The sequence below is a fragment of the Lacinutrix sp. YIN62 genome (genome assembly GCF_057219185.1).
The window spans coordinates 57,672-115,342 of record NZ_JBXVVH010000012.1 but is presented as its reverse complement, the minus strand read 5'-3'; the positions used below and the strand labels follow the sequence as shown (position 1 = coordinate 115,342).

Here is a 57,671-nt window from a genome sequence, read left to right as displayed (position 1 = left end):
TGTAGTAATTGAAATAACTAAAAATTTATATAATCAGTAATTACGATTAAAGTCTTCAAAAAAATATTTACTTATTAGTTTATATATAGTTCTTGTAAAAACAAAAAAAAAGACTCTTACCCAACGGATCAAGCAGTTATTAAATCGGTATATTTAGCTTTAAGAGAAAGCACTAAAAAATGGACCATGCCTATTAGAAATTGGGGACTTATACTAAACCAATTTTTAGCTATATTTGAAAACAGGATTAGGATATAAATAACCTAACCCTGAAATTTTGAACTTACACACTTTTTAGGATAGTGTCACTGATTGATTCTTAGACACTAATCCATATCTTAACAACCCGTTCTTCTTTCAACTTTTTAAGTAAACTCATCAACTTTTTGTTATATGGGTATTTACACACACTTTTAACTTTAGACTTAAGTATCATTTATATGTTCCCTATTTTATACTATAATAAGTAATCTTTATATATCGAGCATTTTACGGTTTTTACCTTATAAAGTGTAATGAAAATCCTTAGCATTTTTTTAGTATAAATTTATTTATTTGTAACAGATAGACTCTAAGTAATTGTAGTGAATAAATTTTAGGGAATTTATTCTAATACTTAAAAGAAAACACCTGAACAATAGTAGGGTGTTTTTTTATTTTAAATAGTAAATCCCTAGAAGTAAAAGTTCTTAAATAAAATAAATTTATAGCTTAGCAAAAAAAACAGTCTATTGGCTACTATTTTCATGTTATACGTTATTCAAAACGCAAGAAAATGCAACAGTTATACAAGCACATAAATCAATACACTAAAATTAATAAAGAAGATTTTAATACAGTAAGTTCGTATTTTGACCTGAAATCTCTTAACAAAAAAGAAATTATTTATCATTCAAGACAAAATAATTTAGAGCATTATTTTGTCCTTAGTGGTTGCTTGCATATGTATCATATTAATAAATCTGGCGTTGAGCAAACATTACAATTCGCTATTAAAAATTGGTGGATTACAGATTATTTAGCTTTTCAGAAAAACACAAACTCGGCGTTTTATATACAAGCAGTTAAGCCAACAACAATACTTAAAATAAGTTTTGAAAAACAAACAGAATTATTTTCACAATTTCCACAAATAGAAACCTATTTTAGAAACATTTATCAAATTGCTTATGGTGCTGCCATGATACGAATGAAACATATATTCACTTACTCAAAAGAAGAGATCTATTTAAATTTTCGAAATGATTTCCCAGATTTTGTTAATAATGTACCTCAATATTTACTAGCTTCTTTTCTGGGACTTTCTCCTGAATATGTTAGCAAAATAAGACGGAAAGAAATTTCTTGAACGGGTTCTATTTTATCGTCCATCAATAGACGTAATTTTGTTCCATCTACTACTATTTTAAAAATGAAACAAAAACACAGAATCAAAAACAACATTATGAAAAAAAACATAATTGCTTTATTAACCCTAACAATCATTAGTACTGGTTGCAAAACAGACAAAACAAACAACAAAAAAAACACAAATACTCAAACAACAATAAAAATAGATACACTTACAAAACACTTAAAACCTTTTAACGCCAATTTACCCACAATAGGCCTCTTAATCTTTAATGGTGTTTTACAAAGTGAAGTCATTGCAACCTCAGACGTTTTTGCTAAGCCGAGTAAAAACGGAAAACAACTTTTTAACGTCATCACAATTGCAGAAACAACTCTCCCTATTATAACCGAAGAAGGCATTAAAATACTACCAAACTATACCTTTAAAAATAGTCCAAATGTAACAGCTTTATTTGTACCAAGTGCTTACGATATGTATGCTCAAGTACATAACGATAAAATGATAACTTTTATCAAAGAAAAAAATAAAGAAACAAAATATACTGTGAGTAATTGTGCTGGCGCACAACTTATCGGGAAATCTGGAATTGCTGATGGACACAAAATTGTAACATGGATAGGCGGTGGTAAACAATTACAAAAAAATTACCCTAAATTAAAAGTACAAAACGATAGTTTAGTCACTTTCATAGAAGATGGAAAATTTAGCTCATCTAATGGAAATCTTGCTAGTTATATTTCTGCATTAAATCTCCTTGAAAAAATGACAAGCCTTGATCACAGAAAGTTCGTAGAAAGTTACTTATATCTCGATCGTCTCCAAAATTGGAAAAAATAATCATTAAAAAATATCAAAAAAAAGAGAACACTTCTATAAAGCCTTTTTCTCTTTTTCCGTTTCAATAATCTATTTTTAGGCCTTTATTTTATTACTCTAAATATTTAAACTAACATTATATAATCTCCTCTACTAACACGACACCTAAGTCAGTTTAGCCTATAATACGCTACTTCTTAATAAACAAAAATCTAAGATTTCGCTTCTTAATTCTAATTAAAAAAACTCATACTAAGCTCTATAAGCATACTAATTAAAGCATCGCATTTAAACATGAATAATCCTTTAAAAAAGAATTGTTCCCACATTTATTTTTGTAAGGGACTTATAAATCTTGTGACCAACCTTAAAATTAATTCACTTAAAATATTTAAAAATGACAAAGTTTAAATTATCCTCATTGCTTCTTATTGGAGCTCTTGTATTAACTAGCTGTTCTAGTGACGATGAATCTATTATCACCACACCGCCACCTCCTGTTAATTACTTCCCATTAAGCCTAAATAGTCAAACTGGTTTTGATGTCTCACAAATTAACGCCGAGACTGAAACAACACTAAATGGACAAGATATTATTTCTGTAGTTTCCGAAAGTGATTCAAATTACACATTAGATTTAAATAATACAGGTGATGTTTCTGGTATTACAAGCAAACTACTTACAAGTGGAACACTTTCTACAAGCAACAATGTACTGACTTCAAAATCTGGCAACCTAACACTTCCGGTTACAGGGTTTGGCGACGTCCCTTTACCTTACAATGAATTAATTTTATTTGATTCTAACATGAATAGCAACACCGACTTAACCTCTATTGAGGGGACTTTAGATTTAGCTCTTGGAGATGAATTTTCTCCTTTTAATGGCCACCCTATTACTGTAGACTACACCATAACAACAACTCAATTAGACAATCTAGACTCCTATACAGTAAATGGGGAGACGTATACTAATGTAACCTCTGCTAAAATAACCCTTAACTTTGGAGTACATGCATTATTTGCAGAAAACCAAATGAATTATATAATTGACGCTCAAGATGCGCTTACTATTAATTATTTCTACGCAAACAACATTGGTTTAATTAATGCAAAAGCAAACTATGAGCTAAACTTTAATACAGAGACTATTAATATTTTACAAAATTTTGGAGTTGATTTAAGTAGCATCCCAGTTTCAACTGTATTTACAAACACTCAAACGCTAATAAATAACAATTAAAATTCTGACTTAATTTTTAATATAAAAAACCGACTCTATATCTAGAATCGGTTTTTTATAATTTAAATATTTTAAGCGTTTTATTATTAATTTAATTAAACGATCTCTGCACTTAATCCTGCTGCTAATAATTTTGAACAACGCGGTCTTAAATCTTTAATATCGCCAGTTTTAACGGTACATTTCCCTTTGTAATGTACTAAAATAGAACATTGCTCTGCCTGTTCAGGGGTATGATCGCATGCATTAACCAACATATCTATGACATAATCAAAAGTATTAACATCATCATTATACAAAACAATCTCGTTATTCTTTTTTTCTTTAGTTGAAACTTCTACTTTCTCTAAAATTTTTTCCTTTGTGCTCATCTTCATTGAAATTACAGTACAAAATTAACCCTTTTCAGTAATTAATAAAAATAAAAAGAGCACCAGTGGCACTCTCTCTATTAACAATACTAATTTTATAGCAATATTAACTAGTACAAGTACTCTAATGCTGTTACATCATTATTATTAAACTCTCCATCTACACCAGAGTGAAAACAAGCCAACATTAAAGAGGTTGGGTCATATCCACTTGGAGTTCCTGGAATCGGGTTAGCTCCTATACTTCCAACACTTTCTGGAGCTTGACCACAACTCTGTCTAGAGAACCAATCTGAATGTCTAAAACCTACAGAGTGCCCTATTTCATGAGTAATAACATGCTCTACAACATTTGTGTTATAATTTTCTAAACCATAAATTTGCACAAACTTGTGAGGGGCTCCATTACTTGGAAAACCTGCAACTCCTCCTGCTCCAGATTGGTTTGGGTTATGATAAACAACCATATCTTTAGATTCGTAGTCTGTACCAAAAGTTAAGTTAAAAGAAATAGAAATATCTAATCTATTATAATTATTTACCGCCCATTGCAAAGCTTCTTGTTCTTTATCTGAAAGACCTTGACCACTTCCTCCTGTATAACCAATAATATCGATTACCATACCTTGATTTACAAGAGCATGTGTACTATAATTTTTACTACTTACATCATTAGCCGTGCTTAGCTCCATTATCTGTTTTTCAGACAATAGAATATCACCTTCGACTTCGTACATTTCTTGAGAAGTCCCATCGGGAAGTAAAAAATCTACTTTTTTAACTCCATTTGTATTTATATAAAATGCTTTTAATTTATTTAATATTGTTTCTGAAATTTCATTTTGGCTTATCGCTATTTCATTAGCCTCATCTACAGATTGAGAATTATCTAACTCTTCTTTTTGACACGATTGTAAGCAGAACGAAAAGGAAAGCGCTGCCAGTAATGTTATTTTAATATTTTTCATGTATTCTTTATTTTTTTAATAAGTTTTGGGTTATAATTAAAGCTTACGTAAACAATAAACATAGGTTATTTAGAGCGAGGACTTAAGCCAGCACTCACTCTACTTTACCTATAGAATTCAAATAAATTTATCTGGTTCAAAAATAATATATTTTAAATTGACGAATTACGGCTTTTGCCGTAATTCCCCTTATTTATTGAGAATTATTAAATAATTGTATTAAAATTAAAAGAAAAATACGCCGAAACAACATTTTAATATCATGACATTCAGCAGTTTCGTTTTGGTATTATTACCCGTCCTAAATTATTAAGCAAGCCTAAACTTTATGATAATTATTTAATTCCTATGGAAACATTCAGAAAAAAGAAAGAGTGCATATCCCAAAATAGCACCCTTCCCATATTATTAATTTAAATTGACGTAGCTAGTATTAATACAAGTATTCCAATGCGATAACATCATTAACATTAAATTCTCCATTTACTCCAGCGTTAAAACAAGCCAGCATAATAGAGGTTGGGTCATATCCATTTGGAGTTCCAGGAATTGGGTTTGCTCCTATAGTTCCAACACCTTCGCTTACATTTTGTCCGCAACTTTGTCTAGAGAACCAATCGGTATGCCTAAATCCTACACAATGGCCAATTTCATGTGTAATCACATGTTCTATCACATTAATATTAAACCCCTGCAAACCAAATATTTGTATAAATTTATACGGTAATCCGTTACTAGGAAATCCAGCAACGCCACCTGATCCAGATTGGTTTGGATTACGGTATACTACCATATCTAATGGCTCGTAATTTGTTCCAAATGTTAAATTAAAAGAAATAGAAATGTTTAATGCATTATAATTACTTACTGCCATTTGTAAGGCTGATTGCTCATTTACAGAGAGGCCTAAACCTCCGCCTCCAGTGTATCCAATAATATCTATTACAGTCCCTTGATTTACTAGTGCATTAGTACTATAATTTTTATCATCTATATCTACTTTCAACCCCATTATTTGGTCTTCAGACATCACAATATCATCTTCGATCAAATACATTTCTTGAGTAGATCTATCTGGAAGTAAAAAATCTACTTTTTTAATTCCTTCGGTATTCATATAAAACTCTGCTAATTTATTTATTATTGCTTTGGGAACTTCATTTTGAGTGACTTCTACCTTATTGGTATTTTCTTGAGATTGTACGTCATTCAATTCTTCTTTTTCACAAGATAAGAAGCCTAAAGAAAAAGAAATAATGAGCAATACTATTTTAATATTTTTCATCGTTCGAGGGTTTTTTAAGTTAAAAAGATTGCCTGTAGATGCTCTATTAAATTAATAGAGAGTCAAAACAGTTAATGCAAAGAATTGTGTCTGTATATACCCGGCTTCGCCTATAAAAAATTAAAATAAATTTATTTACACAAATATAATGTATTAAAAATCAAGTAGTTACGGTAAAAACCGTAATATCCAGATATAATAAGGGAAAAATATTTATTTTGTGATTTTAATCTTACATAAATGTTAAGTGTAACGACGCCCAATTGTTTCGCTCTAACTTTGTTGTGAGTGACAGTTTATATTTATTTGCTTCCTCCAAAATTAACGGAATATCATTATCATAGAATCCGCTTAAAAACAAACGCCCTCCTTTATTTAAGCTACTGGCGTAAACGTTTATATCCTTTAATAAAATATTGCGATTAATATTCGCTATAATGATATCATATTTTTTCTCTTTCAATAAACGAGCATCTCCTTCTAATACTGTAATATGAGGGACATTATTTCGCTCTACATTTTCTAGACTATTAATATAGCACCAATTGTCTATATCTATAGCCTCTATAGATTTGGCGCCTTTCATTGCCGCTAAAATAGCCAGTACTCCTGTACCACAGCCCATATCAAGAACAGATTGTCCTTCCATATTATTTTTAAGAAGGTGCTGAATCATCATATGGGTCGTCTCATGATGCCCTGTTCCAAAACTCATTTTAGGCTCTATAACAATGTCGTATTCAGTTTCTGGCTTGTCATGAAAAGGCGCACGAACAGAACATAAATGATCTACTATAATAGGATTAAAATTCTTTTCCCATTCCGCATTCCAGTTCACTTGTTCGATCTCTTCAAAAGTATAGCTGATTTCAAATTCATCTGATTTCAAAATTTGTACATCTTCCAGAAGACTTACCTCCCATTCATCCTTTTGAATATACGCTGTAACCCCTTCTTCTGTTTCTACAAAACTTTCAAAACCAGCATATCCTAATTCTGCGATTAATATTTCTACGGCTGGCTCTATAGGTTTTACTTTGAAATAATATCCTATGTATATTGTATTTGACATCTTTTTAAATTTTCTTTTTTACTTTAGCATTTAGATCTATTGTACTCTATTTTTTAAAAAGCATTTACAATTTCAAAAAAATCGGATGCCTTTAAAGCTGCGCCTCCTATTAAGCCACCATCTACATCTGGTTTAGAAAAAATCTCTTTAGCATTTCCTGGTTTTACACTACCTCCATACAATATTGAAATGGCATTAGAAACCCCTTTATTATATCTTTCAGATAATGTGTGCCTTATAAATTGGTGCATCTCTTGAGCTTGTTCTGGACTAGCTGTTTCTCCTGTTCCTATTGCCCAAACAGGCTCATATGCTAAAACGATATTTTTAAAGGCTGAAGCCTCTAAATGAAATAATGCATTGGCAATTTGACGACTCACTACTGTTTCTTGCTTCTCAGATTTTCTGTCTGCTAATTCTTCTCCGAAACAAAAAATAACACGCATGTCATTAGCCAAAGCGGCATCTACTTTTTTTGCTAATAACGCATCGGTTTCATTAAAATAAGCACGTCGCTCACTATGACCTAGAATAATCGTTTTTACACCTATACTTTTTAACATTGATGCACTTATTTCACCAGTATAAGCTCCATGTTCTGCAAAATGCATATTTTGTGCAATAACTTCAATATTCGTATTGTTTAAAGCATTGATCCCTGCGTGTAAATTAGTAAATACTGGTGCGATCATTACTTCTGCATCCGAGGATTGTTTTTCATTTTTCAGTGCTGAAATTAACGCTTCTGTTTGCGCCAAATCCATATTCATTTTCCAATTTCCTGCGACTATATTTTTTCTCATAATATTATTGTAATCTTTCTAAAAACAGAAAGGTTCTTATTTTAGTTTAAGTGCTCTTTTATTTTTTCATCATCAGCCTTTTCCGCCTTAAAAACAGCTATTGATCCTGTTTTATCAACCACTAAATATCGTGGAATCCAATCTAAATTTAAAAACATTCCAAAAGCACCTTTCCATCCAGATTGCATATAAAAGTGCTCGCCTATTATGTTCCGCTTTTTAATTCCTTTTTTCCATGATTTATCTTTCTTATCCAGAGATAAAAAAAGAAATACGACCTCTGGATATTCTGCTTGAAGTTTTTTAACCGTTGCCAGTCCTTTAATACAATCGCGGCACCAAGAAGCCCATACATCTATAAAAATTATTTTCCCTTCGTACTGCTTTATAATCGTTTTAAAAGCAACTTGTTCTCCTTCTAAATTAACAAAAACATCTTGCAATGCTGCTGGTGTAAATTGAGTTGTGGTCTCTTGCGCTAAACCGTTAAAAAAATTTAATAGAAAGACTAAAATGAGGCTTATTTTTTTCATTTATAATGTTGTTTTTATTATTAATATCGCTTTGTTTATCAAAAATTTATTGCAATTTCACTTTAGGATCTAACCAAACGTAAATAAGGTCTACAAAAATATTGATTATTATAAAGAGTAAAGCAATAATTAATACAGATCCCATAATAACGGGTAAGTCTAAAGTATTCAAAGCATTTACGATCTCTTTTCCAAGGCCATTCCATCCAAAAATGTATTCTACAAAAACAGCACCTGCAAGCATAGAAGCAAACCAGCCTGAAATTGCTGTTATTACAGGATTCATTGCATTTTTAATCGCGTGTTTTCTTATAATCTGAAACTCGCTTAAGCCCTTTGCTCGCGCTGTTCTTATATAATCTTGATTAAGCACTTCTAATAAAGAATTTCGCATTAATTGAATGATTACAGCCAGTGGCCGAATACCTAAAACTATTGCTGGTAAAATTAAATTTTTCCATTGTATACGCATGGTTTCTCCAAAATCATCTAATTCGTAAAGGCTACCTGTCATTTCCAAATGGGTATACCTATGTAAAATAAAACCAAATAACCATGCGAATAATATCGCACTGAAGAAAGAGGGAATACTCATCCCAGCCGTACTTAGTACTTGTATACTCTTATCGAAAAAAGTGTCTTTTTTTAATGCTGAAACAATACCTAGGGAGAGCCCTAAAACAATTGCTATTAGGATTGCTGAAACTGCTAAAACAAAGGTATTGGGCAACGTTTCCATTAATACTTCACTGACCTTCTTTCCTTGTTTGGTAAAAGATTCTCTTAAGTAGGGAAGCTTAAAAACTGTTGTTGTATTGCCTATTGTAAATAAACGAACTGCGGCGTACTTTTTACCACTTAAATAAGTATAATCCTCTGTGATTTCCGAATGGAATGAAATAGGAGATAAATCGTTCAAGTAATACAAATATTGAATTCCAACAGATTTATCAAAACCATACTTTTTATTAATAATTTCTAATTGTTTTGTATCAACATTTTGACCTAGCATCATTTCGGCAGGATCTCCTGGCAGCACGCTAAATAACAAAAATATAACCGTTACCACTCCAAATAATGTGAGCAGAGCGTATAATCCTTTATTTATAAAATAGGCTATCAGTGTTTTATTTCTTTAATGTAATTTTTATTATAGAATCTACCTCAGTCATCTTAATTTCACGTAATGCCATCGTGTCTTTTATCACGTTAGTAGCTTCAATATCTTCCGCTTTTAAAGCATCTACAGCCTCCTGGGTTGCCAGTACATCATCAATATAATAAAATACCTTTTCAGTAACTATTGGTTCTGTTTTTTTCTTACGTTCTACTTCTGGTAATTCTAATGCCTCAACATCATTAAAATGTAATTTTTGAATAATCGTTCCTTTTTGTAACTTTAAAACTCCTGGATTAGAGCGTACGATTGTTTTTAAAGCAGTCTCATCACAAAAATAAAAATCAAAATTCAATTTATAAGCCGCTCTATACTCTGCGACTTCTTCTGGTCCTGTTGCCGTTAGCCCAATAACTTCATAGCCATTTTTATAAGCTCTATCGGCAACTTCTGCTATAACTTTCAAGCCTTTGGCTTCTGCTTTATTTAAATTATAAGCAACGATAACGATTAAATTATCTTCTAATAATAACGTTTCTGTAAAATCTTCACCATCTTTCTCTATAGAAAAATCATGAATTGGAGCTTCATAGCCTTCTTCTACAATATCTACCGCTACGCCAACATATTCTCCATTTACTGTTGGATAGCTCCCATCGGTAACAAAATCTTGCATTTCTCCATTAACATTAAATGTCCAAGTAAATTCTTGTACAGCTTTAGGAGCATCTTCTGGCACTGTCATATTATCAATAATATTATCGCCTACTTTATAAGGTCTAAAGTCTTTAGATGGTAAATGCATTAAAACGTGGTATGCAAACCATAGGCAAGCAATAAAACTTAACAAGGAAATGACTGTTGTTATAAATTTCCCTAAGAGGGGTTTAATATGTTTCATTCCAAAAAACAATATCAAAATAAAAAACAACAGAATAATGTCTTTAGTAAAACTCTCCCATGGCGTTAATTTTAAGGCATCGCCAAAACAACCACAATCTTTTACTTTATCAAAATAAGCGGAATAGAATGTTAAAAATGTAAAAAACACAATCATTAACAACAAGCTCCAAACGGTAAATTTATGTTTATATCCTATAAGCAGAAAGACTCCTAATAGCACTTCAAAGATCACTACGAATATAGAAATCCCCAATGCATAAGGCGTAAAAAATGGCAGGTCTAAAACTGTAGGACCAAAATACTCTTCAAGTTTAAAAGCAAAACCTATGGGGTCATTCAATTTTATTAACCCTGAAATAATAAATAATACGCCTACAAATATGCGGCTAAATCCTACTAATATTTTCATAAAATCTTATTTTAATTGATTTAAAAACGCTCTCGGAGACACACAGCTCCAAATGGGTTTCTTAGTCTTCTTTATTTAAATGAATTAAAGCAAAAATGGCATAATTAATCATATCTTGATAATTAGCATCTATACCTTCACTAACAATTGTTTTTCCTGAATTATCTTCAATTTGTTTCACTCGCAACAATTTTTGTAAAATCAAATCAGTTAAAGAACTTACACGCATATCTCTCCAAGCTTCACCATAGTCATGGTTTTTATCTTGCATTAATTGCTTTGTAATGCCTATCTTTTCATTATATAATACAATTGCTTCCTCGGTTGATAAATCGGGCTGCTCTACAACGCCTTTTTCTAATTGAATTAACGCCATAATACAGTAATTAATAATGCCTACAAATTCACTTTGTTCGCCTTCATCTACTTTCCTAACATCATTCTGCTGTAAACTTCGAATACGTTGCGCTTTTATAAAAATTTGATCGGTTAATGAAGGCAGTCGTAAAATACGCCAAGCACTTCCATAATCTTTCATTTTATTAATAAATAAACTACGACAACTATTTATAACAGCATCATATTGTTTTGATGTATCTTGCATAAAATTGAATGAATTTTGCGTAAATTTCGCTTAATTTTTTGAAAAGTTCAAAGTTTATGGTTTAAAGTTTTAAAAGCTTAAACAAACAACTCCTTTAATACTACAAATGACACTAAATTGTAACGGAAATATCGTTGACTTAAGTAGTCCCAAAATTATGGGCATTCTTAATCTTACCCCAGATTCCTTTTATGATGGCGGCCGCTATAAAGAGGAAACCTCCATTATAAAACAAGTTGAAAAAATGCTAAACGAAGGTGCTACCTTTATAGACGTAGGCGCCTATAGCTCTAAACCTAATGCTAAAGTTATTTCTGAAGCCGAAGAGTTACAACGCATACTGCCTATTGTAAACCGTTTAATTCATAGCTTTCCTAACATTATTATCTCGATAGATACTTTTAGAAGCACGATTGCAAAAGCCTGTATTAATGCTGGTGCTGCTATGATTAATGATATCTCCGCAGGGCAATTGGATGTCAAAATGCTGGAAACCGTAGCGCATTTAAACGTCCCTTATATCATGATGCACATGAGAGGCACACCACAAACAATGCAAACCCAAACAGATTATAAGAATATTTTAAAAGAAGTGCTCTTTTATTTTTCCCAGCGAATGACACAAGCAAAACAACTTGGTATTAAAGATATTGTTATAGATCCCGGATTTGGTTTTTCAAAAACACTAGAGCAGAATTTCGAATTATTAAGCCTCTTGGAAGGTTTTAATATTACAGACACGCCACTATTGGTTGGTATTTCAAGAAAATCAATGATTTATAAATCATTGCATTCAACACCCAACGACGCATTAAATGGCACCACAGCCCTAAACATGGTTGCTTTACAAAAAAAAGCGAACATCTTACGTGTTCACGATGTAAAGGAAGCCATGGAGTGTATCACTTTATATAATAGACTTAACGCATGAGACCTTTTATAATTATCCTTTTTACGATTCTATTAAGTGCATGTAGTCATAATAAATCAGTACACCTTCCTGCTATAGCACAAGCAAACATAACAAAAGTTCTCGATGTTTCTCCAGCATATCTTTTTTACGACGAAACTAAAGAAGATAGTATAGAATTAAATAGAAAAAATTTAATTATTTCTACGAATTGGCTCATCAATGTAGATAAACGCCTTACCCTAAAACAAGCGATCCCTAGTATTATAAAACTTCAGGAGAAAAAACGCAATGCTAAAATGCATAAAAACAAAAAAGCAAAAAACTACTTCACTTGTAATGATACAACGATTAAAAACCTAGGGTTTATAGACTTTACAGATATTATTTACACTAGAGAAAGAACAATAGCCCCCACTCCAAGTCTAGAGGTTTACCAATTACACTTCTTTAACACTAAAACGATTCAAATCACACAGCCTAACAACACCATTTTAAATATGGGAACAGCCAACTTGAGCGCTTTTCTTAAAATTCAAAATGCGTCATCTAAAAAAAAGAAAACACTCAATCTAAGCTTTAATGAAAATTTGACTTTTCAAGAATACATTACCATAAAATCTAAATTATCGAAATTAAATATAGATAATTTAGTATTTAGTAAAAATGAACTTATCTTTAATTAATTTTTAATTTTACTGAAACACTTTTCTTTTGAAAGAACTATTCGACAACATTTTAAATTTTAGCTGGATAGACATTGCCGATGTCGTATTAGTTGCCTTATTACTCTATTACGTTTATAAATTGGTTAGAGGAACTGTAGCTATAAATATTTTTATAGGAATTGTTATTATTTATGTAATTTGGAAAATCACGGAAGCATTACAAATGCAGCTTTTAAGTAATATTCTTGGTGGTTTTATTAGTGTTGGGATGTTTGCTTTAATTGTTGTATTTCAACAAGAGCTACGAAAGTTCCTTTTAATGATTGGCTCTACGAATATAGGAAGCAGACGTAAATTTTTAAACCATTTAAAATTCTTAAAAACTGAAGGCTTATCTGCTATAGACATAGACACCATTATTGCGGCTTGCATTAAAATGGGGGCTTCTAAAACGGGTGCATTAATAGTCTTAGAGCGTAGTAACAGCCTTGATTTCCTGGTAGATACAGGAGACGAAATGAATATAAAGGTCACACAGCCTATTATAGAAAGTATTTTTTTTAAAAATAGTCCTTTACACGATGGCGCAATTATTATTGAAAATGATATTGTAAAAGCCACCCGTGTTATTCTCCCTGTAAATAACGAAAAAACAATACCACAACGTTTTGGATTACGACATAGAGCTGCAGTTGGTATTACTGAAAGAACAGATGCAATAGCCATTGTTGTTAGTGAAGAGACAGGACAATTATCATGCTTTAAAGACGGCGAGTTTATGCCTTTTAAAAACACCTCAGAACTTATTGAACGTATTAAAAAAGACTTGGATTAAACCAAAAGTTTAACCGCATATTCTTTTCACAATCTTTTATAGTTGTTGAATTACCCTAGCTTACCTTAAGCTACATCAACTTTTAGAAACTGAACCTCGTATAAGTTTTTGTAATAACCATTTTCATTTTTAAGCAATTCATTATGTGTGCCTTGCTCTACTATCTGTCCAGCATCCATCACTATAATTTTATCTGCTTTTTGTATGGTTGCTAACCTATGAGCAATAACTATAGAGGTGCGTCCTTTGGTAATTTTATCGGTAGCGTTTTGTATTAACTGCTCCGAATACGAATCTACCGAGGAAGTCGCTTCATCTAAGATTAAAATCCCTGGGTTAGTCACATAAGCCCTTAAAAAAGAGATGAGTTGGCGTTGCCCAGAAGACAACATAACACCGCGTTCCTTCACATTGTAATGATAGCCTTTAGGTAAACGCATTATAAACTCATCTATGCCTATATCTTTAGCGGCTTGTCGCACTTCTGCTTCTGTTATCTTTGGATTGTTTAATGTTATATTATTAAGAATCGTATCGGCGAATAAGAATACATCTTGCAAAACCACAGCAATTTGATTACGTAAAGCTGGAAGTGAAACCTTTTTTATATCCATTCCATCTATAGAAATGCACCCGCCGTTTATTTCATAAAACCGATTTAGCAAATTAATAATTGTAGATTTACCCGCACCAGTAGCTCCTACAATAGCAACCGTCTCTCCTGCTTTTACATTAAAAGAAACCCCTTTTAAGACTTCCTCGTCTTCTACATAACTAAAATGAACATCCTTAAAAACAATAGCGCCGTTAATCGTTGAAATTACTTCTGTACCATCATCATTTATTTGGGAAGTTGTATCAATAACTTTAAATACACGACTAGCTGCAACCATCCCCATTTGAAGGGAACTAAACTTATCGGCAATTTGACGCAATGGTCTAAAGAGTTTTGGAATCATCATTATAAACATAAACAGCTCTCCTACTGTAGCTGTATCATGAATAACAACCATTAATCCTCCAAACCAAACAATTAACCCCGATGTTATGGCGGATAAAAAATCTGCTATTGGAAAAAAAATAGAATTGTACCAAATGGTTTTCAACCATCCTTTTTTATGTCTTTCATTAATCGCTTTAAATTTTTTATATTCGGTCTGTTCTCGGGTAAACAATTGTAATATTTTCATTCCTGTAACACGCTCTTGAACAAAGGAATTCAAATTAGAAACTTCTGTCCTCACATCTTCAAAAGCCTTTTTCATATACTTCTGAAAGATCTTAGTAGCATATACCACAATAGGCATTGTTACAAAAACAATTAAGCTTAATTTCCAATTAATAACAAGCATCATCACACAAATAACCACCATAACCATAATGTCCCTAGAGATCATAAACAGCCCTTGTCCAAAAATATCTGCAATACGCTCCATGTCGCTCACCGCTCTGGTTATTAAAGTTCCAACAGAAGAATTATTATAATACTTCATTTTAAACTTAAGCATATGATTAAATAGCTTCACCCGAATATCTTTTACAACACTCTGTCCCAGCCAAGCGGCATAAAATATAAAAAGAAACTGAAAAATAGTTTCTAGCAACAACATCCCTATCATTAAAAGGATGTAGAATAAAAACCCATCTTCTTTTTTTAGTTTTATATTGTTATCTATCGCATATTTTAAAATATATGGCACAGAAACACTTAATAATGCGATTATTATAACAGCAAAAAGCACTCCAAACAACACTTTTTTGTAAGGCTCTGTAAATTTAAACAACCGCTTAAATAGCTCAAAATCAAATATACTTTCTTTCTTTTTAGTCATATTTGTAGTCTACGATATTACAATCGCTTTAATTTATAATCTTATTTCTTTTGGGTATGTTACCGCTGTTAAATACAATCCGTATGCAGGTACAGAAAACCCTGCTTCACTCCTATTTTTAGACTTAATAATAGTGTGCAAGGCATCGACTTCGTTTTTACCAATCCCAATATTTATTAAGGTGCCAACAATAGCTCTTACCATATTACGCAAAAAACGATCGGCCTGTATTGTAAACTGGAGTTCGTCACCTATTAAGTGCCACTCGGCCTTCATAATATTACAATTATAGGTTTTAACATCTGTATTGGATTTAGAAAAGCATTGAAAATCCTTATAATCAAATAAAATAGCTGTTGCCGCTTTTAGTTTTTCAACATCTAATTTCGGCTTTAAATAGAAAGCTTCCTTATGGGTAAAAACATTTTTTTTCAAAGCGATTCTATATAAATAAGACCGACTCAATGCATCAAAACGAGCGTGTGCTTCTGCCTTCACTTTAAAAAGGGATTGAATAGCAATATCTTTAGGTAAAAAAGAATTTAATTTATATTTAATCTCATCTGCGTTAAAAACCACATCGGTATCAAAATGAGCATATAGCTGAGTCGCATGCACGCCTGCATCTGTTCTCCCCGCCCCCATAGTTGTAACAGGTGTTTTAAGCATTGTTCTCAATCCTTTTTCTAAAACCTCTTGTACAGAAATAGCATTGGGTTGATTTTGCCAACCATGATAGGCACTACCATTATATGAAAGTTCTATAAAATATCTCAAGTAAAGTACTATTTTTGTTTAAAGAAACACAAATATAATTGTTTTTAATCCTACAAGATACGCTATTAACATAATAAAAAGATTCCCTTTCTTCGAAATATACTCATGAAAAAAATCCTTTTGCTTTCAGACACTCACAGTTATATAGACAATGCTGTGCTTAAATATGTAAAACAAGCAGATGAAGTATGGCATGCAGGAGACATCGGTGATTTAAAAGTCACTGATGCTATAAAAGCATTAAAACCCTTACGGGGCGTTTACGGAAACATTGACGACAGCAAAGCCCGAATAGAGTTTCCCGAGCACAATCGTTTTATGTGTGAAGGTGTAGCAGTATGGATAACGCATATTGGCGGCTACCCTAATAAATATAATCTACGAGTACGTCAAGCTATAGAAAGTAACCCTCCTAATCTTTTTATATCTGGGCATTCACATATTTTAAAGGTTATGCCAGACAAAAAATTAAACCTGCTTCATATGAACCCTGGTGCTATTGGCATACACGGGTTTCATAAAGTAAGAACCATGCTTCGCTTTACTATAAACGGAAAAAAAATAGAAAATCTTGAAGTTATAGAGTTCTCCAGAGAAGCTACTCCTCAATAAAAAAACCCAAAGCTTTCACTTTGGGTTTTTAACGCACTAATACTACTAAGATGATAGGTTTATCGTAATCTATCTACAGATTTTACAAGATCTTCGTCCTTTTTGATGGCCTTATTGGCTAATGCCAATAATACGATAGACACAATAGGAAGAAACATCCCAATACCATTCTCTGAAGCCGAAGCTTCTCCAGGTAAGTTTAGAGATCGATACACAAGTAATCCTAGTAAAATAAAGTTTAATATGATATTAAGTCTTCCCAACATAAATTGAGATTTCCTTTTTTTAAACATAAAAATCGAAACCAATGCTAAAAATGCAGAACCTAGAAACATCCCAAAAACAAGAGGTTCGTCTGCAGCAAATACTTTTACATTCTCATTGGTAATCCAGATATGGAACATATAAATCACCCCACCAGAGACTCCAGCTGCTAATAAAAGATATATTGTTTGTATACGTTGTAACATCTATAATTTTAAAATTTCGAAGTACAAAAATATAGTTTCTTTTATAATTTTAACTCAAAAAAATAAAATAAAGTCGTATTATTGCAATAACAATCTGCAAAGCACACATTTGCAGACGGTTAATTCTTCAAAAATTTCATTATATTTTCTTCGGAAAAATTTCAACTCAATATATTCAATTCAACACTAAATGTTTGAAATCTCACAACTAAAAGAAATGAAGCTTCCTGAATTGCAGGATATAGCAAAAAAACTTAGCATACCTAAGTTTCGTTCATTAAAAAAATTAGATCTAGTATACCAAATACTAGACCATCAAGCTGCTAATCCAAAGGCAGTTGCAGATGTAAAAAAAGAGGACCAGCCTAAAAAGCCTCAAGCCCCTAAAAGAACACGTGTTCAAAAACCTACTCCAGTTGCAGCCCAAAACAAAACCGTTACTGAAAAAAAGCCAACTCAAGAAGCTTTAGATCTTAAAACGGAGGTAACTGCTGAAAAAAACATAGAAAACAAGCCGAAACCAAAGCGTCCGAGAACGAATCAAAAAACGGAAAACAAACCTAAGCTTGAAGAAAATAAAATCGCGTCACAAAAAGCGCCTCAAAAAGTAACTCCGAAGCCAGAACCTAAAGGAGAAACAAAACAGGATCCTAAAAACGAGACTAAAACAAAGGAAAAAGCAGAACCTAGAGAGCAACAACCAAAACCTCAACATAAAAAACCGGTTCACAACCACCAAAATAAAAAAGAGGACAACTCGCAAAACCGTTCTAAAAACAACAACCCTAATAAAAATAAAAACCAAAATAAAGGCAACAACGGGAATAAGGACAATAGAAACCGTTACCGAGAACCAGACTTTGAGTTTGATGCAATTATAGAAAGTGAAGGGGTATTAGATGTTATGCAAGATGGCTATGGCTTTTTACGCTCGTCTGATTACAACTATTTATCCTCTCCCGATGATATTTATGTATCGCAATCTCAAATACGTTTGTTTGGCTTAAAAGTTGGGGATACGGTATTAGGGAACGTTAGACCTCCAAAAGAAGGTGAAAAATATTTCCCTTTAATTAAAGTCACAAAAATTAACGGCCAGAATCCAGATGTGGTAAGAGACAGAGTCTCTTTTGAGCATTTAACACCATTATTCCCAGAAGAGAAATTCAACATTGCAGAAAGGCAAAGTACAATTTCTACCCGTATAATGGATTTATTTGCCCCTATAGGAAAAGGACAACGTGGTATGATTGTTTCTCAACCTAAAACAGGTAAAACAATGCTACTAAAGGATGTTGCCAATGCTATTGCTGCAAACCATCCTGAAGTCTACCAAATGATTCTGTTAATTGATGAACGCCCTGAGGAAGTTACAGACATGCAACGTAATGTTCGTGGTGAAGTGATCGCTTCTACTTTTGATAAAGAAGCCCATGAACACGTAAAGATTGCAAATATTGTACTTGAAAAAGCAAAGCGCTTAGTAGAATGCGGCCATGATGTTGTTATTCTATTAGACTCTATTACCCGTTTGGCAAGAGCATACAACTCTGTACAACCTGCCTCTGGTAAAATATTAAGTGGTGGTGTAGATGCCAATGCTTTACACAAACCCAAACGTTTCTTTGGTGCTGCTCGTAATATAGAAAACGGAGGTTCATTAACCATTATTGCCACTGCACTTACAGAAACTGGTTCTAAAATGGATGAAGTTATTTTTGAAGAGTTTAAAGGAACCGGTAATATGGAACTTCAATTGGATAGAAAAATATCTAACCGTAGAATATTCCCTGCTATAGATCTTACTTCTTCTAGTACCCGTCGCGATGACATTTTATTAGATGCTGTAACGGTGCAACGTATGTGGGTTATGCGAAAATATCTTGCAGATATGAATCCTGTAGAAGCTATGGAATTTATAAACCAACGTTTTAAACAAACGAAAAACAACGAAGAATTCTTAATCTCCATGAACGGTTAAGAGCTACTATTAACAATATAAAAAGCCTTTTTGATTAATATTAAAAAAGGCTTTTTATATTTATACATTCTTTTCTATTTCCCCATTTAAAAAAGAAAAGTTATAATCCCCTCTAATAATAAAATCCGCAGTATAAGCTACGGTGTTTGTAGGATACCATTTTTTCTTAGCTTTATTAATTATAATAAACAAGCCCTCATCATTTCCCAATGCGCAAAAACGCTCAAAATCCCCATCAAATACTGGAATCGATGCCAATTTATTTATACTGTTATAAATAGTTTCTATATTATCTGTTGCTATCGCAATTTCACTTATAGATAAAATAGACTGCGGACTAAATGCAACATCGCTTTCCACACCTACTGCCGCTCTTGCTATAAACTCCATTATATTATCATCTGCATCATAGAAATAAATAGACTTAGCTTCCCATCTTAAAAAATCGGTAACATATTTACCGCTATGAGCGATTGGCATTGTTTTACTTTTCAACCATTTTAAGGCATCATAAATAGCATTGCAAGGAATATTGAAAGCCATATGCGAAGGCTTTACCGCATCTTCTTTATACTGAAACACTAAAACGCTCTTTCCTGCTTTAAAAGCAATCCTATTTAAAGTCTCTGTAATAATTTCAAATCCCAATACTGTTTTATAAAACAACCTTTGTTGCTCAATATTATTGGTAAATAAGGTTATTTCTTTTATATGCATAAGCTTTCTTTAGCTAACATTAAATACTAAAATAGAATCATTTTAATCCTAATCACAAATCACTAGCACATAAACTATGCAAGTCGTTTATTAGGGTTTAATCAAAACTTCCATCAATCGTAGCTAAAGCATAATTTTTTATCGAATTTAGCTTTTTTTATAAAAACCTTTTTACACACACAAAACTAACAAACAATCTATTCAATAATTTTAAATTAAAATGAAAACATCCCTACTCACACTTTTAATTATTATTTTAAGTCTTAAGTCTTATTCTCAAATTTCTTTTAAAAAAGGCTATTACATTGATAATGCAAATCAAAAAACCACTTATTTAATTAAAGATATTGATTGGCAAAGTAGCCCTACTGAATTTAAATATAAATTATTAGAAAATAACCTCCCTAAAAAAGCGACTATAAAAACAATAAAAGAATTTGGTATTTATAATGTTTCAAAAACTCAGGATTATAGTCTGTCCTGAGTTTTTGAAAATCATATAATTTATAACGAAATTAAAGCTTCTTTATAAGTCTATTTTTTCAGTTTTTATTTGGGTGGTATTTTTAAAATTGATAACCCTAAAATTTATTCCTCAATATGTTTAGAGTAACCTCTCCATTTCTCTATACACTGTTGCATGTCTTCAGGAATAGGCGTATCAAAACGCATAAACGTCCCCGTTGTTGGGTGTTCAAAACCTAATGTTTTAGCGTGTAGTGCTTGACGTGGTAATGCCTTAAAACAATTCTCTACAAATTGCTTGTATTTTGTAAAAGTTGTACCTTTTAAAATGCGTTCGCCACCATAACGTTCGTCATTAAAAAGCGTATGTCCTACATGTTTCATATGCACACGTATTTGATGAGTCCGTCCTGTTTCTAATTTACAAGAAACCAATGTTACATAAGTTAAGCGCTCTAAAACATTATAATGCGTCACAGCTGGCTTTCCCTTATCGGCATCCTCTCCAAAATAAACCGTATTTTGCAATCTGTTTTTAGGATGCCTTCCTATATTCCCTTCAATAGTACCGCTTTCGCTATCCATATTCCCCCAAACGATAGCAACATACTCACGTTCACTCGTTTTATCTTTAAATTGTTTAGATAAGTGCGCCATAGCATGTTCCGTTTTGGCAACAACCAACAAGCCACTGGTATCCTTATCTATTCTATGAACTAACCCAGGTCTATCACTTGAGTTTTTGGGTAAATTATCGAAATGATAAATTAAACCATTTATTAACGTTCCAGAATAATTACCATGTCCTGGATGCACGACAATCCCTGCCGGTTTATTTACAACCAAAAGCACATCATCTTCATAAACAATATCTAAAGGCATCGCTTCGCCTACCAGCAGGTTTTCAAATGGTGGGTGCTCAAAAAGCACTTTAATTTGATCTAGGGGTTTTACTTTATAATTAGATTTTACAACTACATTATTTACATATATATTCCCTGCCTTTGCTGCTGCCTGTACTTTATTTCGAGTTGCATTTTCAATAAAATTCATTAAATACTTATCAATGCGTAAGGGTGCTTGCCCTTTATCTACACTAAAAGCATAATGCTCATAAAGTCCATCTTCGTTTTGTTCTGCCATTTGCGACGTGTAATCATCCATTTGTTCTAAAAGTATCCCTATCGTTAATGTCCCCCTGGGCGTTTCCCATTCCCTAATACAACATCTATTTTTGCCGTTTTAGGAAGCATATCGCCTTTTTTAATGCTTTTATTTTTATACAGCATTTTAACTACTTCTTCTTTCCCTAAATAATCTACGTATGTTTTTTTACCAATAACAAAACCTAACGATTCTAATGTTGGTTTTACTTGTCTAAAAGTACGCCCTACTAAATTTGGCACAACAACCTTACGATATCCTGAAGGGTTTAAAGTTAAATAAATCTTACGATTTTCCTTAACTTGCTCTCCTGCTATAGGATCTTGCTCGATTACCGAAAATTTAGGATAATTAGGATTGTAATTTGCCGAATCTTGAATTTCCATCACCAATTTATTATCCTGAAGCTCTATTTTAGCCACCGCTATAGATTTCCCTTTTAAATCTGGAACCGTTTCAAAATCGCCATGATTAGTTGACGTGTTTAGCCATTTTAATATAATAAAACATAATACAGCAATGGCAACTACGGCCAAGGCTAATTGCTTAAAAAAGACTTTACTGGTAATAAACTTAATAATACTCATTCAACAAATTAAAGTTAATAATAAATGGTCTGGCAAATATATAAAAACAAAAAGGTTTTCCTTTTGGAATAAATAAATGATATTTTTACCAAACGTTTATTAGCGTTATTTATTGAGAGCCATTCAATCTAAAGTAAAATGATAAAAAATATTGCCATTATTATGGGTGGGTATTCTAGTGAATATCAAATTTCGCTAAACAGCGGAAATGTTGTTTACGAAACACTAGATCCCTCCAAATACAAAGCCTATCGCATCCATATTTTTCAAAACAAGTGGGTTTATGTAGATGCGAGTGCTAATGAATTCCCTATAGATAAAAATGATTTTTCTGTTACTATAAACAAAACCAAAATCACTTTTGCCTGCGTATTCAATGCCATTCATGGCGCACCTGGAGAAGACGGCGTTATGCAAGCGTATTTTAAGCTTATTAATATGCCACAAACCAGCTGTGGAATGTACCAGTCTGCCTTAACATTTAACAAACGGGACTGTTTAAGTACTTTAAAGCCTTATGGTATTCTAACAGCAAAAAGCTATTATTTAAATTTAGACGATCCTATTAATGAAGAGGAGATTATAAACAAAGTAGGGCTACCGTGTTTTGTTAAAGCTAATAAAGCAGGCAGTAGTTTTGGCATTTCTAAAGTACATAAAAAAGAAGCCCTTAAAAAGGCCATTGCAATAGCCTTTAAAGAAGATGACGAAATTATTATAGAATCCTTTCTAGACGGCACAGAAGTCTCAGTTGGCGTTATAACTTACAACGGTAAAACAAAAGTACTGCCAATTACAGAAATTGTAAGTGATAATGATTTTTTTGATTACGAAGCCAAATACCTTGGCAAGTCTCAAGAAATAACACCAGCAAGGCTAACTAAGAACGAAGAAGACAAAGTAAGTCTTTTAGCTGAGAAAATATATATTATTTTAAAAATGAAAGGCTACTCGCGTAGTGAATTTATTTTTAAAGATGGCGAACCACACTTATTAGAAATAAATACGGTTCCAGGGTTAACCAAAGAGAGTATATTACCACAACAAGCTACAGTTGCAGGAATTTCTATGAGTGATTTATTTAGTAGCGCCATTGAAGAAGCGCTTTCAAACAACGCATTAAATAAATTAGACATTTAGAAAATTAAAAAAGAAACACAGCAGATCTAAAAGCATTTATAAATGCATTATTTTAGGTTTGAAATAAATATTATTGTATGAGACGAGCCATATTTCCAGGGTCATTTGACCCTATTACTCTAGGTCATTACGACATTATTAAACGCGGTGTCACTTTATTCGATGAGATTATTGTTGCCATAGGTGTAAATGCTTCAAAAAAATATATGTTTTCACTAGAAGAACGTATGCAATTTATTAAAGACACCTTTAAAGACGAACCCAAAATTAAGGTCGTTAGTTACAGAGGCTTAACCGTAGATTTTTGCCAAAAAAATGACGTTGAATTTATCCTAAGAGGCTTAAGAAACCCTGCCGATTTCGAATTTGAAAAAGCCATAGCGCATACCAATAGAGATCTCGCACCCATAGAAACCGTTTTCTTATTAACTGCCGCTAAAACATCCTATATTTCATCTTCTATTGTACGCGATGTGATTAGAAATAACGGCGATTACACTAAATTGGTCCCCAAAAGTGTCAAAATAAAATAAACACAAAATAGTTAAACATATACACCATTACAAACGCTTCCTAGTTAAAAAATCCAACTAGGAAGCGTTTCTCTTTATAAAATATTATAATTTATACTCAGAAAGTGCTTTTGTAAATTTTTCTGGATTTGCAGCCAAATGATAACGAGGGTCATCGATAGCTTCAACAATAACTTCTCTAAATTTTGGGCTCGATTTATATAGTAAAGCCTTACAGTCTTCACTTAAATGCTTTAATGTTATTGTTTTCCCTTCAGCTTCATATTTGTTTACCAAATTAAAAATAGCTTCTAACGCAGAGTGGTCACTTATTCTAGACTCTACAAAATCAATTTCTACATTTTCAGGATCTCCTTTAACATCAAATTTTTCATTAAAAGCGATAATACTTCCAAAAAATAAAGGCCCCCATATTTCGTATACTTTAGTCCCATCTTCTTTTATTCGTTTACGCGCTCTAATACGTTTAGCATTCTCCCAAGAAAACACCAATGCGCTAATAATCACGCCAGAAATTACAGCAATTGCTAAATCAAAAATCACAGTTAACGAAGACACTGCAACCAAGACAATAACATCACTAAAAGGAATTTTATTTAAAATACGAAAACTACTCCATGCAAACGTCCCTATTACAACCATAAACATAACACCAACTAGTGCGGCAATTGGCACTTGCTCTATTAAGCCCGAAGCAAACAAAATAAATATCAATAAAGCTAAAGCGGCGACTATTCCAGAAAGTCTACCACGTCCACCGCCTTTTATATTTATTAAAGATTGCCCAATCATAGCACAGCCTCCCATACCTCCAAAGAGTCCTGTTATAATATTTGCGCCCCCTTGAGCCAAACATTCTCTATTCGAATCCCCTCTTGTTTCCGTAAGCTCATCTACTAAGTTTAGAGTCATTAAAGACTCTATCAAACCAATAGCCGCAAGAATTAACGCATAAGGCCCAATAAACGCTAATGTTTCCCAACTAAAAGGGACTTTATTAAATATATCCCATTGAAAACTTGGCAAGCCTCCTTTTAAGCCCTGCACTCTTCCATCACTGCCCTCTACAATAAAAGACTTAACAGTAGCAACTTCCAAATCTCCAAATATTACAATAGCCGAAACCACTAAAATAGCAATCAAGGCTTCTGGTAATTTTTTGGTTAGTTTTGGTAACCCAAACATAATCCCCATTGTTAAAGCAACCAATCCAAACATTAACCAAAACGCTCCATTTGTAAGTAAACCAATCAAAAGTTCATTAAACCAATTTATCATATTTCCCCAAAAAGGAGTATTTTCTGAAACTAATCTAGGGAACATTGCTAGCTGTGAGGTAAAAATAACAATAGCTAAACCATTTACAAAGCCCATCATTACAGGGTGTGGTATGAGTCTCACAAATTTCCCCAGTTTAAAAACACCTGCCAACATTTGAATAAACCCCATTAAAATTACGGTAGCAAATAAATAATACAATCCTAAATTCTCACCATCGACCCCCATAGCATTCCCTTTAGCCACCAATGCAACCATAACCACTGCCAAAGCACCTGTAGCCCCACTTATCATTCCTGGACGACCTCCAAAAACAGAGGTAATTAAACCAATCATAAAGGCGGCATACAATCCCACTAAAGGATCTACTCCTGCCACAAAGGCAAAAGCCACTGCTTCTGGCACAAGTGCAAGAGCCACTGTAATTCCGCTTAAAATATCGTTTTTAGCGTTTGCGGTACGCTTTCTAATAAACTCTGTCATGGGTTTGTTTTTTGAAGCTGCAAAAGTACGGTTAATTAAGAGATAGACAAATGCTTATTATTATATTTGTGCTACACGTATTAGCTAAACTCATTTAACAATGAAAAAAATCCTCCTGTTATTTCTTGTACTTACGGCTACGGCATGTCTTTCAGAAAAAGAAAACACAACTTATGATTTTACTACTATTTTTGAGGCTTCCAACGGAACAGAAACAGCAACCTATGAACAAACTATAACCTTTTATAAAAACTTAGCCAAGGTTTATCCTCAAATTTCAATAAAAAGTATAGGCGCTTCAGACTCCGGAAAACCATTACATATTGTAACCCTAAATAGTGATAAGGTTTTTAATTTTCCTGAACTAAGAAAAAACAAACGTATCATACTAATAAATAATGGGATTCACCCAGGAGAGAGCGACGGTATAGATGCAACAATGTTATTGTATAGAGATATCGCTCAAGGCAAAATAGAAATGCCAAAGCAGACCGTTTTAGTAACTATTCCAATATACAATATAGGCGGAAGCTTAAATAGAAACACGAGTTCGCGAACCAATCAAAATGGCCCCAAAGCTTACGGTTTTAGAGGTAATGCTCGTAACTACGACCTCAATAGAGACTTTATAAAATCGGACACTAAAAATGCGAGAACCTTCGCTCAAATTTTTCATTTAGTAAAACCAGATTTATTTATAGACAATCATGTAAGTAATGGTGCTAATTACCAATACACATTAACACATTTGTTCACCCAACACAATAAATTAGGAGGGGATTTAGGTTCCTATTTACACCGCCAAATGATGCCGCATTTAGAACAAAAACTAGCTGCAAAAAACTGGGATATCACACCTTATGTAAATGTTTTCAATACCGTTCCAGAAAAAGGATTCGCCCAATTTATGGACTCTCCCCGCTACTCCACAGGATATACAACACTATTCAATACCTTAGGCATGATGGTTGAAACACATATGCTAAAACCCTATAAACAAAGAGTTGAAGGTACTTATGAGTTGTTGAAGAGCATGATTGAAATCATTGAAGAAGATGGTGAAACCATTAAAAAGTTAAGTACAAAAAATAGAACGCGTTTCAAAAAAGGCAATACGTATCCTTTAAATTGGAAAGTAGACACAAGTAAAGCAAGTACCTTAAAATTTAAAGGGTTTCAAGGTCAAATGATTCCTAGTGAAATCACCAACACTAATCGCCTAAAATACGATACAGCCAAGCCGTTTACAAAAAACATATTGTATCGAAACTACTTTAAACCTACCGATTCTATCACCATACCTAGCGCTTATATAATTCCTCAAGGCTGGCATAATATTATTGAGTTACTACAATTAAATACTATTGAAATGACACCGCTCAAAAGAGACTCAACGATAACGGTAGAAAGCTATAAAATAGACACTTTTAACAGTAGAAAAACGCCATACGAAGGGCATTATCTTCACTATAATACAACGATAAAAAGAAAGACAAAAACCATGCGTTTCAATGCTGGAGATTTCATTATCCCTACCAATCAAAAAGGTCTACGCTATTTAATAGAAACCTTAGAGCCACAAGCTCCAGATTCTTTTTTTAATTGGAATTTTTTCGATACTATTTTACAGCAAAAAGAAGGGTTTTCTCCTTACGTATGGGAAGATAACGCTAAAGAGTTACTACAGTCAAACAAAGCCTTAAAAACAGCTTTCGAGGCTAAAAAAAATGCGAACGATGCTTTTGCTAAAAATTGGTATGCACAATTAGATTGGTTACACAAACAAAGTAAAAATTATGAAAAAGCACATTTACAATACCCTGTGTATAGAATTAAATAATATTTTAGCATCTACAAAAGTCTCCCTATGAAAAAGATAAGCATCTTCAGTTTTTTAGTTTTAATTTGTTTAACAAGTTGTTCTAAATCACAAAAAGAAAAATTAACATCAAACAATTACGTAACAGAGCCGCATTCCTATGCAAAACCTAATGAGGCAGTAATAACGCATTTAGACTTAAATATTGACGTTAACTTTAATACGAAGCAAATTGAGGGAACAGCAACTTTCAACATTACAAATAATGGCGCTTCCGAAATTGTTTTAGACAGTAAATTTCTAGACATACACAAAGTCCTAGCTGATGGTAAAGAAACCTCTTTTACTCTCGGGGATTTTAACGAACAATTAGGTCAAGCTTTAAAAATCCCAATTACCGAAAATACGAAAACCATTACCATAAACTATAACACAACTCATAAAACGGAAGCCCTACAATGGCTTAGTTCGCAACAAACCGCAGACAAAACAGACCCGTTTTTATTTACGCAAGGACAAGCCATTTTAACACGAACTTGGATTCCTATACAAGACAGTCCGCAAATTAGAATCACCTATAACGCTACGGTTAGGGTTCCGCCTACATTAATGGCGGTGATGAGTGCTCAAAATCCAAAAACAAAAACAGCAGATGGTATTTATCATTTTAAAATGCAGCAAGCCATTTCACCATATTTAATAGCATTAGCTGTAGGAAATATTGAATACAAAGCGATTAGTGATCGTTCTGGGATTTATGCAGAGCATACAATATTAAACAAAGCTTATAATGAGTTTTCTGATATGGAAAAAATGATTACGGCTGCTGAAAACCTTTATGGAAAATATGACTGGGAGCAATTTGATGTTATTGTATTACCGCCAAGTTTTCCTTTTGGCGGCATGGAAAACCCGCGTTTAACATTCGCTACACCAACCGTTATTGCTGGAGACAAAAGCTTAACCTCTCTAATAGCCCATGAATTAGCCCACTCGTGGTCAGGAAACCTTGTAACCAATGCCACTTGGAATGATTTCTGGCTAAACGAAGGCTTTACAGTTTATTTTGAATTACGTATAATGGAAGCTTTATATGGCAAAAAAAGAGCAAATATGCTAGCCTTAATTGGGAGACAGGATCTCGCAGAAGAATTAGAAGGTTTTAAAGATTCTCCAGAAGACACAAAACTAAAACTAGATTTAGAAAACCGCAATCCAGATGACGGGATGAATAGTATTGCTTATGATAAAGGGTATTTATTTTTAAGAACACTAGAAGAAACTGTAGGGAGAGATCAATTTGATCAATTTTTAAAGCATTATTTTAAAGCACATGCTTTTTCAACAATGACTACAGAAGACTTTATAAACGACCTTAACACGAATCTTTTAGAAAAAAACAATATCACATTCAATACCGATGAGTGGATTTACAAACCAGGCGTTCCTAAAAATCAAGCTATAATTGTTTCAGATTCATTTAAAACCGTAGAAAAAATACTCGCACTCTTTTTAAGTAAAAATAAAATTGATCCAACACTAACCAAAGACTGGACAACACAGGAATGGGTTCATTTTATTCACAACTTTCCAAAAAACATCTCTACGGAACAGTTAGCATTAATAGATAAAGCCTTTGATTTAACCCATTCTAAAAACTCATACATTGCTATGGTATGGTTTGAGCAGGCTATAATTCATAACTACAGAGGTAATGCTATAGATGCTAATATTAATACATTCTTAACCGATGTAGGTAGACGTTGGTATGTCTCAACTCTTTTTAAAGCTTACAAAAACAGCAATAAAGTTGAAGAAGCATTAAAAATATATAAAAAAGCGCGTGCAAACTACCATTCAGTAACAGCAAATACCATAGACAAAATGCTAGGTTATAAAGCTGAATAAATCAAATTTCAATATTATTAAGACTAATCGTTAGTCCCTTTTTACAACAACACGTTTATTATATGCCTGTATTTATAAGTTGCCCTTAACTTTAAATACAAGGCATTTTAATTTCAACGCTACAATATTTTATTATAATTAATCCTAAAAAAGTAATTTAATGTTTGCATAAGAATTCTTAAGCGCTACTTCGGTTTCTTCTGCGTTTAACCATTCTACCTTAGTAATCCCTTCATTCTCTTGTGGCCATAGGTTACCATTAAAACTGGTTTGCATCTCAAACCAATAGGTAATTTTTATCTTAAGCTTACCATTACGTTTAAATAAATGATAGGTTGTTTCTAGCAGTTTTGTAATACGTACTCCATTTACTCCTGTTTCTTCTTCAACCTCTCTAATAGCAGTTTCTTCAATAGACTCATTGCCTTCTATTTTTCCTTTTGGTAAGTCCCATTTATCATTACGGTAAATAAATAAAATGTCTTTATTTTCATTATAAACTTTACCTCCTCCAGCAATTACATTAGGGAGTTTTTTAAGAAATTTTTTAAGCATTGTGTCCTCATTATGATGAATTAACTTCACAGACTTAATTTTCTTATTAGATAACGTTTTAACCACGGCATCCATATCAACATCTTTGAGTAGAAAATTTTTAAAATCGGTTTCCTTTTCAACTCTAGTTGTTAGGACAATAGGCTTGTCGTTTACAAAAATATGATACATAGTATTTTATGGCAATGCTTTACAATCGTAAAGCTACCAAAATTAAATAAAATATAAAGCCTTAAAAAAAAAATATTTTTTCATTAATCAACTACTGTATAAAAATAAATTAATGTTTATTTTTGCAACTATGATTTTTGACAAACACATCGCTAGACAAACCGCAAAAGTTTTATTACAAATCAAGGCAATAAAGCTCCAACCCCAAGAGCCGTTTACATGGGCCTCTGGCTGGAAATCCCCTATTTACTGCGACAACCGTATTATCCTATCCTTCCCTCCTATTAGAAATTACATTAGAGAGGAAATGGCTAAATTCATAGAACAACACTATGGCAAACCAGACGCAATTGCAGGTGTAGCTACAGGTGCCATAGGAATAGGTATGCTAGTTGCAGAGCATTTAGGACTCCCTTTTATATATGTTAGGCCAGAAGCAAAAAAGCATGGCCGTCAAAACCAAATAGAAGGTTTTATAGAAAGCGGACAAAATGTAGTCGTTATCGAAGATTTGATAAGCACAGGAAAAAGCAGTCTAAATGCTGTAAAAGCATTAAAAGCAGCAAAAGTAAAAGTAAAAGGAATGCTCGCTATTTTTTCATATGGCTTTGACATAGCAGACCAGAATTTCGCTTCCGAAAATATAGACTTGCACACTCTTGGCAACTACGAGAATTTATTAAAAGAAGCAGTAAATAGCAATTATATTAGTGAGGAACAATTGAAATCCCTCTCGGAATGGAATGACAATCCAAGTCACTGGAACGCTAATTAATAGCACCTTTTAAAACACAATAAAAAAACACGAATGAATTTAGAATCTCCAAAAGTAACAATACAAAAATCGGCTCAAGACGCTTTTAACTTTTTAAGTGATGTAAAAAATTTCGAAAAACTAATGCCTGATAACATTAGTAAATTTGAAGTTTTAGACAACGACAAATTTTTATTTGCTTTAAAAGGCATGCCTGAGATAATCCTAAAGAAAAAGGAACTGACACCTCCAAATAAAATTGTTTTAGGAGCTGCTGGAGGAAAATTAGATTTTGCGTTAACAGGTAACATTACAGAGATCGATGCAACTTCTTGTGAGATTATTTTAACCTTTGAAGGCGAATTTAATGCTATGATGGCAATGATGATTAAGAAACCTATTGGAAAATTTATTGAGACCTTAGCTACAAATATGCAAACCGCTGTTTAATATAATAGAGAGACTTCTTTAAGGCTATATTCTTCTATAATTTCATCCTCTAATTTCACAATAAGATTCCCTAATTCGGAAACCCCCATAATATAACCAGGAAACAAAAAACCTTCACTATTTTTAAATGTTGAAGGTTTATTTTTTCTAAATAATAAAGACTCATACTCTGTTTTTAAACCCTCGAAATCTCCTCCTTCTAAAATTAAAAAATACGATTTTAAACACTCGATAAAAACAGACAATATTTCATCTAAATCAAAGAGTTTCCCATTTAATAATCGCATTGAAGCAGCCTTTGGTAAATGCTCAAAAGACACTTGATTAACATTTAAACCGATACCTATGACAGAAGATGCCATTGTACTTTGTTTTATGACATTCTCTATTAAAACACCACATATCTTTTTATTACCCGACAAAATGTCATTAGGCCATTTTATTGCTAACTTACTTATTTGAAATCGCTCTAAGGTTTTTACCAATGCCAATGTAGTTACAATACTAATATAGAACTGTTGCTCAAACTCTAAGAACGAAACATCCTTAAACACACTAAACGTAAGGTTTTTTGCTTCTTTAGACTCCCAAACAGTTCCCATTTGCCCTTTCCCTTTGGTCTGCCTTTTAGCTGTAACAACAGTAAAATCAGATAAGACTTCATTACTACTCAACCCCTTTAAAAAAGTATTTGTAGAATCGATGGCATCAAGTTTGATTATACGCATAATAATTGGTTATCTTCGTACTATATTTTAAATAAGAAGAAATCTTAATGATTTTTTTAAAGTATAAAGAACCAAAAAATAATAACTTTGCACAAATTAAATCAAGTTAATGGTTAAAAAAGAAACAAATGCAGATGCACTTATAACCACAATTATAAGTGGAATTGAAGATGTAAAAGGAAAAGATATAAATCTTCTCGATCTTAGAGAAATAGAAAATACAGTTTGCGATTATTTTATTATTTGTGAAGGGACTTCAAACACACAAGTAAATGCAATTGTAAATGCCGTCCAGAAAAAAGTGAGTAAAGAGCTCAAAGATAAACCTTGGCACATAGAAGGCGAAGACAATGCAGAATGGGTCCTAATGGACTATGTAAACGTTGTAGTACATGTCTTTCAAAAGCATACTCGTGAATATTATGACATAGAAAGCTTATGGGGAGATGCAAAAACAACATTAATCGAATCAAATTTTTAAACGTATTACATGGCAGATAATAAAAAAAACACGACTCCAAAGAAGTCTAAATTCAACTCTTATTGGATTTATGGAGCTATCTTTATAGCTTTAATCGCAATCTCTATTTTCAACAGTAGTAGTATTGGCGATGAGAGTAAGACCTCGCCTTCTCAGTTTTTTGAATATGTAAAGAACGGAGAGGTAAAAGAAGTTGAAGTGATAAACAAAAAGGTTGCTAGAGTTTATTTAACTGCTGATGCCGAAGGGTTAAAAGTACATGAAAAATCAAAATCAAAATCGATTCCTTTCTCTTCAGAAAAAACGCCTAATTATGTTTTTGAAATAGGAGATTTACAAAACTTTGAAAAAGACTTAAAAATAGCTCAAAGTAAACTCCCTAAAGACAAACAACCTATTTACATTCCAAAAACAGAAGAAAACCCTTGGGGAACCATTATGAGTTTTCTTCCATTCGTTCTTATTATAGGAGTTTGGATTTTTATAATGCGTCGTATGTCTGGCGGTGGTGCTGGCGGTGGCGGTGGCCAAATTTTTAATATTGGAAAATCTAAAGCGAAGCTTTTTGACCAAAATACAGAGGTTAAAACAACCTTTAAAGATGTTGCTGGTTTAGAAGGCGCCAAAGAAGAAGTTCAAGAAGTTGTTGACTTTTTGAAAAACCCTGAAAAATACACTTCCTTAGGAGGAAAAATTCCTAAAGGCGCGTTATTAGTAGGCCCTCCAGGAACAGGAAAAACACTATTAGCAAAAGCTGTTGCTGGTGAAGCTAAAGTTCCTTTTTTCTCTTTATCGGGTTCCGACTTTGTAGAAATGTTTGTTGGTGTTGGAGCATCACGTGTACGTGACCTATTCAAACAAGCTAAAGAAAAATCTCCTGCCATTATTTTTATTGATGAGATTGATGCTATTGGGCGTGCAAGAGGAAAAAACGCAATGTCTGGAAGCAATGATGAACGTGAAAACACATTAAATCAATTATTAACAGAAATGGATGGTTTTGGTACTAATACAAATGTTATTGTATTGGCTGCAACCAATAGAGCTGATATTTTAGACAAAGCCTTAATGCGTGCGGGGCGTTTTGACAGACAAATCTATGTAGATTTACCTAACTTAACAGAAAGACGTGCTATTTTTGAAGTACACCTTAGACCTTTAAAGAAAGCTGAAGGCTTAGATATAGACTTTTTGGCCAAACAAACGCCTGGTTTTTCTGGAGCAGATATAGCTAACTTATGTAACGAAGCCGCATTAATTGCAGCAAGAACAAATAAAAAAGCTGTTGAAAAACAAGACTTTTTAGATGCTGTAGATCGCATTGTAGGTGGATTAGAAAAAAGAAGTAACTTATTCTCTGTTGAAGAGAAAAAAACAATTGCTTACCATGAAGCGGGACATGCGGCCGTTAGTTGGTTTTTAGAACATGCCGATCCCTTAGTTAAAGTAACTATTGTTCCTAGAGGACGCTCTCTTGGCGCTGCATGGTATTTACCTCAAGAAGCTTACATCACACGAACAAATAAATTTTTGGATGAGATCTGTGTAACAATGGGAGGTCGTGCTGCAGAGCAAATCGTTTTCAATCAAATTTCGACTGGTGCTTTAAGTGATTTAGAAAGTGTTACCAAAAAAGCAAAAGCTATGGTTATGATCTATGGCTTGAATGAAAAAGTAGGAAATATTACATATTACGACCCTGCGGGAGAAAGCGGATTCGTAAAACCTTACAGTGAAAAGACAGCTGAATTAATAGATAATGAAATTAAGAATATTATTGAAACTCAGTTTAAACGGGCTTTAGATTTACTACAATCTAAACGTGATGTTCTTGATAAATTAGCAGAAAGACTTATTGAAAGAGAAGTTATTTTTAAAGACGATCTTGAAGAATTATTAGGTAAACGCCCTTTTGATTCTGCAAAACACGAAGAAGAAGAATAGACGCTATTTCATTAAATATACTTAAAAATCTTAAATTAACTCTTTAGTTCGTTTAAGATTTTTTATATTTGATATAGTCCTTAAAAACATAGTTGATAATAGTTATAATCTGAATGAGCCTTTTTAGGAATATTTTTCGCTCTAAGTCTGAAAAAGAAAAGGGGGAAATAAAATCTACTGAGCGAGGTAAATACATGCCTCAAGTCAAACTACCAATAGATGAAAGTTTTACCATAAACTTTAAAGCTAATGGCGGGAAGTTTTTGTATTGCGAAAATTTTGATGAAGTTTTTGATAACCTCTCACAAATTCTAAATGAAAATAATTGGGAAGATAAGCCTGTATTTTTTTACAATAAAAATTTAAAAAACCGTTTTAAGGATTCGAATCTTAAAATTGGTAATTTAAATGAGGCGGTCTATTTTATAACCGCCTGTGAGAACCTTATTGCTAATGATGGTTCCTTATTAATATCTTCCAATCAAATAGCTGAAAAAAGATTGTCCGAATTTCCTGATCACTTCATAGTCTTTGCTACTACGAGTCAAATCGTTACGAATATAGGGGAAGGTTTACGTGAAATTAAAAATAAGAATGCGCAAAAAATACCAACTAATATAACCACTATCAAGCACTTCAAACAAGCAGATGAAAAAGATTTTTTAAGTTATGGTAGTTCTTCAAAAAACTTATATTTGTTACTTTTAGAAGACTTATAGCAAATAAATGAAGGAAACAATCATCAGATCACTTTCAGGCTTACTTTATATTGTATTACTTATTGGATCACTAACCAATGAGCATGCTTTTTTAATACTTTTTTTTATATTTGGTATGATTTGCCTTAAAGAATTTAAAAAGCTAATTGGTTTAAAAAGTGCCATTCCTTACATTATATTTACGCTTTTATATTTTATTTTTGGGTATTGGCAAATTATAATGAATTCAACAGTTGGCTTAGATGAAGCAACTAGAATATTACAAATTATAACTATTTTTGTTCATCTCTTTTTAATAAAAGATCTTTTTTCAGAAAAGACTATTCCACTCTTTGAATCTAAACGTTTTATTTTAACAACATTTTATTTATCCAGTGCTTTTGTGTTTTTAATACTTATAGCAAATTATAAAAATACGTTTAGTCCCAAAATACTGTTAGGCACTTTTATATTAGTCTGGATTAATGATAGTTTTGCCTATTTAGTAGGCAAATCTATAGGGAAACAAAAACTATTTCCGCGTATTTCACCTAAAAAAACAGTGGAAGGTTTTCTAGGAGGTTTATTATTTGCTTGTATTGCTAGTTATTTTATTGCTAACTTTACAAAAACCCTTGATTTTAACAATTGGCTAATTTTAAGTGTTATTATTAGTGTTATCGGTACTATTGGAGATCTAATAGAATCTAAATTTAAGCGACAGGCCAATGTAAAAGATAGTGGTGCGATAATGCCTGGTCATGGAGGTTTGCTAGACCGCTTTGATAGTATTATTTTTGCAGCACCATTTATTTATTTATTCTTAAGAATTTTACAATATGTTTCATAAAGAAGGTTATAAAATAATTACAATCACATTTATACTTGTTATCGCCCTATTTTTAGTGGTAGATAAGTATATTGGTATCGCTTGGTTACAATATTTAATATTTACGACATTAGCGGTATTTTTATTTTTAATTCTTCAATTTTTTAGAAATCCTAAACGTAATACGGTTATAGACCCCAATACAGTAGTATCGCCTGTTGATGGTAAAGTTGTCGTTATTGAAGAAGTTTACGAACCTGAATTTTTTAAAGAAAATCGCTTACAAGTAAGTGTATTTATGTCTCCCATAAATGTACATGTAACGCGTTACCCTGTAGGAGGAAAAATAACATATAGTAAATATCACCCTGGAAAATACTTAGTTGCTTGGCACCCTAAAGCAAGTACAGAAAATGAGCGTACAACTGTAGTTGTAGAAAACGAAAGTTATGGGAGTGTTTTATTTAGACAAATTGCAGGAGCATTAGCAAAACGTATTGTAAACTACGCAAAAGAAGATCAAAACGCTGTACAAGGAAATGATTCTGGGTTTATAAAATTTGGCTCGAGAGTAGATTTATATTTACCATTAGACACAACTATTAAAGTAAAATTGAACGATAAAGTGCGAGGAGGAGAAAGTATTATCGCTCAAAAAAAATAATGACTTCAAAAGAATTAGAAATAGCATTTAATGACGCTGTAAAGCGCATAAACGACCACACAGAGCCGTTCCCTGCGGATTTTTTACTAAGGCTGTATGCTTATTATAAAAAAGCAACCAACAACTATAAAAGGCCAAGCAGTAGAACTCCTATAATAAATGCATTTAAAACAAATGCTTTATTCCAAATTCAGCACATTTCAGAAGATGAGGCTAAGAAAACGTATATAGAATTAGTTAATAATTATTTCCTGTATCGGAAGTAGTAACATTTAGACTTGCTTAAAGCAAAGAATTAACTTCTTAATTTATAACTAAAAATGCCTTGAAGTTTCCCCCAAGGCAAGTTTATTATTTAAATTGTAATTGCTTTTACGCCTAATCCATAACAAATTCTAAAGGTTTACCTGTAGCCCAATTGGGGAAACTAATTCCTAAAAGCGCAGACATTGTTGGGGCAACATCTGTTATTTCTGTTTTAGTTAAAGTCTCACCTTTAGCAATACCATTCCCATAAAATAACAATGGCACATGCGTATCATAATTTAATCCCGATCCATGAGTAGACCCCGTCTTACTATAACTAATAACCGCTGGGGACTTTACAGTAATAATATCTCCAGAACGTTTTTGGTTGTATCCATTTTGTAAGAGCATTTCTATCCCTGTAATAAAAACGCTCTTTTGCATTGTTTCTGCCGAATACACTTTCTCTATATCTTTGTACCCTATTAATTCATTAACAATGGCATCTTCAACGTCATTTAAATCCAAACCTAAAGCAGTAAGGCCATCTTTATTTAAGAAAACCTGATTATTACTTACATTCTCAATGAGTTCTGAAGATTTAAATCGTTGCAACATAAAAGCATTTAATTTTGTTTTAAAATCTTTAGAATTAAAATAACCTGCCGGCACTTTAAGGCTTTGCAAATATGCAGGCACCTCAACAGCTCCATGATCAGATGTTAAGAACACAGTGTACTGTCCTTTTCCTATTTTAGAATCTAATGTATTCAATAACCGCTCAATATCCTTATCTAAACGTAAATAAGTATCTTGAACTTCCTTTGAATTCACACCAAAGTTATGCCCTATATAATCTGTACTTGAATAACTTACCGTTAGCACATCTGTTATTGCATCCTTCCCTAATTGCTCTCCTGTTATTGCAGCAATAGCAAAATCAGTTACAATACTATTGCCATAGGCCGTAGATTTTAAAATATCAAAACCGCCATTGTCTCCTTTTAATGCTTCTAAGTCATAAGGGAATGTTGCTGTTTTCTTACCTTTAAACCCTCCTTCAAAAGTATTCAAGTCGCTTCCACTTTCTGTATAGCTATCTATATCATAAAGTGTATTCCAAACTTTCAAATAACTTTCTGCTGCATCTGAAGCATTGAAATCTTGAACCCATTTTGGCAAATCTTGCATATAGAATGTACTACTTATAAAATGGCCTTCATCCTTCCCATGAAACCAGTAAGCACCATTGGCTATATGACCTGCAGGTAAGATTGCACCTCTATCTTTAATGGACACCCCAATTGTTTTGCCCTGCATTTGTGTAAACATCCTGTTCTCATCAGCAAAACTAGTTGTTTTCATTCTATGTGGTGACATCTTGCCAGCACTAGACGTTGTCCCAACAGGAGTCACGGCTTCATCTCCGGCACAATATACAGATGATTTAATCGTTTTATCATACCAATTATTACCAATGATTCCATGGTATTTAGGAGTCGTTCCTGTATAAATAGAAGCATGTCCTGGACCTGTATACGTTGGAATATAATTATAATGATTGTTTTTACAATTAAATCCGTCATTCATCAGTCGTTTAAAGCCGCCTTCAGAATACTTACTATAAAAACGGGTTAAATAATCATAACGCATTTGATCTACAACAATGCCTACAACTAATTTTGGCTTCTCAGTTATTACGGTTTTTTTTTCATTTGTAGTAGATGATACAACATTACTTTGTGCTTGACAATTGTAGAGCAGTAGTATTAAAACTCCTCTTAAAAGAAAATTCATATTAAATTTATTTTATTTATATATATCAAAAATACATTTTTTAGTTGATCTTAATTTAAAATTAATATTAAATACGTCTCATATTTTTATACTTTAGCAATAATAAATTATCTTATGCAGTACCTACATAATATTGGTGTCTATTTTTTAATGGTTATTGAAATGTTTCGCAAACCGACCAAATGGTCTGTAATGAAACAACTCATATTAAAGGACATTGACGATCTCATTATAGGCTCCTTAGGGATTGTTGCCTTTATCTCATTTTTCGTTGGTGGTGTTGTGACAATACAAACAGCACTAAATATAGACAGCCCACTTATACCAAAATATCTTGTTGGTTTTGCCACAAGACAATCTATTATATTAGAGTTTGCGCCTACTTTTATGTCTATAATTATGGCTGGTAAAGTAGGATCTTTCATTACCTCTAGTATTGGGACCATGCGTGTTACCGAGCAAATTGATGCCTTGGAAGTTATGGGTATTAATTCTTTAAATTATTTGATTTTCCCAAAATTTATTGCTTTAACATTATATCCTTTTGTTATATCTATTGCTATGTTTTTAGGTATTATGGGAGGTTTGGCTGCTTCTGTTTTAGGTGGTTATGCCTCTTTAGATGATTATATTCTAGGAATACAGACAGATTTCACACCCTTTCATATTATTTATGCTTTTATCAAAACGTTTTTATTTGCCTTTATATTAGCTACAATCCCTTCCTTTTATGGGTATTATATGAAAGGGGGCGCCTTAGAAGTTGGAAAAGCCAGTACAACGTCCTTTGTGTGGACAAGTGTTATTATTATTCTTTTAAATTACATATTAACCCAAATGTTATTAAGCTAATGATTGAAGTTAAAGATTTACAAAAATCGTTTGGAGATATTCATATTTTAAAAGGTATTAATACGTCCTTTGAAAAAGGAAAAACCAATTTAATTATAGGTCAAAGTGGTTCTGGAAAAACCGTTTTTTTAAAATGCTTATTAGGCCTTTTTAATTATGAAAAAGGATATATAGCCTACGACGGAAAGGTGTTCGCACAACTTACCGAAGACAAAAAGCGAGATTTAAGAGCAGATATAGGCATGGTCTTTCAAGGAAGTGCCCTTTTTGACTCTATGACCATTGCTGAAAATGTTATGTTTCCTTTACAAATGTTTACGAAACAAAGTAAAAGCGAGATGATGGACAGAGCTGATTTTGTATTAAAACGCGTTAACTTACCTGACGCGCATAATAAAATGCCTAGTGAAGCTTCGGGAGGTATGCAAAAACGTGTCGCCATTGCAAGAGCAATAGTAAATAACCCGAAGTACTTATTTTGTGATGAACCCAATTCGGGATTAGACCCTAAAACGGCAATAGTAATTGATAATTTAATTCAAGAAATTACAACAGAATATAACATTACTACTGTAATTAATACACATGACATGAATTCTGTTATGGAAATTGGTGAAAATATTGTCTTTTTAAAAGAAGGACTAAAAGCATGGGAAGGCTCTAAAGAAACCATTTTTAAAACCGACAACAAAGTTGTAACCGACTTTGTTTACTCTTCCAATTTATTCAAGAAAGTCCGTAAAATGTATTTACAAGAAAACACTTAATTAATGGATATATCTATTTCCTATCCTTATTTTATACCATAGTAATATTAAAGCTTAACGCCTTGTTTTACTATGATAAAAATCGTTTCTCCTATCCCCTTATCGGAAGAAAGAAGCCCCTTAATAACAGGTTATTTATGACTTAAATTAAGGTTATTTGTTTTCAATTCTTGTTTTAACCAGTTACTCAAGCCTTTTTCTTTAACAAGTTTAAGACTATCGGTCATATTAGGATTCCATTTAACATTTACGACTAAAATAGTATCTACTTTTATAAAATCTGTAGATTCTAACACCCTGGCATAACTAAAATAATCTAAATCTTCATATCGTATTTTTGCCGCCGTTGCTAACGAAGAGAAATTGACATTGCCCTTCTCTTTTTGAATTTTTCCTATGATGCCTTTTAAGCCTTCTATTTCTTTTTGTAGTCCAGAAATAATATTCTCATTTTTATCTAAGTCCTCATAAGCTCTATCTAAAGAATTTGAGAGTTTTTCTTGATTACGCCCATTATCATAAATTTCTAACTTATAATCTTTTATGTTTTTATAACTCTTTAGTTCGTTTGCAAGGTCAGTTCTTGTTACAGCATTAATTTCGCCATTAAATCTTAAAATTATTTTTTTATCTAATATTTCAAGTTTATCCTTTTGCAACCATAGATTATTATTAACCTCAATTTCATTCTTTACAAAGCTTTTATAATCCCCATCTATAGCCGTTTTTTTTAACAACGCAATAAACGTAAGTATGGCAGGTATCATTGCTATAACACCTAAAAAAGCAGCAATTTGAGCGATTCGTTTTCGGCGTTGTGAATTAGCATACCTTAGCATTGGGAAACGCAATACTTTAAGTACAACAAAGGTTGATAGCGCTATAAAAACGGTATTAATAGTAAACAAATACATCGCGCCCAAAAAGAACCGCATATTCCATACTGCGAGGCCATATCCTGCGGTACACAAAGGAGGCATTAATGCCGTAGCAATAGCAACACCAAAAATAACGGACGCAATAGTCCCTTTCTTTGTTCTCGCTACAATAAGCGCTAACCCACCAAAAATAGCTATTAATACATCTAAAATATTAGGTGAAGTTCGGGCTTCTAACTCTGGAGTCAATGCTGTTAAAGGTGAGATTCTAAAGTACAAATAAGCGGTTAATACACTTAAAACAACCATTACAAGTAAATTGATAAATGAACTTTTTAAAGTATCAATATCATTAATAGCCAAGGACATCCCCACACCTAAAATAGGGCCCATAAGCGGCGAAATTAACATGGCACCTATTACCACAGCTGCCGAACTAAGATTTAAACCAATAGAGGCTACAAAAATAGCAAATATTAAAATCCATGCGGTGGCTCCTTTTAACGGGATATCATTTTTAATGGCTGCTATGGTTGCATCTTGATCTGTATCATGTCGGAAATCGAAAATCTCTTTTACAAATTTCTTTCCACTTTTATAAAGTCCTTTTACATCTTTTTTTACAGCTTCTTTAGATTGATTAACAGCTTCATCTTTAGCAGTCTCCTCATCAGAGAAATTAAACTTATTTTCTTCCATAATTGTAATAATTAGTCTCGTTAATTCGGTTTAAAATAACATTGAAAACACTTAAATTTATATTTATGGTTTATCCTAAATGATTTCCTAATTTACCTTTTACGTTTTGGAGCACTTGTTTTATATCTTGTTCTTTTTGTTTTGGATAAATCAGTAACACGTCCTCTTTATCCACAATAATGTAATCTTGTAAGCCATCTATCACCACTACTTTATCATTCGCTGTACGAATCATATTCCCTGAGGCATTTTCTGCTAATACACGCGCATTTACTATCGCGTTATTATTTTCGTCCGTATCCAATTTATTATACAAGCTTCCCCAGGTTCCTAAATCGTTCCAGTCAAAAGTGGCAGGTATAACATATACGGTATTAGACTTTTCCATTATAGCATAGTCTACCGAGATATTTTCGGCGTTCTCGTAATTATTCTTTATAAATTCATCTTCTAGATCTGTATTGTAAGTAGACATCCCTTTTTCGAACAGCTCAAATAACTGAGGCTGGTTGGTTTTGAAGGCTTCAATTACCGTTTTTGCACTCCAAATAAAAATACCTGCATTCCATAAAAAATTCCCTTTAGCGATAAAGTCTTTTGCCGTTTCGTAATCTGGTTTTTCTCTAAATTGATTTACAGGTTTTATACTTGCTTTTGAAGTTGTATCATATTCTATATAGCCATAGCCTGTATTTGGAAAGGTAGGCACAATACCCAAGGTGATCAATGCATTAGTAGAAGTACAGGAATCAAAAGCGTCCTTTACGTTTTTTATAAAAGCCTTTTCGTCTTCTATCCAATGATCGCTAGGAGCGACAATCATAACGGCCTCTGGATTTTCTTTTTGAATTTTCAATGACGCGTATAGAATACACGGTGCTGTATTACGCATTGCGGGCTCCAAAACCACTTGTTTTGATGTCACCTCTGGCAACTGTTCTAATACCAAATCTTCATAACGTTCGTTCGTTAGAATAATAATATTTTCTTTTGGAATAATAAGTGATAGTCTATTAAACGTTTTTTGAATGAGGGTTTCCCCAGTTCCTAACATATCATGAAACTGTTTCGGACATTCTTGTGTACTTACTGGCCAAAACCGAGAACCAACTCCTCCAGCCATTAATATTGCGTAATAATTTTTATTCATATGTCTTATTCCTGTTTTTTTAATTAATGAATCAAACAGGAATTTTTTATTTATTTTTTATTCTATATTGAATCTTAAAAAGTTGAATCGCTTTATGAGCACTCTTCTTTTAAGGCTATTAATTGCACTTCTACATTTGGATTAAAAAGGTACACTTTTCCACAATTAATTCCAACACATTCAAAGCGTTTTGTACGTTTTTTCCCTTTTTTAAACATTCTTCCATTGTATAATTTAAAAATACTTCCTACAGGTATTTCAAAAACATAGTTTTTATCATTGGCTACATCAAACTGCTTTAAAGCTAATGAAAGCTTAGTATCGGTATCACTAGATGCTTTAGGATTTTTAAAATGGTTTGCCAATAATGGTAGCAAATGCAATGGAAATATATTAGGGTTTAAAAACGGTAGCATTAAATATTGAAAGGTTCTTTTCCATTCTATACCATGAGGCTTAATAAAGCGTCCGTATGTTTTATAAGCTTCAAAATGTGCAATTTCATGAATAAGTGTTATTAAAAAGCGATACTCGTTTAAATTGCCATTAACTGTAATTTGGTGCTTTCCATTCGGTAATTTTCTATAATCTCCATAACGTGTTTTACGTTCTTTCTTTATTAAAACCGTTAAGTTTTCATCTTTTAAGAGTTCTAACACCTGAGGCATAGCCTCTATTTTTATGTGATTTTGTAGCGTGTTTTGCATTACGACAAAAATAGGGTTTTTATTTAAAAATATGTAATGATAAAAAGTACAGACTTCGTTTTATCTCCTTTAGCACCACTAAAACACAAGCTCTTATATAACAAGTTATTAACCATAATTATAAGAATCTTTTTAAACATTTTATAATATTTATTTTTTCACTCCTGTAAAAATCATAAAACTTATTCCCTTATTCATTACTTCTGAAAAAAGGGTGCTTGCTCCAACTTCCCCATAATCGATTGTTTATTATTATTTATTTTTAATACCATAAAATAAATTAGCAACGGAATGCCACCTTGTGGTATTCTATAGAGCGCTTGGTATAAGTATTGATGTAGAGACAACCAACTAAATTCATAATAAAAACCATTAGCAAGACGTACAAATGCCGTAATTAATCCCCATATAGCACAATACATCAAAGCTGGTTTTGCTAGTTTAGGAAAGAATAAAAATATGGCAGCTATAAAATCGATGAGTCCAGCCACAAATAAAAACTGCTTCGCTAAAGGTTCTGTTATAGGTAATAGGTTAAGACTCATTTCAACAAAGTTTCCTGGCACAGGAACCAAAAAGCCTAAAGCATAAAACCCATGTCCTATAAAAGTTAAAGCAGTCATTACTTTTAATCCGCATAATAACCGAGCCGTTCGTCCTCCATTTATATAATACAATAAGGCAAACGGAGTCCCAAATTGAATCGCATGTTCTATAAATATAGGCGCATAATGCTTAGATTTAAGTACCAATAAAAATAAAGTTACCAGGCTTATTCCTCCAACAAATAGCACTAGTTTTTGCCAGCGTTTTGCATTAAAATCTACTGTTAAACTTAATATAGCGCATATACTATACAACAGCCCGTGTCCTCTTACAATATTTTGTATTGCTAAATCGACTTTCAAATGGGTTACATAAGCTTCCCATTCCATTCCTAAAATAAAGTTTACAACGGGCTCTAATAATGCTTGATCCCAAAATAAAGACCGATATGGGGCATCCCAAAATAAATGCTGATAAGCACGTCCTGCAAAAATTAAGAAACTACAGCATTTTAAAATACGCAAAATATGTTTTGCCTCCATAAACTTATTTTTTTCACAAAACTATGAAATCAAAAAGAACTCGTTGCTAATAATATTAACATAAAGTTTATAAATTATTAAGGCTATATCTCTAAAATACTAAAAATAATACCATTGTATTAAAAGATGATTTTACCGAATCTAAAAAACCGTTTAACACGTACATTTGAGTACAATTTTAACTTTGAACCCAAATGAAACAAACTTCTATTTTACTATTTTTTCTTATCACATTGTTTTCTAATGCAGATACCGATAAATACCGTTTAACCTATACACAAAACACCAATACACCGGCAACTTCCATAACTATTGCTTGGAATCAAATTTCGGGAACTTCTCCAACGGTATATTACGGAACTACAGATTTTGGTACTAACTACACCGACTATCCGTACTCTAAAACAGAAGATCGGCAAATAAACTATAAAGGTATGGATAATCGCTTTGCGCGATTAACAGGACTAACGCCCGATACCAATTATTATTTTGTTATAAAAGATAGTAATGGTACAAGTAACCGCTTTTGGTTTAGAACAGCACCTGATACTAAAGAAACTCTCTCTTTTATATCTGGCGGAGACTCAAGAAACAACCGTACAGTTAGGCAAAATGCAAATAGATTAGTTGCCAAACTAAAGCCTCATGCTATATTTTTTGGAGGTGATTTAACAAATAGTAATTCGACCTCTCAATTAATTAATTGGTTTGATGATTGGCAGTTAACCATTGCTAATGATGGCCGTATGTTTCCTATTATCCCTACTAGAGGGAATCACGAATTTGATCCCAATACCATTTATAATTTATTTGACACCGCACCAACCTCTTATTACGAAATTACTTTTGGAGACGATTTATATAGTATTTATACTTTAAACTCTGAGATATCGGCTGGCGGGGCTCAATTTAATTGGTTACAAAATAGCATTACGAATAATCATTCGATTTGGAAATCTGCTCAATATCACAAGCCTATGCGCCCGCATACAGCCTTTAAAAGCGAAGGAAATGATGAGTATAACAACTGGGCACAATTGTTCTATGAGAATCAATTTCAATTGGTTTACGAATCCGATTCGCATATGGTAAAATCTACTTGGCCAGTAAAACCCTGTGCTAGCGGTGTAAATTGTGATCAAGGTTTTGAACAGACTTCCGGAGGAACCATCTATGTTGGAGAAGGTTGTTGGGGAGCCCCTTTACGTGATCCTGACGACGACAAAACCTGGACAAGAGACTTTGGAATGTTTAATCAATTTAAATGGGTTTGTGTTAGTGAAACTGAAATTACTTTAAAAACAATTAAAATTAACAATGTAAATAACGTAGGAGAAAATTCAAATACAAGTGTTTGTGAGCTTCCTCCTAACATAGAGCTATGGAATCCCTCAAATGGCGATACTATTACAATCATACCAGCTCCAAGAGTTAGCATTACTTACCCTACTAATAATACTTATTTTTTTAATGGCGACAACATAACAGTGTCGGCTACTACAGAATCGTCCCTTGGTGATATTACTCAAGTTGAATTTTTCAAAAATGGAGCAAGTATAGGTATAGATACTCTACCTCCTTTTGAAGTTACTCACAATTTTGGAGATGGTATTTTTACACTAATAGCAGAAATAACAAATACTAACGGGCAATCTTCTAGAGCTCAAATTATATTCTCTGCTGGTAGTTATACTGTATCGGAATCTTTTTTAGTGAACGTAGATGTAGAGCAACAAACAGATAACAGTCTTTACACTGTAAGTTCGGACCTAGAAATATGTGATGACTCAGGTTCTAACAGGATTAATCAAACCATTGGACTTCATTTCTCTGGTATAACTATCCCTAGGAATGCAATTATAAACAACGCCTATGTTCAATTTATGGCAGATGGTAACTTTAATAACCTAGCAAACTTTAATGTCGCTGTTGAAAATAATTTAAATTCAGCAGAAATAAATGACACAGCAACACTTTCTGGACGGTCTTACTTTTCAAATATTCCTTGGTCTCCATCTGGATGGCTAGATGACGACATAGGTATAAACCAACGTACGCCAGCGCTTACAAATAATTTACAAGCTTTAGTAAACAACCCTAATTGGATGCAAGGCAATGCTTTTTTAATTAAAATTGAGGAGCAAACAGGAAACACGGGAGTACGTCGAGCAGAATCTTCTGAAGGAAATTACAGCCCTAGATTAATCGTTAATTTTACTGTAGATGCCACGACCTTATCTACAGATACACATACACCCAAAGCCATTGTTTCTGTGTACCCTAACCCAGTAGAGAACAAATTATTTATTAACTTACCTGAATATGCTAGCAATTGGTCTGCTATAATTTACGACATTAATGGTAAGCGAATTAACATTTATGATTTAAATGATGCTCCGCTAAATGTTTCTGCATTAAAAAACGGTTTCTATTTTATAGAAGTAAAAGATGACACACAGCAAACGATAACTGTAAAACGCATAATTGTAAAATAATTTAGTAGCGTTTACACCTTACTTTTTTAACAAAAAAACCAAGCACATTAGGCTTGGTTTTTTTGTTTATATTAAAATTATGATATTTACATACGTTCGGGCACATTAATCCCTAAAAGTAAAAAAGCATTTTTAATCGTGTTAGATACCAGTTTTGATAATTGCACTCTAAATATTTTTTCTTTTGTATTACCTGTTCCTAATATTTGTACATTCTGATAGAATGAATTAAAATCTTTAACCAAATCGTAAGTATAATTTGCAATCAATGCAGGACTGTGCTGTGAAGCTGCATTTTGTATTGCTTCTGGAAACAACTGCACTTGTTTGAGTAATGCTTTTTCTTTTGCATGCAACATAGTGGTCTCTGCTGTAGGACTAGACATTGCTTCCGTATCTAAAGCTGCTTTACGTAATATCGATTGTATTCTGGCATAAGTATATTGAATAAAAGGCCCTGTATTTCCATTAAAATCTATGGATTCCTTTGGATCGAATAAAATGCGTTTTTTAGGATCTACCTTTAAAATAAAATATTTTAAAGCTCCCAATCCAATCGTTTTGTATAGCTCTTGTTTTTCGGCATTGGAGTATCCATCTAGTTTCCCCAATTCTTCAGAAATGTCTCCGGCTGTTGTTGCCATTTCTACCAATAAATCATCTGCATCTACTACTGTACCTTCTCTACTCTTCATTTTACCTGAAGGTAAATCTACCATCCCATAACTTAAATGATACAAATTCTTAGCCCAATCGAATCCTAATTTTTTCAAAATAAGGAATAAGACTTTAAAATGATAATCTTGTTCATTTCCTACCGTATAAACCATTCCTCCTACATCTGGAAAATCTTTTATGCGCTGAATTGCAGTACCGATATCTTGTGTCATATAAACCGCAGTACCATCGCTACGTAGTACAATCTTCTCATCTAAGCCATCACTTGTAAGGTCACACCACACCGAGCCGTCTTCTTTTTTAAAGAACACTTTCGTTTTAAGGCCCTGATCTACAAATTCTTTTCCTAAAAGGTAGGTTTTACTTTCATGATATAAACAATCGAAATCGACGCCTAAATTTTTATAAGTAACGTCAAATCCATCGTAAACCCATTGATTCATCATTCCCCATAAGGCTACCGTTTCTTTATCTCCAGCTTCCCACTTAAGAAGCATCTTTTGAGCTTCAACCAAAATAGGTGCTTGTTTTTTAGCTTCCTCTTCTGTCTTTCCTTCTGAAACTAATACTGCTATTTCCTTTTTATATTCCTGATCAAATTTCACATAATAATTCCCAACCAGCTTATCTCCTTTTAAGCCTGTACTTTCTGGAGTTTCGTTCTTTCCATAACGTTTCCATGCCAGCATACTTTTACATATATGAATGCCGCGATCGTTAATAATCTGTGTTTTGTAGACTTTCTTTCCCGAAGCTTTTATAATTTCGGCAACACTATAACCTAATAAGTTGTTTCTAATGTGTCCAAGGTGCAATGGTTTATTTGTGTTTGGAGAAGAGTACTCCACCATTACGGCTTTATCCTCTTGCTTAGCTGAAACAAATCCAAAAGTATCTTCATTTTTTACCGAATTGAAAAAATTAATGTAAAACACATCCTTTATTTCGATGTTTAAAAAGCCTTTTACCACGTTAAAACCAGTAACAATAGCTACATGATCTACCAAATATTGTCCTATGGCTTCCCCTATTTGAACAGGGTTACCTTTTATAACACGTAACATAGGAAATACGACTATTGTGATATCTCCTGCAAATTCTTTACGAGTTGCTTGAAATTCTACTGTCGGTAATTCTGCATTATAAATTGTTTGTACTGCTTGTTTTACGTGATTTAATAAGATCGCTTGAAGGCTCATTTATATTGATTTTAGACCGACAAAGATAGTCTTTTTATTGTTTGTATATTATAGGTTTTTTGATGAAATAACAGCCTTGAACTAAAAAAACCTTTGCGGTAAAGCTAGCTTTTAAAAATTCCGTTAGTTATAGATTTAAGTCATTTAATAAGCTGATTTAGTCTTATTTTCGATATTAATAGTCCATAAAAAAAGGCAGCAATTTATATCACCACCTTTTATAATTCTGCAACGCTACTCTAGAACGTCACCAAATGTAATACAAGCTATTCTTCTTTTGGTAAAAACACTTCTGCCATCATACATCGTGCGCTTCCTCCCCCACATGCTTCAATAGTATCTAAAGAACTCGAAAGTATTTTGCAGTGTTTTTCTATAATTTTTATTTGCGCTTGAGATAACGAATCATAGGCTGCCTGGCTCATAATTAAATATAACTCATCATCTGCGCCTTTAACCTGCAACATATTCCCTGCAAAGTTAACAACCTGATCTTCTGTAATTCTTATAACTTCTTTACCGTCTTCTGTTAAGTTTTTTACAATCTGTTTACGTTCTTTTTTATCATCGATACAATCCAAACAAATCACAGAAAAGGTCTCTCCTAAACACATCATTACATTCGTATGATAAATAGCTTTACGTTTCCCATCTACCGTTTGGTTTGCATTAAAAACGACTGGAGTGAACTCAAAATCTTCACAAAACTCTATAAATAAATCTTCATCTGCACGCGGCGATAAAGCACAATATGCTTTTCTATTTTTACGATCTAATAACAGACTTCCTGTTCCTTCTAAAAAAATATCTTCTGCTTCAGCCGATGTATAATCGATTATATTTTCAATCTTAAACCCTTCCTTCTCTAATACTTCTAACACATCTTCTCGACGTTCTAAACGGCGGTTTTCGGCAAACATAGGGTACAAACCTACATTCCCATTTTCATGAAAAGAAACCCAATTATTTGGAAAGATAGAATCTGGTGTATCATGTGCTTTGGTATCGTTTACAACGATTACATTAATACCCACTCCTCTTAATTTTTCTACATAAGCATCAAATTCTTGTTGTGCTTTTACATTAACCGTTTCTGGTAGTAGATTATCTATTACTTTTTGATAGTAATTATTTACAGCGGTCTGTTCATTCATCCTAAAGTTTATTGGACGAATCATTAATATAGTATTTGTCGTTTGTTGCATAATCTCTATTTAAAATACAAAAATAGAGACTATGCTCCATATATTGTCTCTTTTTTTCAAAGGGTTTCTCTTTTTTTTAAGCACCTAAATAAAATCCAATCAAAAACAAGACTTCGTTTTAACACTGTTTCTAATACTATTTGCACATTAAAACATCTGGTCGCCTGTTTACTTTTATTAATTAAAAAATAAATCAATTTTGTAAAAGACCTTGACAGTTAATACGTTTTTAATTTATTTCCATTTAATATTACAACCTATACTTGGTTTTTGTATCTCTAGAGGTAATTTATTTTCTAAAACAGCATCTAATGCACTTCGAATATCTGCTCCTGTTAATGGCATCTCATTTCCAGGTCTTGAATTATCCAATTGGCCATGATATGTCGCTTTTAAATGCGCATCGAACACATAAAAATCTGGAGTACATGCAGCATCATAAGCTTTCGCTACTTCCTGAGTTTCATCATACAAATAAGGGAAGGGATATTCCAAACGCTCTGCTATTTCCTGCATTAATTCTGGACTATCTTGAGGGTAATTATCTACATCGTTACTACTAATAGCTACAAACTCTATTCCTTTTTCTCTATAATGATTTGCTAAATTCACCAACTCTGTGTTTACATGAACTACAAAAGGGCAGTGATTACATATAAACATAATAACAGTTCCTTTTGCGCCTTTTAATTCCTGAAGCGACAACGTTTTTCCTGAAATAGTATCAGGCAGCTTAAACTCTGGTGCATTCGTACCTATTGGAAACGGATTCGATGGTGTTAATGCCATAATCGTAATATTTTAAAGTAAAAATAATAAAAGGCTACTTATAGAAGAAGGTATAAAATTTAAAAAAGATTCTAAAGATAGAAATTGTCTAGCTTAATATTTTATAATTTCGAATTCACTTCTTCTATTAAGTTGGTGTTCTTCTTCTGTACAATTATTTAATGGACACGGAATGATTGGTTTCAATTCTCCAAAGCCTTTAAACTGTAATCGTCTAGCGTTAATATAACCTTCTAAAGCAATATAATTTCGTGTTGATTCTGCACGTCGTTCAGACAATATCTGATTGTAACGTACAGTCCCTCTACCGTCTGTATGTGAATTAATTTTAAGATGAACATTAGGGAAACGTTCCAATTTCTCAACTAATTTATCTAAAACCAATTTAGAATCTGCTCTAATATCCCACATATTAAAATCGAAATAAATAGGTTCTAACTCAAAAAAGAGCTTTCCATCTTTTTCGATAACTGGAGGGCCATTTGTATCTGTAAGTAACTCAAATTTATCTGGATCCTCTTCTTTTAGGTTTTTATCTATATTTTTTTCTGCAATAATCAAATCGATAGGATCTGGCGCTGGTATTTTCTTTAAATAGATCACATGTTTTTGATCGTCTTCTTCTAGTACATTCAAACTAATCTCTTGCGTGATATACGCCTCATGTTCGGCTTTAAAAGTATAACTACCAGCTAATAAATTGGTATTAAAAAAGGCATCGCCAGTTAAAATATTCTCATAGTTTATTTCGTTATTAGAAGAAACAAGCAATACGCTAGAATTGGGAATAAATGCTTTGGTATCTTCATCTCTAACCTCAAATATATTATTATATTCCCTAATAAAAATAGCCCCTTCTTGTTTAAACTTATAAATATCGTCATTCCCTTGCTTTCTATTAGAGGCAAAAAAACCTTCTTCTTTATTAAAATAATTTAAATTAAAATCATCGTAACTCGAATTAATAGGAGCTCCCAAGTTTACAGGTATACTAAAAGTATCGTCAATTAATTCTGACACAAAAACATCTAACATTCCAAGTCCTAAGTGACCATTAGATGAAAAAAACAGATGCCCTTCCTCTGATATAAAAGGAAAATGTTCTCTGTTTACTGTATTTATTGTTTCCCCTAAGTTTATTGGTTTACCATAGCCATAGGGTTTTATCTCTACATAGTATAAATCGAATCCTCCGATTCCCCCTTTTTGATTGGAAGAAAAATAAAGTTTAGTTCCATCTGGACTTAGCGCGGGATGTTGATATGAATACGCATTTTTGTTGAATGACAGTTTTCTTAATTTAGACCAGCTTCCACCTTTCTTAACGGCCTTATATAAATGGATGTTATTGTTGGAGTGCCCATCAAATTTCTTTTTTCCATTTGTATAATTACTCTTCGAAATATAAAGTGTATTCCCATCTTTGGAAAAGCAGAAATTTCCTTCATGTAATTTAGAGTTTATTTCTTTTGGTAAAGACTTAACTGCTCCTACCGCGTCTAATTCATCAGTTACTTTAACAGCATATATATCTAAAAACGGTTGGTGTGTCCATTTGTATTTTTTCCAGAATAACTTATTATCTTTTCGATCTGACGTAAAATAAACGCTATCATTCCATTTAACCGCTCCAAATTCTGAAGCTTCTGAATTGAAATTGACTGTAGAGACTTCATAATCGGGCTCTCTTAATTTAAATTCTTCAATGACTGTAATTGCATTGTCTTTATTAAAGCCATCTCCTAATCGGTCTTTATACAATTTAAAATAGTCTAAACTCGCTTCATAATCTCCTAAAGCTGATAGTGCTTGATATAATTTAAAATTATACTCATTATCATACGTTTTATTCTTTTCAGGAAATCTCCCGTGGACTAATAATTTTAAATAACGAGCGGCTTTTTGATATTGAAAGGTATTAAAATAAGAAACACTTATACGCTCTAAGATAGGCTTAGTAATTTGCTTTGCGATTTCTTTTTCGTAGTAGTTGGCAGCTTGTATGTAATCTTCTTTTTCAAAAAAACGATCTGCTCTAGTTTTTTTTTGTCCAAAAGACAGTTGTATACAAAATACTAAAGTGGTAATAATTAAAATTCTTTTTCTCATACTAATAGAATCTTGGAGATGAATAAGTTTTGCTTAATCCTAATAAGTCGAATTTGTATAACAATATAAATTCATGACTACCATCATTAAAATCATTTAAAGCACTTGTATTAAAATCATAAGCATATCCTATTTTAAGATTAGGAGTAACATTAAATCCTGCTAAAGCAGAGATGGCATCTTGATATCTATAAGCGACTCCTAATTCAAAGGTTTCATTATACAAGCCATTTAAAGAAATATCGAAAGATAAAGGCACTCCAGAAACGTGTTTAACTACAGCAGATGGTTTTATCTTTAGGTTATCTGTGGCATCAAAAACATAACCTCCAATTAAAAACAAATGTGGTTTATTTTTATATAAAGGTTCATTATCTAAATCTATTGTACTGGGGACTAGGTTTGGAGATGATAATCCTACATAATAATGTTCTTTAAAAACATACACTCCTGTTCCAAAATTAAATGTTGTTTTTTTTCTATTTACAAAATCTAAGTCAGTACTTACATTTGTATTAGAGAAATCAAAATTTAGCGCATCTATTCCTGCCTTAACTCCAAATGAAACATTTAAATCGTTTGCTAATGTTATCTTATATGCAACATCGATATTAAATACATTTTGATTTAGTACATCGCCTATTTTATCATTCAAATAATTAACACTTAATTCTATTTTATCATTCAATGGAATGTGTGCAAAAACATTTGTTGTTTTTGGAGCTCCTTCAATACCTACCCATTGTGATCTGTATAAACTACCGACCTGTATTAGAGCGGGTTCGTTAATCATATATGCAGGATTTACAATACTCATGTTATACATATATTGAGTGTATTGCGGCTCTTGCTGTGCATATGCAGATACATTGCCTATTAATAGTATTATAAAGAGTTTTAGTCTGACCTGTAAATTCATGTTATTTATCTTTGACTGCTGAGTTCTTTCACCAATAGCTTTACGCTAGAAAACTTAAACTCAAGCCTTTATTTGTATGGTAATTACCTGTTTAAATAAAAATTATCTTGAAATGGCGCTGTTGTTCCATCTTTAGGATCGAAAACATAAAAATAAACGCCAGAAGGAAGTTCGTTTCCAACGGATAAGGATTGATTAGAAGTCCCATCAAAAAGCGGTGTGCTGTTATTCCCTACAAACACTTTAGTTCCGTATCTATTAAAAATGATTATTTCGAAATTTGGAAAAACTTCTGGGAGATTGCATAAATCTAAAACATCATTCTCATTATCATTATTTGCAGAAACACCATCACTTATGCAATCTTCACAATTATTTGCACCAAAGGGTATTAATGTAATTGTACTAGCTACTCTTGTAGATTCACAATCATTATCACCTATAGCTGCAACATAATAATCTTCATTATTTGCCAAAACCGTATTCAAAGACAAAATTTCTGTTGAATCTTCAGAGGCATACCAATTGTAATCAACAGCATTCATCACTTCAATATCTGATAATGTTGCGCCTTGCCCTATGCAAAAAGTATGATCTTCTACACTTGGAGATAAGGTACTTATTATAGTTATTGTAATTTGTGATGTTGTCATATCACAAACAGGACTCTCTTGAACTTGATATTGAAAATTATACACCCCTGTAGCTAATAATGAGACATCTAAGATGTTATCAACTAACGCATTTGTATTACTTAAATCTAAAAACTGTCCGCCTGTATTTGCAAAAGCATCCAAAAGCTCGATCAGATTTTGAGAATAATTCCCTAAACATAATACTTCTTGAACATTGTCGCCTGAATTAGCTTGTTGAAACACCGCTATAGAAACTGTAGCTTGATCGCCTGAACAGATTACAATATTGGAATCCATATTTGAAACATTATCGGGGACACTGTACACATAGTTCCCTGCATCAAATGTTTCTGGATTAAACATTACAGTATTACTTGTAGAAGCAAAACCATTAGGTCCAGTCCAGGTTCCATTAGGATTGGGACTACCTGCTAAAAGATCGTATAAATTAAATATAGTATCGTTATTACAAACTTGAATAGCATTCCCTATACCAGCCTCATAAGATTCATATACTGTAAAGGTTAAATTAGCATCGTCTACACAACTATTCGCTGTTGTTGTACTATAGTTAAAATTAAATGTTTGTGATCCGTTTATTTCAGGTAATATAAAAGGATTAGTAATAGTTGCTCCTGTAGTAATATCGGTCCATACTCCAAACCCTCCTTGATAAATAGGGTCATCTATTCCGTTTGTAGTTAATAAAGATATTAGATTTATTGAAGGCCCTATTTCTGATTCACAAAACTCTAAGGTATCTGTATTTTCCCCAGCATAATTTTTAGGGTGTATAATAATAGTTACTTGCCCTGATTCTGCTTGACAAGGGTGGTTCTCATTTTCAGAAGAACTACATCCGTCTGGAGTGTCAAAAATAACCTCCGGTTGAGAAACACTACAGTTATATTCAGGAAGCACTGTATATTCAAAAACGTAAGTTCCAGCTTGAGCATTAGTTAAATTTGATAAATTAATAGTTCCTAAAGAAGTATAACTTGGGTTAGGGTTACATAAGTCTCCTGAATTACTTACTAATTCTAAATCTGACAAGCCAGAAACAAGAGTCCAATTTGTACAAGAATTATTAGGATAATCGTATAAAACGCCATTTTCTGTAGTAAAATCCAATAAATCGTATAAGTTTAAGGTAGATAAACTTTCATCGCCAACACAAAACTCTGATAACATTGCATTTTGCTGGAAAGCTCTTAAACTTTCAAAAAACGTAAAACTTACAGTACTTGTTTTATCGCTACAAACTGTTGATCTACTTTCTACAAAATAAACATAATCATAAGTTTGACATCCAAACCTAGGGTTCGTTTGATATAAATTATCATAAACGGCACCTAAATCGACAACAGAATCTCCAGGATTAGAGATTTGACCTGTTTGATCTTGTTCAAAAAGCCAAACTCCTTCTATGTCTTCACCTACTAAAAAGTCATCATCTCTTAGGTTAACAGCATCGAAATCTCCTGCTATTAATTCTGTTTCACAAATATTAAGTGCGTTTCCAGATCCGGATCTTACTTCTCTAACCACAGAAACTTTAACTCTTGTTTCTTGTGCTACGGAACAAGGCGTAATACCTGGAACGGTATAAATAAGCTCAAATGTTTCTTGGTCTACTAAAGGAATCCCTGGCTGGTATGGTACATCGACATTTAAGAATCTATTCCCATCAATTCCTAAAAAATTAGGGCTTGTCCCTTCATAAGACCAAACGCCATTTAAATGTGGGCTTGGTGTAGATAATAATACTTGATACAGGTCGTAATTAGCAATCGATCCACAAGGATCGTCTCCGGAGTCACAAATTTCTACATTAACTGCATTTGTACTTATAGTGGGAATTGCAATTCCCGAAAATGGACCAAGAATAAGGTTAATGGTTACAGCTGGAGTCGCTCCACAACTAGTATTAGTTAATATAAATTGGTAATCTGTTAATGCTTCCGATGCATTATCTAAATCCCACAGCGACAAATCGCCTGTAAGTGGATTCAACGCAAAATTAAACCCTGGATCAAACCAGGTTCCTACTTGTAATATATTTCCTGTGGCATTGGTATACTCATCATACAGGTTAATAATCCCATCAGGAGTGGTATCATTATTAAAATCTATTTGTGACATATCACAAATAGTAATTGTCTCTACTAAATTACATTGCGCATTACTATAAAAAGGAAATACTATTAACAGTAGAATTAGGGTTCTAAATAAATTTTTCAAAATCAAATGGTATATAGCTTGCGCAAATATAGACATTCCTTTAACAAATACAAGTGATACTGTTGATTCTATGGTGTTGTATTTGAAACCTGTAATAGTTTTCCGTTATAATACTTATGCCCGTTTAATGAAAAATTCGAAATATATTCTGCCATCTCTAATGCTGTTATTGGGGCTTGATACCCAGGAAAAGCCTCCTCAAGCATTTCTGTTTGTACCGCCCCTAATGCTAGCACATTAAAAGCAATTCCTGATGCTTTATACTCTTCGGCTAACAATTCTGTTA

55 protein-coding genes and 1 pseudogene (2 of these 56 cut by a window edge) are annotated in these 57,671 nt (G+C 32.7%); 26 read left to right on the top strand and 30 right to left on the bottom strand.

All coding sequences use genetic code 11. The features are described 5' to 3' along the window. The 5 genes and pseudogenes from AC2D8I_RS09880 to AC2D8I_RS09860 form a co-directional block, all read left to right on the top strand. A protein-coding gene (locus AC2D8I_RS09880; RefSeq protein ID WP_484705838.1) for a hypothetical protein crosses the window boundary here: on the top strand, window positions 1–12 show its 3' end. The gene continues 648 nt to the left of window position 1, outside the view; only the last 12 of its 660 coding nucleotides appear in the window; the start codon falls outside the window, past its left edge; the stop codon is at window positions 10–12. Between the two features lie 90 nt (window positions 13–102). Beyond that, window positions 103–258: pseudogene (locus AC2D8I_RS09875) on the top strand (IS256 family transposase); the annotation flags it as partial. Window positions 259–775: 517 nt separating this feature from the next. Continuing rightward, window positions 776–1,348, top strand: a complete 573-nt coding sequence (locus AC2D8I_RS09870; RefSeq protein WP_484705837.1) for a Crp/Fnr family transcriptional regulator — start codon at window positions 776–778, stop codon at window positions 1,346–1,348. Between the two features lie 96 nt (window positions 1,349–1,444). After that, window positions 1,445–2,191: a DJ-1/PfpI family protein gene (locus AC2D8I_RS09865; RefSeq protein ID WP_484705836.1), complete on the top strand. Its 747-nt coding sequence runs from the start codon at window positions 1,445–1,447 to the stop codon at window positions 2,189–2,191. Between the two features lie 376 nt (window positions 2,192–2,567). Continuing rightward, window positions 2,568–3,413 carry a hypothetical protein gene (locus AC2D8I_RS09860; RefSeq protein WP_484705835.1) on the top strand — a complete coding sequence of 282 codons (846 nt, stop codon included), beginning with the start codon at window positions 2,568–2,570 and terminating at the stop codon, window positions 3,411–3,413. Window positions 3,414–3,508: 95 nt separating this feature from the next. On the opposite strand, the gene AC2D8I_RS09855 is transcribed toward AC2D8I_RS09860, so the two are convergent. The 9 genes from AC2D8I_RS09855 to AC2D8I_RS09815 form a co-directional block, all read right to left on the bottom strand. Beyond that, window positions 3,509–3,784: an ATP-dependent Clp protease adaptor ClpS gene (locus tag AC2D8I_RS09855; protein ID WP_484705834.1), complete on the bottom strand. Its 276-nt coding sequence runs from the start codon at window positions 3,782–3,784 to the stop codon at window positions 3,509–3,511. A 110-nt stretch (window positions 3,785–3,894) separates the two neighbouring features. Then, complete coding sequence (locus AC2D8I_RS09850; RefSeq protein WP_484705833.1) at window positions 3,895–4,752, bottom strand: M57 family metalloprotease; 858 nt, start codon at window positions 4,750–4,752, stop codon at window positions 3,895–3,897. A gap of 433 nt (window positions 4,753–5,185) precedes the next feature. Then, on the bottom strand, window positions 5,186–6,037 hold the full coding sequence (locus tag AC2D8I_RS09845; RefSeq protein ID WP_484705832.1) for a M57 family metalloprotease: 852 nt from the start codon (window positions 6,035–6,037) through the stop codon (window positions 5,186–5,188). A 232-nt stretch (window positions 6,038–6,269) separates the two neighbouring features. Further along, a complete protein-coding gene (gene prmA, locus AC2D8I_RS09840) occupies window positions 6,270–7,109 on the bottom strand; it encodes a 50S ribosomal protein L11 methyltransferase (RefSeq protein WP_484705831.1) in 840 nt (279 codons plus the stop codon). A 53-nt stretch (window positions 7,110–7,162) separates the two neighbouring features. Further along, window positions 7,163–7,912: a triose-phosphate isomerase gene (gene tpiA, locus AC2D8I_RS09835; RefSeq protein WP_484705830.1), complete on the bottom strand. Its 750-nt coding sequence runs from the start codon at window positions 7,910–7,912 to the stop codon at window positions 7,163–7,165. A gap of 41 nt (window positions 7,913–7,953) precedes the next feature. Next, window positions 7,954–8,445 carry a TlpA family protein disulfide reductase gene (locus tag AC2D8I_RS09830; protein WP_484705829.1) on the bottom strand — a complete coding sequence of 164 codons (492 nt, stop codon included), beginning with the start codon at window positions 8,443–8,445 and terminating at the stop codon, window positions 7,954–7,956. A gap of 46 nt (window positions 8,446–8,491) precedes the next feature. Further along, on the bottom strand, window positions 8,492–9,568 hold the full coding sequence (locus AC2D8I_RS09825; protein WP_484705841.1) for an ABC transporter permease: 1,077 nt from the start codon (window positions 9,566–9,568) through the stop codon (window positions 8,492–8,494). Between the two features lie 4 nt (window positions 9,569–9,572). Then, the gene (locus AC2D8I_RS09820) at window positions 9,573–10,874 is read right to left on the bottom strand and encodes a BT_3928 family protein (protein ID WP_484705828.1); all 1,302 of its coding nucleotides are present in this window, start codon (window positions 10,872–10,874) and stop codon (window positions 9,573–9,575) included. 61 nt (window positions 10,875–10,935) lie between these two features. Then, window positions 10,936–11,478 (bottom strand): DUF1599 domain-containing protein, encoded by a 543-nt coding sequence (locus tag AC2D8I_RS09815; protein WP_484705827.1) that lies wholly within the window; start codon window positions 11,476–11,478, stop codon window positions 10,936–10,938. A gap of 106 nt (window positions 11,479–11,584) precedes the next feature. Between AC2D8I_RS09815 and folP the strand changes: the two genes are divergently transcribed. Genes folP through AC2D8I_RS09800 form a run of 3 tightly spaced genes read left to right on the top strand, consistent with a single transcriptional unit; the run spans window position 11,585 to window position 13,891 of the window. After that, the gene (folP, locus tag AC2D8I_RS09810; RefSeq protein WP_484705826.1) at window positions 11,585–12,409 is read left to right on the top strand and encodes a dihydropteroate synthase; all 825 of its coding nucleotides are present in this window, start codon (window positions 11,585–11,587) and stop codon (window positions 12,407–12,409) included. After that, window positions 12,406–13,074: a hypothetical protein gene (locus tag AC2D8I_RS09805; protein WP_484705825.1), complete on the top strand. Its 669-nt coding sequence runs from the start codon at window positions 12,406–12,408 to the stop codon at window positions 13,072–13,074. The genes folP and AC2D8I_RS09805 overlap by 4 nt, the downstream gene beginning before the upstream one ends. Window positions 13,075–13,102: 28 nt before the next feature. Next, window positions 13,103–13,891: a diadenylate cyclase gene (locus AC2D8I_RS09800; RefSeq protein ID WP_484705824.1), complete on the top strand. Its 789-nt coding sequence runs from the start codon at window positions 13,103–13,105 to the stop codon at window positions 13,889–13,891. A gap of 65 nt (window positions 13,892–13,956) precedes the next feature. Here the strand turns inward: AC2D8I_RS09800 and AC2D8I_RS09795 are convergent, their stop codons facing one another. Further along, entirely contained in the window at window positions 13,957–15,723 is a 1,767-nt protein-coding gene (locus tag AC2D8I_RS09795) for an ABC transporter ATP-binding protein (protein WP_484705823.1), read from the bottom strand. 33 nt (window positions 15,724–15,756) lie between these two features. Continuing rightward, the gene (gene truA / locus AC2D8I_RS09790) at window positions 15,757–16,500 is read right to left on the bottom strand and encodes a tRNA pseudouridine(38-40) synthase TruA (protein WP_484705822.1); all 744 of its coding nucleotides are present in this window, start codon (window positions 16,498–16,500) and stop codon (window positions 15,757–15,759) included. Between the two features lie 105 nt (window positions 16,501–16,605). Here truA and AC2D8I_RS09785 point away from each other — a divergent pair, with 105 nt between their 5' ends. Beyond that, a complete protein-coding gene (locus AC2D8I_RS09785) occupies window positions 16,606–17,112 on the top strand; it encodes a metallophosphoesterase family protein (protein WP_484705821.1) in 507 nt (168 codons plus the stop codon). Window positions 17,113–17,171: 59 nt separating this feature from the next. Here the strand turns inward: AC2D8I_RS09785 and AC2D8I_RS09780 are convergent, their stop codons facing one another. Continuing rightward, window positions 17,172–17,582 (bottom strand): DUF4293 domain-containing protein, encoded by a 411-nt coding sequence (locus tag AC2D8I_RS09780; RefSeq protein WP_484705820.1) that lies wholly within the window; start codon window positions 17,580–17,582, stop codon window positions 17,172–17,174. Between the two features lie 190 nt (window positions 17,583–17,772). On the opposite strand from AC2D8I_RS09780, the gene rho reads away from it, so the two are divergent. Further along, entirely contained in the window at window positions 17,773–19,563 is a 1,791-nt protein-coding gene (rho, locus tag AC2D8I_RS09775; protein WP_484705819.1) for a transcription termination factor Rho, read from the top strand. A 60-nt stretch (window positions 19,564–19,623) separates the two neighbouring features. On the opposite strand, the gene AC2D8I_RS09770 is transcribed toward rho, so the two are convergent. Continuing rightward, a complete protein-coding gene (locus AC2D8I_RS09770) occupies window positions 19,624–20,280 on the bottom strand; it encodes a VOC family protein (protein WP_484705818.1) in 657 nt (218 codons plus the stop codon). Window positions 20,281–20,500: 220 nt separating this feature from the next. On the opposite strand from AC2D8I_RS09770, the gene AC2D8I_RS09765 reads away from it, so the two are divergent. Beyond that, complete coding sequence (locus tag AC2D8I_RS09765; protein WP_484705817.1) at window positions 20,501–20,764, top strand: hypothetical protein; 264 nt, start codon at window positions 20,501–20,503, stop codon at window positions 20,762–20,764. A gap of 104 nt (window positions 20,765–20,868) precedes the next feature. Here AC2D8I_RS09765 and AC2D8I_RS09760 read toward each other — a convergent pair whose 3' ends face one another. Next, window positions 20,869–21,909 carry an RluA family pseudouridine synthase gene (locus tag AC2D8I_RS09760; RefSeq protein ID WP_484705816.1) on the bottom strand — a complete coding sequence of 347 codons (1,041 nt, stop codon included), beginning with the start codon at window positions 21,907–21,909 and terminating at the stop codon, window positions 20,869–20,871. Between the two features lie 23 nt (window positions 21,910–21,932). After that, entirely contained in the window at window positions 21,933–22,496 is a 564-nt protein-coding gene (locus AC2D8I_RS09755; RefSeq protein WP_484705815.1) for a PASTA domain-containing protein, read from the bottom strand. A 138-nt stretch (window positions 22,497–22,634) separates the two neighbouring features. Between AC2D8I_RS09755 and AC2D8I_RS09750 the strand changes: the two genes are divergently transcribed. Together AC2D8I_RS09750 and coaD are read left to right on the top strand one after the other, a co-directional pair. Beyond that, window positions 22,635–23,636: a D-alanine--D-alanine ligase gene (locus tag AC2D8I_RS09750; protein WP_484705814.1), complete on the top strand. Its 1,002-nt coding sequence runs from the start codon at window positions 22,635–22,637 to the stop codon at window positions 23,634–23,636. A 77-nt stretch (window positions 23,637–23,713) separates the two neighbouring features. After that, complete coding sequence (coaD, locus tag AC2D8I_RS09745) at window positions 23,714–24,169, top strand: pantetheine-phosphate adenylyltransferase (protein WP_484705813.1); 456 nt, start codon at window positions 23,714–23,716, stop codon at window positions 24,167–24,169. 84 nt (window positions 24,170–24,253) lie between these two features. On the opposite strand, the gene AC2D8I_RS09740 is transcribed toward coaD, so the two are convergent. After that, window positions 24,254–25,930 carry a SulP family inorganic anion transporter gene (locus AC2D8I_RS09740; RefSeq protein ID WP_484705812.1) on the bottom strand — a complete coding sequence of 559 codons (1,677 nt, stop codon included), beginning with the start codon at window positions 25,928–25,930 and terminating at the stop codon, window positions 24,254–24,256. Between the two features lie 100 nt (window positions 25,931–26,030). On the opposite strand from AC2D8I_RS09740, the gene AC2D8I_RS09735 reads away from it, so the two are divergent. Then, on the top strand, window positions 26,031–27,770 hold the full coding sequence (locus AC2D8I_RS09735) for a M14 family metallopeptidase (RefSeq protein WP_484705811.1): 1,740 nt from the start codon (window positions 26,031–26,033) through the stop codon (window positions 27,768–27,770). 27 nt (window positions 27,771–27,797) lie between these two features. After that, window positions 27,798–29,657, top strand: a complete 1,860-nt coding sequence (locus AC2D8I_RS09730) for a M1 family metallopeptidase (protein ID WP_484705810.1) — start codon at window positions 27,798–27,800, stop codon at window positions 29,655–29,657. Window positions 29,658–29,801: 144 nt separating this feature from the next. Here the strand turns inward: AC2D8I_RS09730 and AC2D8I_RS09725 are convergent, their stop codons facing one another. Then, window positions 29,802–30,383, bottom strand: a complete 582-nt coding sequence (locus AC2D8I_RS09725) for an NUDIX hydrolase (RefSeq protein ID WP_484705809.1) — start codon at window positions 30,381–30,383, stop codon at window positions 29,802–29,804. Between the two features lie 130 nt (window positions 30,384–30,513). Between AC2D8I_RS09725 and pyrE the strand changes: the two genes are divergently transcribed. Next, complete coding sequence (gene pyrE / locus AC2D8I_RS09720; protein WP_484705840.1) at window positions 30,514–31,158, top strand: orotate phosphoribosyltransferase; 645 nt, start codon at window positions 30,514–30,516, stop codon at window positions 31,156–31,158. 33 nt (window positions 31,159–31,191) lie between these two features. Then, window positions 31,192–31,587, top strand: coding sequence for an SRPBCC family protein (locus tag AC2D8I_RS09715; RefSeq protein WP_484705808.1), 396 nt, complete (start codon window positions 31,192–31,194; stop codon window positions 31,585–31,587). Here AC2D8I_RS09715 and AC2D8I_RS09710 read toward each other — a convergent pair. Then, window positions 31,584–32,315, bottom strand: a complete 732-nt coding sequence (locus tag AC2D8I_RS09710; protein WP_484705807.1) for a biotin--[acetyl-CoA-carboxylase] ligase — start codon at window positions 32,313–32,315, stop codon at window positions 31,584–31,586. The two genes, AC2D8I_RS09715 and AC2D8I_RS09710, sit on opposite strands and share 4 nt — an antisense overlap. 109 nt (window positions 32,316–32,424) lie before the next feature. Here AC2D8I_RS09710 and rsfS point away from each other — a divergent pair, with 109 nt between their 5' ends. The 6 genes from rsfS (at window position 32,425) to AC2D8I_RS09680 (ending at window position 37,197) form a co-directional block, all read left to right on the top strand. Then, the gene (gene rsfS, locus AC2D8I_RS09705) at window positions 32,425–32,796 is read left to right on the top strand and encodes a ribosome silencing factor (protein WP_484705806.1); all 372 of its coding nucleotides are present in this window, start codon (window positions 32,425–32,427) and stop codon (window positions 32,794–32,796) included. A gap of 9 nt (window positions 32,797–32,805) precedes the next feature. Continuing rightward, a complete protein-coding gene (gene ftsH / locus AC2D8I_RS09700) occupies window positions 32,806–34,740 on the top strand; it encodes an ATP-dependent zinc metalloprotease FtsH (protein WP_484705805.1) in 1,935 nt (644 codons plus the stop codon). A 113-nt stretch (window positions 34,741–34,853) separates the two neighbouring features. Continuing rightward, the gene (locus AC2D8I_RS09695) at window positions 34,854–35,459 is read left to right on the top strand and encodes an LUD domain-containing protein (RefSeq protein ID WP_484705804.1); all 606 of its coding nucleotides are present in this window, start codon (window positions 34,854–34,856) and stop codon (window positions 35,457–35,459) included. A gap of 7 nt (window positions 35,460–35,466) precedes the next feature. Next, on the top strand, window positions 35,467–36,288 hold the full coding sequence (locus tag AC2D8I_RS09690) for a phosphatidate cytidylyltransferase (RefSeq protein WP_484705803.1): 822 nt from the start codon (window positions 35,467–35,469) through the stop codon (window positions 36,286–36,288). Further along, window positions 36,278–36,931 carry a phosphatidylserine decarboxylase family protein gene (locus AC2D8I_RS09685; protein ID WP_484705802.1) on the top strand — a complete coding sequence of 218 codons (654 nt, stop codon included), beginning with the start codon at window positions 36,278–36,280 and terminating at the stop codon, window positions 36,929–36,931. The genes AC2D8I_RS09690 and AC2D8I_RS09685 overlap by 11 nt, the downstream gene beginning before the upstream one ends. Further along, a complete protein-coding gene (locus AC2D8I_RS09680; RefSeq protein ID WP_484705801.1) occupies window positions 36,931–37,197 on the top strand; it encodes an acyl-CoA-binding protein in 267 nt (88 codons plus the stop codon). Before AC2D8I_RS09685 ends, AC2D8I_RS09680 begins: the two co-directional genes overlap by 1 nt. Window positions 37,198–37,309: 112 nt before the next feature. Here the strand turns inward: AC2D8I_RS09680 and pafA are convergent, their stop codons facing one another. After that, complete coding sequence (pafA, locus tag AC2D8I_RS09675; RefSeq protein WP_484705800.1) at window positions 37,310–38,974, bottom strand: alkaline phosphatase PafA; 1,665 nt, start codon at window positions 38,972–38,974, stop codon at window positions 37,310–37,312. 114 nt (window positions 38,975–39,088) lie between these two features. On the opposite strand from pafA, the gene AC2D8I_RS09670 reads away from it, so the two are divergent. Beyond that, on the top strand, window positions 39,089–39,826 hold the full coding sequence (locus AC2D8I_RS09670; RefSeq protein ID WP_484705799.1) for an MlaE family ABC transporter permease: 738 nt from the start codon (window positions 39,089–39,091) through the stop codon (window positions 39,824–39,826). After that, entirely contained in the window at window positions 39,826–40,593 is a 768-nt protein-coding gene (locus AC2D8I_RS09665; RefSeq protein WP_484705798.1) for an ABC transporter ATP-binding protein, read from the top strand. The genes AC2D8I_RS09670 and AC2D8I_RS09665 overlap by 1 nt, the downstream gene beginning before the upstream one ends. Window positions 40,594–40,724: 131 nt before the next feature. Here the strand turns inward: AC2D8I_RS09665 and AC2D8I_RS09660 are convergent, their stop codons facing one another. The 4 genes from AC2D8I_RS09660 to AC2D8I_RS09645 form a co-directional block, all read right to left on the bottom strand. Continuing rightward, window positions 40,725–42,170, bottom strand: a complete 1,446-nt coding sequence (locus AC2D8I_RS09660) for a DUF389 domain-containing protein (protein ID WP_484705797.1) — start codon at window positions 42,168–42,170, stop codon at window positions 40,725–40,727. Between the two features lie 70 nt (window positions 42,171–42,240). Beyond that, on the bottom strand, window positions 42,241–43,320 hold the full coding sequence (locus tag AC2D8I_RS09655; RefSeq protein ID WP_484705796.1) for a mannose-1-phosphate guanylyltransferase: 1,080 nt from the start codon (window positions 43,318–43,320) through the stop codon (window positions 42,241–42,243). Window positions 43,321–43,412: 92 nt separating this feature from the next. Further along, on the bottom strand, window positions 43,413–44,027 hold the full coding sequence (locus tag AC2D8I_RS09650) for a SprT-like domain-containing protein (protein ID WP_484705795.1): 615 nt from the start codon (window positions 44,025–44,027) through the stop codon (window positions 43,413–43,415). 197 nt (window positions 44,028–44,224) lie between these two features. Next, window positions 44,225–45,115 carry a hypothetical protein gene (locus AC2D8I_RS09645; RefSeq protein ID WP_484705794.1) on the bottom strand — a complete coding sequence of 297 codons (891 nt, stop codon included), beginning with the start codon at window positions 45,113–45,115 and terminating at the stop codon, window positions 44,225–44,227. 194 nt (window positions 45,116–45,309) lie between these two features. Here AC2D8I_RS09645 and AC2D8I_RS09640 point away from each other — a divergent pair, with 194 nt between their 5' ends. Then, entirely contained in the window at window positions 45,310–47,610 is a 2,301-nt protein-coding gene (locus tag AC2D8I_RS09640) for an Ig-like domain-containing protein (protein ID WP_484705793.1), read from the top strand. A gap of 86 nt (window positions 47,611–47,696) precedes the next feature. Here the strand turns inward: AC2D8I_RS09640 and argS are convergent, their stop codons facing one another. From argS to AC2D8I_RS09605, 7 genes are all read right to left on the bottom strand, one after another. Beyond that, window positions 47,697–49,487: an arginine--tRNA ligase gene (gene argS / locus AC2D8I_RS09635; RefSeq protein WP_484705792.1), complete on the bottom strand. Its 1,791-nt coding sequence runs from the start codon at window positions 49,485–49,487 to the stop codon at window positions 47,697–47,699. 266 nt (window positions 49,488–49,753) lie between these two features. Beyond that, window positions 49,754–50,692 carry a citrulline utilization hydrolase CtlX gene (gene ctlX, locus AC2D8I_RS09630; protein WP_484705791.1) on the bottom strand — a complete coding sequence of 313 codons (939 nt, stop codon included), beginning with the start codon at window positions 50,690–50,692 and terminating at the stop codon, window positions 49,754–49,756. 234 nt (window positions 50,693–50,926) lie between these two features. Next, complete coding sequence (locus tag AC2D8I_RS09625) at window positions 50,927–51,481, bottom strand: thioredoxin family protein (protein WP_484705790.1); 555 nt, start codon at window positions 51,479–51,481, stop codon at window positions 50,927–50,929. Between the two features lie 93 nt (window positions 51,482–51,574). After that, window positions 51,575–53,590 (bottom strand): OmpA family protein, encoded by a 2,016-nt coding sequence (locus AC2D8I_RS09620; RefSeq protein ID WP_484705789.1) that lies wholly within the window; start codon window positions 53,588–53,590, stop codon window positions 51,575–51,577. Between the two features lies 1 nt (window position 53,591). Then, window positions 53,592–54,509: a PorP/SprF family type IX secretion system membrane protein gene (locus tag AC2D8I_RS09615; protein ID WP_484705788.1), complete on the bottom strand. Its 918-nt coding sequence runs from the start codon at window positions 54,507–54,509 to the stop codon at window positions 53,592–53,594. Between the two features lie 83 nt (window positions 54,510–54,592). Continuing rightward, window positions 54,593–57,385: a T9SS type B sorting domain-containing protein gene (locus AC2D8I_RS09610; protein ID WP_484705787.1), complete on the bottom strand. Its 2,793-nt coding sequence runs from the start codon at window positions 57,383–57,385 to the stop codon at window positions 54,593–54,595. A gap of 68 nt (window positions 57,386–57,453) precedes the next feature. Further along, window positions 57,454–57,671 carry the 3' end of an SDR family NAD(P)-dependent oxidoreductase gene (locus tag AC2D8I_RS09605; protein ID WP_484705786.1) on the bottom strand. The gene runs 466 nt beyond the window's last position, so 218 of the gene's 684 nt are visible here — the last part of the coding sequence; its start codon lies beyond the right edge, outside the window; it ends in the stop codon at window positions 57,454–57,456.

Coding starts and splice junctions, on each gene's coding strand:
- AC2D8I_RS09625 (WP_484705790.1), bottom strand. CDS start 51,481: ATGGCATTAACACCATCGAATCCGTTTCCAATAGGTACGAATGCACCA.
- AC2D8I_RS09730 (WP_484705810.1), top strand. CDS start 27,798: ATGAAAAAGATAAGCATCTTCAGTTTTTTAGTTTTAATTTGTTTAACA.
- ftsH (WP_484705805.1), top strand. CDS start 32,806: ATGGCAGATAATAAAAAAAACACGACTCCAAAGAAGTCTAAATTCAAC.
- AC2D8I_RS09680 (WP_484705801.1), top strand. CDS start 36,931: ATGACTTCAAAAGAATTAGAAATAGCATTTAATGACGCTGTAAAGCGC.
- AC2D8I_RS09725 (WP_484705809.1), bottom strand. CDS start 30,383: ATGTATCATATTTTTGTAAACGACAAGCCTATTGTCCTAACAACTAGA.
- AC2D8I_RS09830 (WP_484705829.1), bottom strand. CDS start 8,445: ATGAAAAAAATAAGCCTCATTTTAGTCTTTCTATTAAATTTTTTTAAC.
- coaD (WP_484705813.1), top strand. CDS start 23,714: ATGAGACGAGCCATATTTCCAGGGTCATTTGACCCTATTACTCTAGGT.
- AC2D8I_RS09770 (WP_484705818.1), bottom strand. CDS start 20,280: ATGCATATAAAAGAAATAACCTTATTTACCAATAATATTGAGCAACAA.
- AC2D8I_RS09850 (WP_484705833.1), bottom strand. CDS start 4,752: ATGAAAAATATTAAAATAACATTACTGGCAGCGCTTTCCTTTTCGTTC.
- AC2D8I_RS09870 (WP_484705837.1), top strand. CDS start 776: ATGCAACAGTTATACAAGCACATAAATCAATACACTAAAATTAATAAA.
- ctlX (WP_484705791.1), bottom strand. CDS start 50,692: ATGCAACAAACGACAAATACTATATTAATGATTCGTCCAATAAACTTT.
- AC2D8I_RS09750 (WP_484705814.1), top strand. CDS start 22,635: ATGATAAAAAATATTGCCATTATTATGGGTGGGTATTCTAGTGAATAT.
- AC2D8I_RS09860 (WP_484705835.1), top strand. CDS start 2,568: ATGACAAAGTTTAAATTATCCTCATTGCTTCTTATTGGAGCTCTTGTA.
- AC2D8I_RS09785 (WP_484705821.1), top strand. CDS start 16,606: ATGAAAAAAATCCTTTTGCTTTCAGACACTCACAGTTATATAGACAAT.
- AC2D8I_RS09845 (WP_484705832.1), bottom strand. CDS start 6,037: ATGAAAAATATTAAAATAGTATTGCTCATTATTTCTTTTTCTTTAGGC.
- AC2D8I_RS09690 (WP_484705803.1), top strand. CDS start 35,467: ATGAAGGAAACAATCATCAGATCACTTTCAGGCTTACTTTATATTGTA.
- pafA (WP_484705800.1), bottom strand. CDS start 38,974: ATGAATTTTCTTTTAAGAGGAGTTTTAATACTACTGCTCTACAATTGT.
- AC2D8I_RS09710 (WP_484705807.1), bottom strand. CDS start 32,315: ATGCGTATAATCAAACTTGATGCCATCGATTCTACAAATACTTTTTTA.
- rho (WP_484705819.1), top strand. CDS start 17,773: ATGTTTGAAATCTCACAACTAAAAGAAATGAAGCTTCCTGAATTGCAG.
- argS (WP_484705792.1), bottom strand. CDS start 49,487: ATGAGCCTTCAAGCGATCTTATTAAATCACGTAAAACAAGCAGTACAA.
- AC2D8I_RS09820 (WP_484705828.1), bottom strand. CDS start 10,874: ATGAAAATATTAGTAGGATTTAGCCGCATATTTGTAGGCGTATTATTT.
- AC2D8I_RS09620 (WP_484705789.1), bottom strand. CDS start 53,590: ATGAGAAAAAGAATTTTAATTATTACCACTTTAGTATTTTGTATACAA.
- AC2D8I_RS09660 (WP_484705797.1), bottom strand. CDS start 42,170: ATGGAAGAAAATAAGTTTAATTTCTCTGATGAGGAGACTGCTAAAGAT.
- AC2D8I_RS09655 (WP_484705796.1), bottom strand. CDS start 43,320: ATGAATAAAAATTATTACGCAATATTAATGGCTGGAGGAGTTGGTTCT.
- tpiA (WP_484705830.1), bottom strand. CDS start 7,912: ATGAGAAAAAATATAGTCGCAGGAAATTGGAAAATGAATATGGATTTG.
- AC2D8I_RS09760 (WP_484705816.1), bottom strand. CDS start 21,909: ATGGATGATTACACGTCGCAAATGGCAGAACAAAACGAAGATGGACTT.
- AC2D8I_RS09795 (WP_484705823.1), bottom strand. CDS start 15,723: ATGACTAAAAAGAAAGAAAGTATATTTGATTTTGAGCTATTTAAGCGG.
- AC2D8I_RS09755 (WP_484705815.1), bottom strand. CDS start 22,496: ATGAGTATTATTAAGTTTATTACCAGTAAAGTCTTTTTTAAGCAATTA.
- AC2D8I_RS09765 (WP_484705817.1), top strand. CDS start 20,501: ATGAAAACATCCCTACTCACACTTTTAATTATTATTTTAAGTCTTAAG.
- AC2D8I_RS09735 (WP_484705811.1), top strand. CDS start 26,031: ATGAAAAAAATCCTCCTGTTATTTCTTGTACTTACGGCTACGGCATGT.
- AC2D8I_RS09665 (WP_484705798.1), top strand. CDS start 39,826: ATGATTGAAGTTAAAGATTTACAAAAATCGTTTGGAGATATTCATATT.
- AC2D8I_RS09645 (WP_484705794.1), bottom strand. CDS start 45,115: ATGGAGGCAAAACATATTTTGCGTATTTTAAAATGCTGTAGTTTCTTA.
- AC2D8I_RS09780 (WP_484705820.1), bottom strand. CDS start 17,582: ATGTTACAACGTATACAAACAATATATCTTTTATTAGCAGCTGGAGTC.
- prmA (WP_484705831.1), bottom strand. CDS start 7,109: ATGTCAAATACAATATACATAGGATATTATTTCAAAGTAAAACCTATA.
- AC2D8I_RS09740 (WP_484705812.1), bottom strand. CDS start 25,930: ATGACAGAGTTTATTAGAAAGCGTACCGCAAACGCTAAAAACGATATT.
- AC2D8I_RS09650 (WP_484705795.1), bottom strand. CDS start 44,027: ATGCAAAACACGCTACAAAATCACATAAAAATAGAGGCTATGCCTCAG.
- AC2D8I_RS09640 (WP_484705793.1), top strand. CDS start 45,310: ATGAAACAAACTTCTATTTTACTATTTTTTCTTATCACATTGTTTTCT.
- AC2D8I_RS09815 (WP_484705827.1), bottom strand. CDS start 11,478: ATGCAAGATACATCAAAACAATATGATGCTGTTATAAATAGTTGTCGT.
- AC2D8I_RS09685 (WP_484705802.1), top strand. CDS start 36,278: ATGTTTCATAAAGAAGGTTATAAAATAATTACAATCACATTTATACTT.
- AC2D8I_RS09670 (WP_484705799.1), top strand. CDS start 39,089: ATGCAGTACCTACATAATATTGGTGTCTATTTTTTAATGGTTATTGAA.
- AC2D8I_RS09695 (WP_484705804.1), top strand. CDS start 34,854: ATGAGCCTTTTTAGGAATATTTTTCGCTCTAAGTCTGAAAAAGAAAAG.
- rsfS (WP_484705806.1), top strand. CDS start 32,425: ATGGTTAAAAAAGAAACAAATGCAGATGCACTTATAACCACAATTATA.
- AC2D8I_RS09805 (WP_484705825.1), top strand. CDS start 12,406: ATGAGACCTTTTATAATTATCCTTTTTACGATTCTATTAAGTGCATGT.
- AC2D8I_RS09865 (WP_484705836.1), top strand. CDS start 1,445: ATGAAAAAAAACATAATTGCTTTATTAACCCTAACAATCATTAGTACT.
- folP (WP_484705826.1), top strand. CDS start 11,585: ATGACACTAAATTGTAACGGAAATATCGTTGACTTAAGTAGTCCCAAA.
- AC2D8I_RS09855 (WP_484705834.1), bottom strand. CDS start 3,784: ATGAGCACAAAGGAAAAAATTTTAGAGAAAGTAGAAGTTTCAACTAAA.
- AC2D8I_RS09615 (WP_484705788.1), bottom strand. CDS start 54,509: ATGAATTTACAGGTCAGACTAAAACTCTTTATAATACTATTAATAGGC.
- pyrE (WP_484705840.1), top strand. CDS start 30,514: ATGATTTTTGACAAACACATCGCTAGACAAACCGCAAAAGTTTTATTA.
- AC2D8I_RS09715 (WP_484705808.1), top strand. CDS start 31,192: ATGAATTTAGAATCTCCAAAAGTAACAATACAAAAATCGGCTCAAGAC.